Genomic DNA, 53,983 nt, shown 5'->3' with positions numbered 1-53,983 from the left:
AGGTCGCTCCCGGCATGGTGGACGGCCTCGTCTCCGCCCTCGACACCGAGCTCGGGTTCGCCACCGACGTCCGTCATCTCACTATCTTCGGCAATTGTCGTAAATGCCGTCTTTGACGGTTATGGCCCGCTTTGGGAGCGTTGACCTGGGGCCGGTAGCGTGTCGAGTGGAGCAGCACGCCGATTCGTCAGGAGATGAGGGTGAGCGTTCCCGCGGAAGCCGCCAGGCGGCGCATTGTGGATCTCTTCCTGTCCAGCGAGGAGCGGCTGCTCCGGCGGTGGACTCAACTGTCCGGAGCGTCCCCAGACGAGCTCCGTGACCTCTACCAGGCGTTGCGCACCGCGATCAGCGGCGAGGAAGGAGACCTGGCCGACGTACGCGGGCTGCTCGCCGAGCTCTCCCGCGCACGCGTCCGCCAGGGGTACACGCCCTCCGACACCGCGCGGCTGGTGTTCTCCCTCAAGGAGGCGTTGTACGAGGTGGTCGAGGACGACGGAGGCCCGGAGGCGCTGCGCGGCTTCGTGTGGTTCTCCCGGCTCATCGACGATCTCGGTCTGTACACCTTCGAGACCTACTCCGCCGCCCGCGAGAAGATCATGCTGGACCAGGCCGAGCAGCTGCTCGAGCTGTCGACGCCGGTGGTCAAGCTGTGGGAGGGCATCGTCGCCGTACCGCTCGTCGGCACGCTCGACTCGGCCCGCACCCAGGTCGTCATGGAGAAGCTGCTGCAGACCCTGGTCGAAACGGGCTCGGAGCACGCGGTCATCGACATCACCGGCGTGCCGGCCGTCGACACGCAGGTCGCCCAGCACCTGCTCAAGACCGTCGTCGCGGCCCGCCTGATGGGCGCGGAGTGCGTGATCTCCGGCATCCGCCCGCAGATCGCGCACACGATCGTCACGCTGGGCATCGAGTTCGGCGACATCGTCACCAAGGCCTCGCTGGCGGACGCGTTGTCCTACGCGCTGAAGCGGAGTGGCGTGGAGATCACGGGTGCCGCGCGGACGCGGGTGGCGGTCAGGGCGGAGCGCGGCTGATGGAACGTGTGCCGATTCTCAAGCTCGGCGACATCCTGATCGTCTCGATCCAGATCGACCTGGACGACCAGAGCGTGCTGGCCCTGCAGGAGGATCTGGCGGACATGGTGGTCTCCTCGGGAGCGCGAGGGGTCATCATCGACATCACGGCCGTGGAGATCGTCGACTCGTTCATCGGCCGGATGCTCTCCACGATCGCCGCGATGACCCGCATGCTCGACGCCGAGACCGTGGTGGTCGGCATGCGTCCCGCGGTGGCGATCACACTCGTCGAGCTCGGCCTGTCGCTGGGCGGCGTGCGGACGGCGCTCAACCTGGAGAAGGGCGTCGCCATGCTGGAACATGTCAGGGGCGCCGCCGGGTGAGCGGGCCCCAGGAGCTGCCCATCGTCACCAACGGTGACGTCGTGCTGGTACGTCAGCAGGTCAGAAGCCTCGCGGCCGAGATAGGGCTCTCCCTGGTGGAGCAGACGAAGATCGTAACCGCCGCCAGCGAACTGGCCAGGAACGCCCTCGTGCACGCCGGAGGCGGCCGGGTGCTCATCCAGGTGCTGGAAGGCGGGCGACGGCCCGGGCTACGGCTCGTCTTCAGCGACGAGGGGCCGGGCATCCCGGACGTCGACCAGGCGCTGACCGAGGGCTGGAGCACGGCGGGGGGGCTGGGGCTCGGGCTGAGCGGGTCGCGGCGGCTCGTCGACGAGTTCGACCTCGTCTCCGCTCCCGGCGAGGGCACCCGCGTGACAGTGACCAAGTGGGCCCGGTGACGCGGCGATGACGCACCGGCACGAAGACATCTGGGTCCGCACCGACGACCCGAGTGTGATCGGCGCGGTGCGCAGGACGGCCGTCGCGCTGGCCACCGCCGCCGGATTCGACCAGAACCGCACCGGGCAGGTCGCCGTGGCGGTGACCGAGGCGGTCTCGAACCTGGTCAAGCACGCGGAGGAGGGCGCCGTGCTGGTACGCCCCCATCCGGAACGGCCGGGCGCGATCGAACTCGTGGCCGTGGACAGGGGCCCCGGGATCGCCGACCTCGCCCGCGCCCTGCGGGACGGCTACTCCACCTCGGGCACGCTCGGCATCGGCCTCGGGGCGATCGCCCGCATGGCCACGGGCTGGGACGTCCACTCCATGCCCGGCAGGGGGACCGTGCTGGTCCTGCACTTCACCCGGGACGGCCTGCACGGCCCGCCGCTGCGGGTGAGCGGGCTGCGCCGCCCGATCGGCGAGGAGAGCGTCTGCGGCGACGCCTACGCCTTCTCCGACGCGGGCGACGCGATCAGCGTGCTCGTCTGCGACGGGCTCGGCCACGGCGGCGCCGCCGCGCACGCCTCCCGCGAGGCCGTGCGGATCTTCATGGAGGATCCGCACGCCCCTCCGACCGCCGCCCTCGAACGCCTGCACCGGGGGCTGGGCCACACCCGGGGCGGTGCGGTCGCGGTGGTGCGAATCCGCCGCGAGAGCGTCACGTTCGCCGGGCTGGGCAACGTCTCGGGCTGGATCGCCCACGCCCAGGGCCGCCAGGGGATGATCTCGATGCCCGGCATCGCCGGGCACAAGGGCAGGCGCCCCCGGCAGTACGAGTACGCGCTGCCGCCGCACGCCACGGTGGTGCTGCACACCGACGGCCTCACCGACCGCTGGGATCCGGCCTCCTTCCCCGGGCTGTTCGCCCATTCCCCGGCCGTGGTGGGCGCGACCCTGCTGCGCGACGCGGGCAGCCGCAGGGACGACGCCTGTGTCGTCACCGTGAAACAGGGGCAGTGATGGGCGAGGTTCTCACCCGCGCGGAGATCTGCAGGGAGCAGGACGTCTTCGCCGTACGGCAGCTGGGCCGCCAGATCGCCGAGCTCGTGGGACTGGAATCACAGGACCAGATCCGGGTGGCGACCGCGCTCAGCGAGATCGGCCGCGAGGCGCTGGCGTACGGCGCGCAGAGCGACGTCGTCTTCGACCTGCGCGAGGATCGCCTGGTCATCACGGTGAACTACCACGACGACGCCGACGTGCGGCCGGGCGAGGGCCTGAAGCTGGCCGGCCGCCTGGTCGACCAGGTCGCGCTCTCCACCGAGGACAGGTGCGTCACGCTGGTGAAGCGGGTGCCCGAGCACGCCGGGCAGGGTGTGGCCGGACAGAGGGGCCGGTCGCTCGACGGCATCCGCGAGGAGCTGGCCCGCCGGGCGCCGCCCGGCACGGCGCTCGACGTGCTGCGCGAGCAGAACAGGGAGCTGGCCGGCACTCTGGAGGAGGTGCTGCGGCTCAACGCGGAGCTGACCGAGACCAACCAGGGTGTGCTGGCGCTGTACAACCAGCTGTCGGCCGAGCTGGAGGAGACCAACCGCGGCGTCGTGGCGTTGTACGCCGAGCTCGACGAGAAGTCGTCCCAGCTCCGCCAGGCGGCCGAGGCCAGGCAGCGGTTCTGGGCCAACGTGAGCCACGAGCTGCGGCTGCCGCTGACCTCGATCATCGGCCTGGTGAGGCTGTTGCTCGGTTCGGGCGCCGAACCGCTCACCGAGGAGCAGGAGCACCAGATCACCCTGGTCGGCAGCTCGGCGGAGACGCTGCTGGCGCTGGTGGGCGAGCTGCTCGACCTGGCCAAGGCCGAGTCCGGACGACTGGACCCGCAGCCGTCGATGGTGGACGTGGTCGCCCTGGCCGAGCGGCTGCGCATGACGCTCCACCCCGCCGGGCGGGCCGAGGGGGTCGAACTGTCGGTCGACGTGTCGGATGAGGTCGGCGAGTTGTTCGTCGACGAGACCATGCTGACCACGATCCTGCGCAACCTGCTGTCGAACGCGCTGAAGTTCACCGAGTATGGAGAGGTGCGGCTGACGGTCGTCGTGGACCCCGCGACGGCGGAGGCGGTCTTCACCGTCACCGACACCGGGGTCGGCATTCCCTCCGAGTACCTGGAGCGCGTCTTCGAGGAGTTCTTCCAGGTGCCCGGGTCGCTGCAGCTCAGAGCGAAGGGCACCGGCCTCGGCCTGCCGTACGCCCGCAGGCTCGCGGAGGCGATCGGCGGCTCGCTGGAGCTGGACAGCAGGCTGGGCGAGGGAACCACGGCCACGCTGCGGGTGCCGCACCGGATGACCACGCCGGAGGTGGGCCGGGCGCTGGTGGCCGACGACGACGAGGGGTTCCGTGCGGTGGCGCGGCGCATGCTCTTCGGGTTCGCGGCCGCGGTGGACGAGGCCGCCGACGGGATCGAGGCCCTCGGCATGATGCGCGAGAGTCCTCCGGATGTGGTCCTGATCGACCTGCTCATGCCGCGCCTGGACGGTACGGCGCTGCTGCACGAGATGACCGAGGACGAGACCCTGCGGGGCATCCCCGCGGTCGTCGTGTCCGTGGTGTCCGAACATCCGGTGATGGCCCACCCGGTGCTGCCGAAGTACGGACTGCGCAGGGACCAGCTGCTGGAGGCGATCCGGGAGGCTGTGCGCGACAAGCAGGAGCACACGCGGGGGAGGGGGGCCCATGATTGACGCCGCGGCGACGGTGCTGGTCGTCGACGACGTCCCCACCAAGCGGTACATCCTGGCGAGCTGGCTGCGCCGCGCCGGACACCGGGTCGTCGAGGCCGGCGGCGGCGAGGAGGCGCTGGCCGTCGTCGACGCGCTCATGCCCGACCTCGTCGTCCTCGACGTACGGATGCCCGACCTGAGCGGCATCGAGGTGTGCGAGAAGATCAAGGCGAGCCCGCGGACCGCCTCGATCCCGGTGATCCAGGTCTCCGGGAACGCCATCACCCCGGCCGACCGTGCCGAAGGGCTGGAGCGCGGGGCCGACGCGTACCTGTCGGAGCCCATCCAGCCCGACGAGTTCACCGCGACGGTCCGGGCGACCCTGCGGTACTACCGGGCGCGGCAGCGGGCCGAGCGGATGGCGGCGCGGCTGAGCGAGCTGGCCGAGATCACGCTGGCGATGAACGAGGCCGAGGACTTCGAGCGGCTGCTGGCGGTGGCCGCCGAGGGGTGCTCCCGGCTGCTGGAGCGTTACTCGCGGGTGCTGGCGTGCTCGCCGGACGGGCAGCTGCGCAGGTTCGCCGCCCGGCCGGGCGAGCCCGCGGCGCCGAGGCCGGTCCACCCCGACACCCTGGAGCGGCTGAGCACCATCTCGATCGGCGAGTCCACCGGCGTGCGGGTGTTCGAGATCGACAACGACACCTGGGCCCGCGTCGTCCCCGACAGCGACGTGGTCGCGCACGTGTCGGGCGTGCTGTGCCGTACGAAGACGGGCCGGTCCCCGGTGTTCCTGGGGGTGGAGACGGGCTCGCCGCTCGGCGGCGAGGAGCTGAGCCTGCTGCGGCAGCTCGGCCAGGCGCTGGCGCTGGCGGTCGACGCGGCCCGCGCCTACGCGGAGGAGCACTCGATCTCGCTCATGTTGCAGCGCAGCCTGCTGCCCGCCGAGATCCCCCCGACCCCCGGCCTGCTGGTCAGCGTGCGCTACCGGCCCGCGGTGGACAGCGTGGAAGTGGGCGGCGATTTCTACGAGGTGCTGCCCCTCGGCGATCGGGTGCTGGTCGCGCTCGGCGACGTGCAGGGCCACTCGCTGCACGCCGCCACCGTGATGGCGGAGCTCCGCAACGCGCTGCGGGCGTCGGTGATCGACGCCGTCGACCCGGCCCGGTCGATGGCCCTGCTCAACGCGGTCCTGCGGCGTTACCACCCCGGCATGACGGCGACCGTCTGCCTGATGCTGATCGACCCCGCGACGGGGGAGAGCGAGATCGTCAACGCCGGGCACATCCCGCCGCTGCTGGCCGGGAAGGGGGCGGCCTATCACAGGTTCGGCAATCTACTGCTCGGCGTGGCCGACGAGCAGTATCGGGTGGACCGGGTCCGGCTGCCCGAGGACGCCACCGTTCTGCTGTTCACCGACGGGCTGATCGAGGACCGCGACAAACTGCTGGACGAGAGCCTGGAGGTCGCCCGTCAGCAGGCCGAGGGGGTGGGCGACGACCTGGAGGACTTCTGCGACCGGCTGATCGCCACCTTCGGCGCCCGCGAGGACGACGTGGCGCTGGTCGCCCTCCGCCGGGTGCCGTTCTGACGGTTGTCCACAGGGGAGCGGGGCGTCGCCACGACGGCGGTGGGGGACCGAATAGCCTTGGACGCATGCGGAGCCCATTGCTTGACACACACGGCGCGGTGGCCGCGCAGGCGCCGGACGAGACCGTCGCGGCCCACTACGGTGATCCCTTCGCCGAGCAGCGGGCGCTGGCCGGCGGGCGCGGGCTGGTCGACCGGAGCAACCGCGAGGTCGTGCGGATCAGCGGCCCCGACCGGCTGAGCTGGCTCAACAACCTCAGCTCGCAGAAGCTCGACACGCTCCAGCCGGGCACGCCCACCCAGACGCTGCTGCTCGACCCGCAGGGCCGCGTCGAGCACCATCTCACGCTCGTGGACGACGGTGAGGCCGTGTGGGCCCACGTGGAGCCCGGCACCTCGGCCGAGCTGGTGGCCTTCCTGGAGAAGATGCGGTTCATGCTGCGGGTCGAGATCGCCGACGTCACCTCGGACTACGCGGTGGTCTCGGTCGGCCCGCCCGCGTCGGCCGAGAGCCCCGCTGCGACCGGTGTGACCGTGGAGGGTGCCGTCGCGATGGGCGGCGACGTGCTCGTGCCGCGCGAGCGGCTGGGCGGCCTTCCGGACGAGCTGGGCCTGCGGCCCGCCGGTCTGTGGGCCTACGAGGCGCTGCGCATCGCCGCGCACGTGCCCCGGCTCGGGTTCGAGACCGACCACAAGACGATCCCCCACGAGGTCGGGTGGATCGTGGCGGCCGTCCATCTGAGCAAGGGCTGCTACCGGGGGCAGGAGACGGTCGCCCGGGTCCACAACCTCGGCCATCCGCCCCGCCGCCTGGTCTTCCTGTATCTCGACGGCAGTGTGGACGAACTGCCCCCGCACGGCGCCCCGGTGACCCTCGGCGTCGGCACACCGGTCGAGGCCGAGCCGGAGGCCGCCGTGGAGGGCTCCGCCGAGCCCGGCCAGATCGGCTTCGTGGGCTCGTCGGCCCGCCACTACGAGCTCGGCCCGATCGCCCTCGCGGTCGTGAAACGGACGGTGCCGGTGGACATCGACCTGCTGGCCGGCGGCGTCGCCGCGAGCCAGGAGGTCGTGGTGCCGCCGGACGCCGGGCGGAACGTGAAGATCGACCCCGCCCTCCGCCGGCGCATCCGATAGCCCCCGGCTAGGGAGTGTCTGACGACTGCTGCCCGTCGCGCAGCAGGGCCATGATTTGTCGGGACACGACCTAACGGCGGGCCCACCACCGCCGGGTGCAGAGCGCGGCGAGCACGGCGCCCGCCGCGTTCAGGATCACGTCGTCCACGGAGCTCACCCGGCCGAGCCGCAGGCCGAACTGCAGGAGTTCGACGGCGAGCGACGCGGTGGCCGCGACGGCGGCCACCGCCGCGAGCGAGGCGAAGCGCGCGGAGCGGACCGGAAGCATGGCGCCGAGCGCGGAGAAGACCAGGAGGTTGCCGCCGATCTGCACTACGGCCGCTCCCGGTGTCGACACCGCGAGCTGGCCCGCCAGGTCCACCAGGGGGACGACGTGCACCCCCTCCTCGGTCCCCGGTGTGAGGATCATCCAGATCCAGGGGGCGGTTCCGGCCACCATGACCACGTCCGCGGCGGCCGTACGGCGGGGGGCGGGATGGCCCCGGCGGACGCGGTGACGGGTGAGGAGCAGGACCGCGAGAACGGCCGCGGGAACGGCGCAGACGGCCGCGATGACGACGTGTCCCCACGTGCCCCACGCCTGTTGCATCCGATCATGATGCCAGGCCGGGGCGCGGGCGTGGCGGTCAGACGTCCACGACGAGGGTGATCGGGCCGTCGTTGGTGAGGGTGACCTTCATGTCGGCGCCGAAGACGCCCGTCTCCACCCGCGCGCCGAGCGCCCGCAGCTCGGCCACCACGGCCTCGACCAGGGGCTCGGCCACCGGGCCGGGCGAGGCGGCCTGCCAGGTGGGCCTGCGGCCCCTGCGGGCGTCGCCGTACAACGTGAACTGGCTGATCACCAGCAGCGGCGCGTCGATGTCGGAGCAGGACTTCTCACCGTGCAGGATCCGCAGCCCCCACAGCTTCGCGGCGAGCCTGGCCGCCTCGGCCCGGCCGTCGGTGTGGGTGACGCCCACGAGCACGAGCAGGCCGGGCTCGTCGATGGCGCCGACGATCTGACCCTCCACCACAACGGACGCGGAGCTGACCCGCTGAACGACCGCACGCATGGCCCCGAATTCTGCCACGTCCGGGGGCTTCGTAGACTGCGGGCCATGGCGGAGATGCTCGTCGAGGTGGTCCGGTCGGGGTTCGTCGAGTCGGTGCACCGGGCACGCGTACACGTGATCGGGGCGGACGGCGCCCCGGCCCTGGTGTGCGGCGACACGTCGAGCCTCGCGTCGCCGCGCTCGGCCATGAAGCCCCTGCAGACGCTCGCGATGGTCCGGGCCGGCCTGCCGCTCGAGAACGAACTGCTCGCGCTCGCCGCCGCGAGCCACAGCGGCGAGCCCTTCCACATCGACGGCGTACGGAAGATCCTGGCGGGCGCGGGTCTGGACGAGACGTTCCTGCGCTGCCCCGAGGACCTGCCCCTCGACGAGCAGGCGCGCCGCCAGGTGCTGCGGGAGCACGGCGACGCCCGCCGGATCCTCATGAACTGCTCGGGCAAGCACGCGGCGATGCTCGCCACCTGCGTGGTCAACGGCTGGCCGGTCGACGGCTACCGCCATCCCGGCCACCCGCTGCAGCGAGCCATCCGCGCCACGGTCGAGGAGTTCACCGGGGAGCGGGTCGCGGCGACCGGCGTGGACGGCTGCGGCGCGCCGTTGTTCTTCGTCTCGATGGCGGGGGTGGCGCGCGCCTTCCGCGGTCTCACGCTCGCCCCGGCCGGCACCCCGGAGCGACGCGTCGCCGACGCGATGCGCGCGCATCCCGAGTGGACGAGCGGCACGACCCGGGCGGAGAACCTGCTGATGCGGGCCGTTCCCGGGCTGCTGGTGAAGTCGGGCGCGGAGGCGTTCGACGCCTTCGCCGACGCCGAGGGCCGGGCCGGCGCCGTGAAGATCGTGGACGGCGGCGGCCGGGCCCGCGTGCCGGTCACCGTCGCCGCGCTGCGCGCCGCCGGCATCGACGCCCCTGAGCTGGCCGGCCTCGCGACCGCCCCGCTGTTCGGCGGCGGGGTCCCGGTCGGCGAGGTGAGGGTCCGTCCCGCCTGACGGCTGCCGGGGATTCACAGGGAACGGAACTGGCGGGAGGTCGAGATCGCCCCGGAGGTGGTCATGACGAACGTCCGCATCGAGTCGGCGAACCTGGACAGATCCCACTCGGCCGGGCCCTGGTACCAGTACAGGTGGTCGGTCTGCCGTCCGTCGCCGTTGAACGAGCTGACCACCCGCGCCCACCGGTCCACGCTGTCGAAGATCACCGCGTACGGCAGGTAGCGGGAGAACAGTTCCACGCGCTGGCCGGCGGGGACGTCGTCGACGTTCGCCCCGGTGAGGTACTCCCGGAACCCGAGTGTGTGCGCCAGGGCCGCGGCGCCCTTCGCGGTCTTGGCCGGCATGTACTGGGCGCCGAAGGCCAGCGCGGCCCCCGCGATGATCAGGGCGAGTCCCAGCAGGCCGTACGTCGTGAACCAGGCGAGAAGGACGGTGGCGGCCACTCCGAGCGCGACGACGGCCAGGCCGAGGGTCGTCCAGCGGGACCGGGTGGAGTCGGGCCGCCGCGCGAACCAGCCCTGCGCCACGACGTCCTGGTACAACGCGTCGCGCACCGTCGCCAGGCGGGCGGCGAACGACCCGTGCAGTTCGGACAGCAGCACCCGGTCGCGGCCGTCGAAGATCGCGTCGTAGAGGGCGCGCTCGTAGGGCAGCAGGTCGCCGATCCGGGCGCCGGGCAGCTTGACCAGGCACCAGTCCGGGGTGTCGTAGGTCTGCCGCGGCTGCTCGTCGATCCGCAGGTAGTTGCGCACGGCGAGGTCGACGATCGTCGCGGTCACGTCGACCACGTCGGCCTGTTCGTCGAACAGCGTGCCGATCTGCCCCGGGCGCACGCCGTCCGGCGGGCTGAAGTGCCCGTTGCGGTGGCCGCTGACCGGGGCGGACTCGCTGCCGACCACGCGGGCGTCGCGGCCCCGTGTCCAGTACAGCAGCCCCACGCCGCCCAGCAGCAGCACCAGCAGCGCCGCCAGGGAGCCGCCGGTCACCGCGTTCAGCGTGAACGCGGTGGACAGTTCGAACCTGCGCTCCAGGATCGGCCGGGCCCCCGTCGCACCCTGGGGGTAGCCGACGACGACCGTCAGCGTCTGGCCCTCCCCGAGGCCCTGCTGCTCGAAGGTGGAGGTGGCGCCGGTCTCCTCCACCGAGGCGCCGGTGCAGGCGATGGCCGCGCTGAGCTCACCGGCGAAGCACGACAGGTTCTGCACCCGGCCGGGTCCGGTCACGGTGACGACGGCGTCCTGCACGGGCCCGGACACCGCGAACCAGCGCAGTTCCTCGCCCGACGCCGTGGGCGTCACGGCGCCGGTCACGTCGTACTCCACCGTGCCCTTGAAGGTCAGGGTCTTCCCGTCGTACGAGCCGCCCTTGACGTTCGAGATGCGGTAGACGCGGTCGTGGCCGTCGTCGTAGCGGGTCCGGGTGGGCGGCGTGCGCCGCACCGTCTCGCCGGCGGGGGTGATCGTCTCCTTCACGTGGAGCACGCCGTTCTCGCGGAGCTCCATCGTCACCTCGTCCTTCGCCAGAGGCGCGGAAGCCGCAGTGACGGCGTGCGCGGGGGAGGCGGCGAGGACGGCGAGCAGTGCCGCCAGCCCGAGCCGGCGCGCGAGATCCACCATGAGCCGCAACCCTATCGGTCCCGTTACTCCAACAGTGATCGGATATGCGCCACCGGACCGGTCAGGAATCGAGAAGCGCGGCGGACACCGCCGTCCGTAGCGTTGTGGGTATGGAACTCACACTTCACTACTGCTACATCACGGTCGACGACGGCGACGCCGCGCTCGCTTTCTACCGGGACGTGCTCGGCCTCGAACTGCGCAACGACGTCGGCTACGAGGGCGCCCGCTGGCTGACCATGGGCCCGTCGTCGCAGCCGGACGTCAACATCGTCCTGGAGACCGTCAACGCCGACCCGACCGCCTCCCCGGAGGACCGCGCGGCGCTGAGCGACCTGCTCGCGAAGGGCAGGCTGCGCGCCGTCGTCTTCGCCACCCCGGACTGCGACGCGACCTTCGAGAAGATCCGCGAGTCCGGCGCCGAGGTCCTGCAGGAGCCGATCGACCAGCCGTACGGCGTCCGCGACTGCGCCTTCCGCGACCCGGCGGGCAACATGATCCGCTTCCAGCAGCACGGCAAGGGCTGACGCGACGGCGCCCCTTCGGGGGCGCTCGCCGGATCGGTAGGGTAGCCGTCCATGGGACACACCCGGCTCTACCGGAACGGGAATCTGGAAGCCGAGGGCTTTCCGGTCGCCGACGTCTCCGAGCACGTCAAGGACCCGTCGGCCGTGGTGTGGTTCGACATGTGCGCCCCCACCGAGGAGGAGCTGCAGGCCATCAGCGAGGAGCTGGGGCTGCACGCCCTGGCGGTGGAGGACGCGCTGCAGCGCCGGCAACGGCCCAAGCTCGACGTCTACGACAGCCACATGTTCCTGAGCGTCTACGCGGCGGCTTTCGACGCCGGGTCGGGCCGGGTGCGGGTCGCGCCCGCGGCCGCCTTCGTCACGAAAAACGCGCTGGTCACCGTACGCCAGACGGACGACTTCTCCGTCGAGCAGGTGATCCGGCGCTGGGACGAGGGGACGGACCTGGCCCGGCACGGTGTCGCGTTCCTGCTGCACGGCCTGCTCGACTACGTGGTGGACAGCCACTTCGAGACCGTCGAGGCCATGGACGAGCAGGTGGAGGACCTGGAGGAGACGGTGTTCGGCGACCGGCCGGTCGGCCCGGAGGACCAGCGGCGCACGTTCGAGTTACGCAAGAGCCTGGTCACGCTGCGGCGCATCGTGATGCCCATGCGGGAAGCCGTGAACTCCCTTGTGCGGCGCAACGGCCTGATCGGCGACGGCGAGATGGCGCCGTACTTCCAGGACGTGTACGACCAGGTGCTGCGGGCCACGGAGTGGACGGAGTCGCTGCGCGACCTGGTCAGCAACATCCGCGAGACGCATCTGACCATGCAGAGCAACCGGATGAACCTCATCATGAAGCGGGTGACGAGCTGGGCGGCGATCATCGCGGTGCCCACGCTGATCACCGGCTTCTACGGCCAGAACATCCCGTTTCCCGGATTCGGGCATTCGTGGGGCTTCTGGGCGTCCGCCGCGCTGATCGTCGTCGCCTCGGCCACGCTCTACCGGGTGTTCCGGGCCCGCGACTGGCTCTGAGCGCGGGTCACCAGGGACCGTACGGCCCCTGGTTGCCACCGCCGCGGTAGCCGTTGACCGCGGGCTTCACGTCGGCGAGGTAGATGCCCGCCGCGATGACGGCGGCGATCGTGAAGATGTTGGGCAGCCCCATCCCCATGCCCATGTAGTTGATCGCGCCCGCGAAGGTGAACAGCGTCGCGAGGCCGAGGATGATCAGCCAGAGCGGCTTGGTCTGCTTGCCGGCCGCGGGGAAGGCGCGCGAGGGGATCCGCAGGGCGTGCACCAGCGCCCAGCCGGACAAAACGAAGGCCCCGACGGAAAGCAGCCAGAAGATGATGTCGAGGATGCCGTACAGCCCGAACAATGGACTCTCCCACACGGTCACGGTCGCTGACGCCCCCAGACTAATGGGCGGCGCCGACACGTGGCGCGGGCGCCGGAGGCCGGTCTCCGGGAACATCCCGCCCGCACGGAGAACAGGCGGTGACGGCGGCGGCCCGCCTCCCCGTGTGGGAAGGCGGGCCGCCGAGGTGTCACTCGCGCGGGGCGCGGATCAGCTCTGGGCCGCGGTGGTGGTGCGGGTGCGGCCGGTCGAGGTCCGCTTGGCGGTGGTCTCGGCGGCGATCGCCGGTTCGGCGGTCTCCGAGACCTCCGTCAGCTCCAGCGCGGCCTCGCCGCTCACGCGGCTGACGACCTTGCGGCCACGCGTGGCCAGGTCGTCGTACAGCCGGGTGAAGCGGGCGGCGGCGGCGTCGGCGTACCCCTTGGCCTTCTCCGGGAGGTCCTTGGCGACGGACTCGGCCCTGTCCTGCACGGTGCTGGCGTAGGCGCGGGCCTTCTCCACGGCGTAGTCCCCGGCGCCGGTGAGCGCGTAGAACGGCTTGGACTCCGTGATCTTCTTGGCCTGGGTCGTGATGGTCATGGGTTATCCTTCCCTCGAATCCGGTGCAATGCCGTCGCGCGGGAGAACCGGGCCGTCCCCGAGATGCTCAGCCGATTGCGGCGGCTGGGCGGTGTCGGCCCGGTTCTCCTTGCGGAACGATTCGTAGATATCGATCAACACCTGACGTTGCCGCCCGGTGAGTGTGACGTCGGCCCGGATCGCGGTCAGCACGTCACTGTGCGGCTCGCGGTCCTCGATGAGGCCGGCCTGGACGTAGAGCGCCTGGGCGGAGATCTGCAGACCCTTCGCGATCTGGTTCAGGATCTCCGCGCTCGGCTTGCGCAGGCCCCGCTCCACCTGGCTCAGGTAAGGGTTGGACACACCGGCCTGCGCGGCGAGCTGACGAAGCGAGATTTTCGCCTGCTGCCGTTGCTGGCGGATGTACTCACCGAGCGAGGTGACCTTGGGCAGTTCCATACCCCCAGTCTGCCTCGCACTGCTTGCAATTGCAAACTGACCGGATAACGCCAGCTAGCACCCAAGGTTCAGCCAGGAAGCAGCCAAAGTAGCGGGGCGCTGGTGGCGAGCATCACCGATCCGGCCAGGATCAGGAAGCGGTGGGTGATCGGGAGCGCCACCTCGGGCCGTACGAGCCGGTCGACCCGGGCCATCACGCTCGACGGCGCGGACGCGCCGAGCGCGCCCTGCGGCGTGGGCAGCGCGGCCGAGGTGCCGAAGCGCAGCAGCGCGGTGGCCAGCCTGCGCGGGCAGCACCGCTGCCGGGCGCGGTCGTCGGCGGCCATCTCGACCAGCAGCTCGACCGACTCCTGCGCGTCGCTGACCAGCTTCGACCAGGGCAGCGCGCGGCGTAGCGCGGCGAACGGCAGCAGCACCAGGTCGTGGCGCTCGCGCACGTGGGCGGCCTCGTGCGCCAGCACGGCCTCCAGCTCCGCGGACGACAGCAGGTGCAGCGTGCCGTCGCTGATGACGACCTGCGATTTCAGTCCGGGCAGGCAGTAGGCGGCGGCGCCGGGGAAGTCGACCACCCGCACCCCGGGCACGGCCGGCTCGTCCCGGGCGACAAGCGCGAGCAGCAGCCGGTGGCGGCGGCGGGCCCGCAGCGTCTGCGCCCCGGCCGCGAGGGGCAGGGCGATCAGTACGGCGAGCAGCGACAGGCCGGCGACCAGCGCGGCCAGCCGGAGGTAGTCGTGCGGCGTCCGCACGCCGAACTCCACGCTCAGCAGGAACTCACCGAGCCCGTGGACGACGCCCTTGCGATAGGGGTCGAGCGCGAAGGCGAGCAGCGCGCCGGTGGAGGCGAGCCCCCAGGTCAGCCCCAGCGACTGCCACAACAGGATCGCCGTGCGCGGGGCGCGCCAGGTCCAGCGCGCGAAAGTCAGCCGCCACGCCGCGACCGCGCAGATCATGGCGAGTGCCGCTAAGACCGCCGCCGCGATCACTCTTCCTCCAGCTCCGTGAGGGCTTTCAGCAGGATCTCGGCCTCCGATCCGGAGACGGCGCGGGCGAAGCGGGTCAGCGCCGCGTCACGGTCGCCGGTCATGTCCAGGGCTTCGAGCATCAGCTCGGCGACGTACGCGTCGCGGCTCGCGGCGGGCTGGTAGCGCCACGCGCGGCCGTCGCGGGTCCGGGTGAGGAAACCCTTGCGGGACAGCCGGTCGAGCACGGTCATCACGGTCGTCGGCGCGAGGTCGCGGTCCTCTATGAGGCGTCCCACCTCGCGGGCCGTCAGCGGGGCGTTCTCCGCCCAGAGGATGTCCATGATGCTGCGTTCGAGCTCTCCCAGTCCCTTCACGTCTTTAAGCCTACTCGGGGTAGTACTACGTCCTGTAGAGAGGTGAGAGGCATGAGAATCGTTCTGGTCGAGGGAGACATCACCGAGCAGCGGGTCGACGCGATCGTCAACGCCGCCAACTCGTCCCTGATGGGCGGCGGAGGGGTGGACGGCGCCATCCACCGGCGCGGCGGCCCCGAGATCCTGGAGGAGTGCCGGGCGCTGCGCGCGTCCCGGTACGGCAGAGGGCTGCCCACCGGTCGGGCCGTCGCCACCACCGCGGGCCGCCTGCCCGCGCGGTGGGTGATCCACACGGTCGGGCCCGTTCACTCGCGGAGCGAGGACCGATCCCATCTGCTCGCCTCCTGCTATCGGGAGTCGCTCGTCGTCGCCGACGCGCTGGGCGCCGGCACGGTAGCGTTCCCCGCGATCTCCACGGGGATCTACCGGTGGCCGGTCGAGGACGCCGCCCGCATCGCGATCACCGCGGTACGGCAGGCAGCCCCCGCCGTGGTGGAAGAGGTGCGCTTCGTGCTGTTCAGTACCGCAGCCTATGCGGTGTTCGAAACGGCCCTGCAGGACATCGGATAAGCATTCGGCCAAAACTTTCACAGCCACTTGAGCATGTAGATCTCGTCGCGGTCGTCACCGGGGGCCACCCGGATCGAGCGGGGCACCCGGCCGACCTCCCGGTAGCCCACGCTCGCGTAGAAGCGGTCGACCCCGGTGCCGCCGCGGCAGGTGAGCTGCAACGCCTCCAGGCCGAGCGACCTGGCGGCGTCGTCGGCGGCGAGCAGCAGCGCCCTGCCGTAGCCCCTGCCCTGGTGCTTGGGGTGGACCATGACCCGCAGCAGCCAGCGCCAGTGCGCCCGCAGGCCCGAGCCGTTGTCGCCCAGGATGAGCCAGGCGCCCACGCCGTCGTCGTCGAAGCCGGCGAGGAGGCTGTCGGGAGCCGCCGGCCCGCCGGCGGAGCGGGTGCGGGCGAACGCCTTCTCCGCGGTCGGCCTGATGTCGTCCGGCGTCACGGGAGGCACGAAGCCCACCGCGCCGTCGGCGTTGGTCACCTCCGCCCAGCAGCTCAGGAGCTCCTCGAAGAGCTCGGGGGTCATCTCCGGGTCGAGGACGAAGCGCATGGCCGGACGTTATCAACCGCCCCGTCGTCAACCGCGGGGGGAGACGCTGCTCCAGGGCAGGGTGAGTTCGCCGAGCCGCCAGCGCCCGGGACCGCCGGTCGGCGGCGTCGCCTCCACCGGCCAGTCCCGCGCCAGCAGCTCGGCCGTCCTCGTCCAGCGCTGCCGGGTGCCGTACGCGCCGAAGGAGGCGCAGGTCGCCCAGGCGCGGTCCCAGTCCGTCAGGAACGCATGGATCCGCTCGCCGGGCACATTCCGGTGGATCAGCGTCTTGGGCAGGCGTTCGGCCAGGACGGAGGGGCGGTCGAAGCCGGTGAACCGGGCCGCGAAGGTGAGCGTGCGCGGCCCCCGCGCACCGAGCGCCACCCAGGTCGCCCGGTGGCCGACCTCCGAGCAGGTGCCCTCGACGAGCACGCCCAAGGGGTGCAGACCGGCCCGCAGCCGGTCCCAGTGCTGCCACGCCTCGGCCTCGCCGTACTGCCGCAGCACGTTGAAGGCGCGCACGATCATCGGCGGGCGGGGCACCGGCAGCTCGAAGCCGCCCCTGACGAACGTCAGCCCCTCCCGCTCGTACGGCTTGGCCGCCTCGACCCGCTCGGGGGCGATCTCCACGCCCACCACCTCGACGGTGGGGCAGACCCGGCGCAGCCGCGTGAACAGCTCGGTCGTCGTGGTGTGGGACGCGCCGTAGCCGAGGTCCACCACCAGCGGCGCCGTCCCCGCGCGGGCCGAGCGCAGCAGCGGGCCGTACACGGCGGCGATCCAGCGGTCACAGCGGCGCAGCCGGTTGTGCCCGGTGGTGCCGCGCGTGACCGTCCCGACGGGCCGGACCGGTCTCATGTCCCCGACGCGACCCTGTGCACCTTGTGCTGGGCCGCCTGCGCGCGCGGCCGGACGACCAGTCTGTCGATGTTCACGTGCGACGGGCGGGTCACCGCGAAGGCGATCACGTCGGCGACGTCGTCCGCGCTCAGGGGATCGGGGACGCCCTCGTAGACCTTGGCGGCACGCTCGGCGTCGCCCCGGAAGCGGGTCAGGGCGAACTCCTCGGTCCTCACCATGCCCGGCGCGATCTCGACGACCCGCACCGGGTCGCCGCACAGCTCCAGGCGGAGGGTCTCGGTCATCGAGGTCTGCGCGTGCTTGGCCGCGCAGTAGCCGCCGCCCCCCTCGTACGACACCAGCCCGGCCGTCGAGGTGAGCATCACCAGCACGCCGTCCCCCGACTCGATGAGCTTCGGCAGCAGGGCCCTGGTCATGCGCAGGGCGCCGAGCACGTTCACCTCGTACATCCGCTGCCAGTCGTCCACACGGCCGCCGGCCACGGGTTCGAGGCCGAACGCGCCGCCCGCGTTGTTCACCAGGACGTCGCAGCGCTCCAGCGAGGCGGCCAGCGCGTCGACCGACGCCTGGTCGGTCACGTCCAGCGTCACCGGGCGCACGCCGGGCACATCGGACGCCAGCTTGTCGAGCCGGTCCCGCCGCCGCGCCGCCGCCACGACCCGGTATCCCTCCGCGGCGAGCCGGCGGGCCGTCGCCTCGCCGATGCCGCTGCTGGCCCCGGTCACCACCGCGGTCCTGACCACGGGCTCGGCCGCCGCGGGATTGGTCATCGTCACGCTTCCGTCCTTCCACGCTGCTCCGATGGGCAGCCGACATCCTCTCAGGACCCCCGGTGCTCACCGATGTCGGGGAATCCAGTGATGATTTTGATGGTTATAAGCCTTTCGGAGGTGGTTCGGGTGTCGGTGTTACGGCGTCGGGTCAACCGCGTCGCGACCATCAGCGTGCACACGTCCCCGTTGGACCAGCCGGGTACCGGGGACGCGGGCGGCATGAACGTCTACATCCTCGAGGTCGCCAAACGTCTCGCGGCGCTGGGCATCGAGGTGGAGATCTTCACCCGGCGGACCGCGCGTGACCTGCCTCCGGTCGCCGAGCTGAGCCCGGGGGTGCTCGTGCGCCACGTGACGGCCGGGCCGTACGAGGAGCTCGACCGCGCCGACCTTCCGGGGCAGCTGTGCGGCTTCCTGTCCGGCGTGCTGCGCACCGAGGCGATGTACGACCCCGGCCGGTACGACGTGATCCACTCGCATTACTGGCTGTCGGGCCAGGTGGGCTGGCTGGCCAAGGAACGCTGGGGCGTGCCGCTCGTGCACACCATGCACACCATGGCCAAGGTGAAGAACCTCCTGCTCGCCGAGGGCGACAAGCCCGAGCCGGCGATGCGCGTGCTCGGCGAGGAGCAGGTCGTGGAGGTCGCCGACCGCCTGGTCGCCAACACCGCCGCCGAGGCAGAGGAGCTGATCAGCCTCTACGGGGCGCCGCGCGAACGGGTGGCGGTCGTCAACCCCGGCGTGAACCTCGCCGTCTTCCAGCCGGCGTCCAAGGGCGCCGCCCGCCAGCGCCTCGGGCTGCCGCAGGACGCTCACGTGCTGCTGTTCGTGGGCCGCATCCAGCCGCTCAAGGCCCCTGACGTGCTGCTCAAGGCCGCCGCCCGGATGCTCGTGGAGGATCCCTCGCTGCGGTCGCGGCTCGTGGTGGCCTGCGTGGGCGGGCCCAGCGGCAACGGCCTCGCGCGTCCCTCCCTGCTCAGCGACCTCGCCGCCGAGCTGGGCATCGCCGACGTCGTACGGCTCGCGCCGCCCGCGCCGCAGCGGGAGCTGGCCGACTGGTACCGGGCCGCCGACGTGACCGTGGTGCCGTCGTACAACGAGTCGTTCGGCCTGGTCGCACTGGAGTCGCAGGCGTGCGGCACGCCGGTCGTCGCGGCCGCGGTCGGCGGCTTGCGCACGGCCGTCAAGGCGGGCGTGTCCGGCGTCCTGGTGGAGGGACACGACCCGCACGACTGGGCCCGCGAGCTCGCCCTGCTCGCCGGGCGGCCCGACCGGCTCGCCGGGCTCGCCGAGGGCGCTGTGGGGCACGCCACGGCCTTCGGCTGGTCGGCGACCGCCGCCCGGCTGGCCGAGGTGTACGCCGGCGCCATGGCCCAGCTCCACCGGACCCCCATCGCGGTCAACTCGTAGGAGTGCCGGGGCTCCCCGCGCAGCAGGGCATGGCTTTTCGAACACGACTTAGGGTGGTCCGTATGAGACCGGATCTGGAAGCCGTCATCGCGTCGGCGCTGGAGTCCGCCGAGCTGTCCTATGAGCGGCCGAAGCCGGGCGCGTTCCTGGTCAGGCTGCCGGGCCAGCACAAGCTCGCCACCCTGACCTGGCTCGTCGTCGGCGACCAGGCGCTCAACATCGAGGCGTTCTTCTGCCGGCAGCCCGACGAGAACCACGCCGAGTTCTACCGCTGGCTGCTGCACAAGAACGGCTCGACGTACGGCGTCCACTTCGCCGTCGACGCCACGGGCGACGTGCACCTGGTGGGCCGGCTGCCGCTGGACGCGGTCACCGAGGAGGAGATCGACCGGGTCCTCGGCTGCGTGCTCACCTATTCGGACGAGTCGTTCGACCGCGCCCTCGAACTGGGCTTCGCGACGTCCATCAGGCGCGAGTGGGAGTGGCGGGTCAAGCGCGGCGAGTCGCTGGCCAACCTCCGGGCCTTCGCGCGGGTGGTCGAGTCCTGACCAACGGGACGTCTGCCGTACGCCGATAGGATTGGCGCCATGGCGACTTTGGTGCTGCTGCGGCACGGCGAGAGCGAATGGAATGTCAAAGGCCTGTTCACCGGCTGGGTGGACGTCACACTCTCGCCGACCGGCGAGGAGGAGGCGCGGCGTGGCGGGCAGCTGCTCCTGGAGACCGGGATCCGGCCCGACGTGGTGCACACCTCGGTGCTCACCCGGGCCATCAGGACCGCGAACATCGCGCTTGAGGCGGCCGACCTCCTGTGGCTCCCGGTCAAGCGCTCCTGGCGGCTGAACGAGCGCCACTACGGCGCGCTCCAGGGCAAGGACAAGGCGCAGACCCGCGCCGAGTTCGGCGACGAGCAGTTCATGCTGTGGCGCCGTTCGTACGACGTGCCGCCGCCGCCGATCGCCGACGACGACGAGTACTCCCAGGTCGGCGACGGCCGCTACTCCCTGCTGCCCTCGGAGCTGTTGCCGCGCACCGAGTGCCTCAAGGACGTCGTCGTGCGGATGCTGCCGTACTGGTACGACGAGATCGTCCCGGACCTGGCGGCGGGCCGCACGGTGCTGGTGGTGGCGCACGGCAACTCGCTGCGCGCGCTGGTCAAGCACCTGGAGGGCATCAGCGACGCGGACATCGCGGGCCTGAACATCCCCACCGGCATCCCGCTGCGCTACGAGCTGGACGCCGACTTCCGCCCGGTGGGCAAGGGCGAGTACCTCGACCCCGAGGCCGCCAAGGCCGCCATCGAGGCCGTCGCCAACCAGGGCAAGAAGTAACCCTCAGGTCTGTCACGAAGGCCGCGTCCCATGCGAGGGGCCGCGGCCTTCGGTCATTCGTAGACGACCGGCTTCTTCGCCGTGCCGGGGAACACCATGACGAGGAGTTCGACGGCGCCGTCCGGGGGATCGGGCATCCGGGTCGCCAGCGTGCGGCCGCGCACGTGGACCCTGATGCGGTACGAGCCCGGGCCGCGCGTGGTCAGCCCCTTCAGCGTCGGTCCCTCGCGGCCCAGCACCAGTGACCCGGACGCCCGGCGCTGCCGTACGGGTCTGATCTTCGGGCGCGCTCACCTTCCCCGGCGGGGCCGGCGCCGCCGGGAGCAGGACGACCGCGGTCACCGCCAGGACGGCCGCCAGCACGCGGACGACCGGGCCGCGGCGTACGAAAACGCGCCGGGGAACGCGTACGGCGAGCAGGACGAGGAACGGCGGAAGGCAGCCGTAGAGCCCGAGCCCGATCTGCCAGGACAGCAGCTCGGGCGGCCCCCCACGCGTCCAGGCACGCGGGGCCGAGCAACGCGAAAGCCCCGGCCCCCCGAGGACCGGGGCTTGCGCGCCCCCGTACGCCGCCGCGTCAGCCGGCGGGGGCGTCCGCGTCGCGCGTACCCGTGACGAGGTACACGACGTCGCGCGCGACGCGTACGGCGTGGTCGGCGTACCGCTCGTAGTACCGGCCCGCCAGCGTGATGTCGATGGCGGCCTCGATGCCGTGCTCCCAGTCCTTGGAGAGCAGGACGCGGAACAGCCGGCGGTGACGGCGGTCCATCGCGTCGTCGTCCTCCTCCAGCTCCTTGGCGAGGTCGACGTCGCGGGAGGCGATGCAGCTGCCCGCCTTGGTGATCAGGTTCTCGGCGATGGCGCCCATCTCGACGAAGGTGTCACGCAGCTCGGCGGGGATGGCGGACTCGGGGTGACGCATCCGGGCGAGCTTGGCGATGTGCTCGGCCAGGTCGCCCATGCGCTCGAGGTCGGCGGCCATCCGCAGCGCGGTGATGACGGTACGCAGGTCGACCGCCACCGGCTGCTGCGTGGCCATCAGCTCGAAGATCGAGGCCTCGAGCTCCTGGTGCAGCCGGTCGACCTCGGCGTCCTGGGAGATGACGCTCTCCGCCAGCTGCAGGTCGGCGTCGAGCAGGGCGGTCGTCCCCCTCGACATGGCCGACCGCACCAGGCGGGTCATCTCCACCAGGCGGTCGGTCAAGGCTGCAAGATCTTCGTGATAAGCGTCGCGCATGGCCGCCACGCTACGCGCGGGCCGATGAACGAATTCCGACCGCCGGATGAACTTTTCCGGAAACAGGGAGTCCGGCCAGGTCGGGCAGGTGGACCAACCCGAAATGCCGCCTAGGCTGCTGAATGTGAACGAGTTGCTGGCGAGCTTGGCGGCGATGGGCGGATTCGTCGCCGGCTCTTTCGTCATGCTCGCGATCCGGCGGCAGGGGGACAAGCCCCGCATCCCGGAGCCGGTCGACGACGGCCTGCCTCCGGGAGTGGCGTCGGTGCTCGCCGTGCTGCCCTCCTCGGCGGTCGTGCTCGACCGTGAGGACCGGGTGCTGCGCGCCAGTTCGGCCGCCCGCGCCTTCGGCCTCGTACGCGGGGAGTCCCTCATGGCCGCCGAGCTGCTCGCGCTGGCCAGGAAGGTCCGCAGGGACGGCGAGATCCGCGAGAGCGAGATTGAGACGGCGGGCCGCAAGTTCGGGCAGGAGTCCACGTCGTTCGCGGTGCGGGTGGCCCCGCTGGGCTCCCACGGGCAGGTGCTCGTGCTCGCCGAGGACCAGACCGAGCGGCAACGCGTCGAGGCGGTGCGCAGGGACTTCGTCGCGAACGTCAGCCACGAGCTCAAGACGCCGGTCGGCGCGCTGAGCCTGCTCGCCGAGACCATCCAGGACGCGGCCGACGACCCCGAGGCCGTGAAGCGGTTCGCCGGCCGGATGCAGCACGAGGCGGCCCGCCTGACCTACCTGGTGCAGGACCTGATCACGCTGTCGCGGATCCAGGGCGGCGAGCCCATCCCGGCGCCCGAGCAGGTGCCCGTGGACGAGGCCGTCCACGAGGCCATCGACCGGTGCAACACGAAGGCGTCGGCGAAGGACATCACGCTCGTCGCGGGAGGCACGGAGGGCCTGAAGGTCTGGGGCGACGATGAGCTTCTCGTCACCGCGCTGCGCAACCTCATCGACAACGCCGTCGCCTACAGCCCCGAGCACACCCGCGTCGTCATCAGCGCCAGGCCGGCCGGGAACGCCGTCGAGGTGAGCGTGAGCGACCAGGGCATCGGCATCCCGGAGACCGCGCAGGAGCGCATCTTCGAGCGGTTCTTCCGGGTCGACGCCGCCCGGTCGCGGGCCACCGGCGGCACCGGCCTCGGCCTCGCGATAGTCAAGCACGTGGCGGTCGCGCACGGCGGCGAGGTCACGGTGTGGAGCAAGGAAGGCTCCGGCTCGACCTTCACTCTTCGCCTTCCCGCGTTCGGCGGTCAGGCGGTCCCCGTACCAAGCACGACCATCCCCCAGGAGGCCGCTAAGTGACTCGGGTACTCGTCGTCGAGGACGAAGAGTCGTTCTCGGACGCCTTGTCGTACATGCTCAGGAAAGAGGGGTACGAGGTCGCGGTGGCGACCACCGGTCCCGAGGCCCTGGACGCGTTCGACCGCAACGGCGCCGACCTCGTCCTGCTCGACCTGATGCTCCCGGGCCTGCCCGGAACGGAGGTGTGCCGCTCGCTGCGGCAGCGTTCCAAGGTGCCCGTGATCATGCTGACCGCGAAGGACAGCGAGATCGACAAGGTCGTCGGCCTGGAGCTGGGCGCGGACGACTACGTGACCAAGCCGTTCTCGTCCCGCGAGCTGGTGGCGCGCATCCGCGCCGTGCTGCGCAGGCAGGGCGACGTGGAAGAGGTGGAGTCGGCCGTCCTGACCGGGGGACCGGTCCGCATGGACGTCGACCGGCACATCGTGGCCGTGCGCGGCCTGCAGGTGCAGCTCCCGCTGAAGGAGTTCGAGCTGCTCGAGGTGCTGCTGCGCAACGCCGGGCGGGTGCTGACCCGCGGTCAGCTCATCGACCGGGTCTGGGGCGCCGACTACGTGGGCGACACCAAGACGCTCGACGTGCACGTGAAGCGGCTGCGGGCCAAGGTCGAGGCCGACCCGTCCAACCCCCGCTGCATCCTCACCGTGCGCGGCCTGGGCTACAAGTTCGACCCCGCCGACGACTGAGTCCCGTACGGGCCCTCTTCGCGCTCAGGAGCCCCTGTCCGGCCGGACAGGGGCTCCCGCACGTCTACGCGGTCGCTAGCTACTCGGCGCCCGCGGCGGGCGACTCGGAGGCGGCCGCTCCGGTGGCCTCCGGGATCGCGGTGTCGGACGGCGCCGGGCTGCCCGTGGCGAGGGGCGAGGCGGTGGGCGCGGTCGTGGGGGCGCCCGTCGGCGCGGGCGGCAGCGTCGCGAACTCGCGGCTGCGGGCGACGACCGGCACGTCGAGCGCGACGTCTCCGGCGTTCTTGAACTGGAGCGTGAGCTTGATGCTCTCCCCGCCGCGCAGCGCCGTCTTCAGGCCCTCGACCGTGACCCCGGGGGTCTTGGCGAGCGTGCCCGGCTGGAGGTCGATGGGGCTCTGCACCTTGACCGAGGTCGCCTTCTGCTCCTCGGGGACGATGCTGGTGAGCTGGTCGGCGGTCCCCGTGCTGTTCAGGAGAGTCAGGTAGAGCGGCGCCGAGTTCCCGGCGGCGAGCTGCTGGCCGGAGTCCGGCCCCAGGATGAACGCCTGCGGGATCATGACGCCGTTCTTGCCGTAGGCCTTGCCGGGGCCGTCGCCGTCGAAGAGGACGCCCGCCTCGTTCGGGGCGTACGGCGCGCCGGTGTTGGCGTCGAAACCGGCGCCACACGCGGCCAGTGCAGGGATGGCGGCGGCGAGGAGCGCGGCAATGGCGATCGCCCTGCGACGGCTGCTACTGGTCACGGTTCGAGGTCTCCTTGGTACGCACGTGTATGGGCAGCAATCACCTTATCCGCGCCGGTCACCGGTCCGGCGTCGGCTCCCGGTCCATGGGCCGCAGCAGTGCAGGTCACCTGGTATGTCCTATATGTCGATTCACAGAGTGGATGGCTTGTCAAGCCCCAAAACGAGGCTTTGACCTGCAGTTATGTTTCTTTCACTGTTCCGGGAGGCGGTAACCGCGTGGTACCCTGGAGTACAGCGGAAGGGGTACTCGTCACATGACTTTCCAGGTCGGCGACACTGTCGTCTACCCCCACCATGGGGCTGCTCGGATCGAGGCCATCACGACCCGAACCATCAAGGGTGAGGAAAAGACCTACCTGGTGCTGAAGGTCGACAAGGGCGACCTGACCGTACAGGTACCAGCGGAAAATGCCGAGCTCGTCGGTGTGCGCGACGTCGTCGGCCAAGAAGGACTCGAGCGGGTGTTCGACGTGCTGCGCATGCCGCACACGGAGGAGCCCACGAACTGGTCCCGCCGCTACAAGGCCAACCTTGAGAAGCTGGCGTCGGGGGACGTCAACAAGGTGGCCGAGGTGGTGCGCGACCTGTGGCGGCGCGACAAGGAGCGCGGCCTGTCCGCCGGTGAGAAGCGCATGCTCGCCAAGGCCCGCCAGATCCTCGTCAGCGAGCTCGCGCTCGCGGAGAAGACCAACGAGGACAAGGCGGAGGCCCTGCTCGACGAGGTGCTGAACTCCTGAACATCACATCGCCAAGGGTGGGCATCGGGGTCGATGTCCACCCTTTCGCGTCCGGTAGGGAGCTCCACCTCGCCGGACTGTTCTGGCCGGGCGAGACCGGGCTGGCCGGCCATTCCGACGGTGACGCGGCGGCGCACGCCTGCTGTGACGCGCTGCTGTCGGCCGCCGGCCTCGGAGACGTGGGTGCGCTCTTCGGCACCTCCGACCCGCGCTGGGCGGGCGCCGCGGGCGTGACTCTCCTGGAGGAGGCGGCCCGCCAGGTGCGGGCGGCCGGATTCGAAATCGGCAACCTGGCCGTCCAGATCATCGGGAACCGCCCGAAGGTCGCGCCTCGCCGTGCGGAGGCGGAGAAGGCCCTCGGGGCCGCCGCAGGGGCGCCGGTGAGCGTCAGCGCGACCACGACCGACGGCCTCGGGCTCACGGGGCGCGGCGAGGGCGTGGCGGCCATCGCGACCGCCCTGATACTCCCGGCGTGAATGTCCCGTTCCAAGCGGACATGCCAACCTGAATGAGACCAGGAGCGTCTCACTAACACGTGGGCGGCGGCTCGGACCAAGGCGCGGAATCGAGCCGCCGCCCTCTTTTTTCTTTCATGGGACGCATATTTCCCTTCCATGGGGTATCCCACAGTCCGAGGATGAAAGGGTCACCCTCATCGGGAGGTCGATATGACAATCGAGTCCATTCTCGGCGCCATCGTCATCGGTGCGGTCATCGGCGCTCTGGGCCGCCTGTTCCTGCCGGGCCGCCAGCCGATCGGCTGGCTGCTCACGATCGTCGTCGGTATCGTCGCGGCGCTGATCGGTACGGCGATCGCCCAGGTCCTGGGCGTGGCCACGACGGATGGCATCGACTGGATCGAACTGGTCATGCAGGTCGTACTGGCCGTCGTCGGTGTCGGCATCGTCGCCGGTCTCCGTCGAGGGACGCGGGTGTAACGCACTCGCTCGGTAGGGCGGCCCCCGCCCTCACCCCGTAGCGCGCACAGGCCCGTCCGGCTCCCCAGCCGGGCGGGCCTGTGCGCTGTGCGGCTCGTCGCACGGCGGGCGCGCGTGGCGTGTTGCGTGGCCCGTTGTCAGGCGGGCGGGCGTGGCGTGCTGCGCATCCGGCCGGAGGGAGGTGCGATCGGAACGCCGCCCTCACCGGCTTCTTCCGCGGCGTCCTGCTCGCCGCGCTCCGCGGCCTGCGGCGCGCGTCTCCCGCTCACCTCGTCCGGGTCGGCGCTGTCCCGAGCATGGGCGGGATCGGGCACGTCCCTGATCTGGCGGAGCGGCTGGGTGTCGACACCCGACTCGTCCTCGGGCCGATCCGCCTCGATGCCGGCGGAGTCGTCTTCCGGTTTCGGCCGGGGGTGCACGAGGACGTCGCCGGTGTGCGGCCGTACGAGGTCGCCCCAGCGCACCGGGCGGTTCCGGCGGGGCTCCCGCGCCGGGCGGTCATCCGTTTCGGCATCCGTTTCGGCATCTGGCGTGGGCGCGGCGGGCGTCTCGGCAGGCTCCGTGTCGCGAGCGTGCTCGTCCGTCGCCGTCTCGTCTGCCACCGTCTCGTCTGCCACTGGCTCGGTCGCCGGCTCGGCGTCCGCTCGCGGGGCGGGTCGCGGGGCCTGCTCGGTCACGGGCGGGGTGCCGGGCGCCGCAGTCGGAGGTACGACCGGCAGGGCCTCGGCCTCGTCCGGCACCTGGTCCGTCGTTCCCGGTTCGGCCGCGGCGGCGGTCTCCTCGATCGCCTCGTGCGGCAGTCGTACGCCGTCCTCGTCGGGGGCGGGGGCCGCGGCCTCGTCCTCGGGCTGCGGAGGGGTGGCGGGCAACGGCGGGGCGTACTCGGGAGGCGCGACGGTCTCGGACACCGGGCTGACCGGCAGCGGGGGGACATAGTCGGGGGGCGCCACGGCCTCGGGGACCGGCTGCAGGGGTGGCGCCCCGTACTCCTCGGTGACGGCGTGCTCCTGCGTCACGGCGTGCGCGGGGGCGGGCCGCTCCTGCACGGCCACCGGATAGGGGGCGGTGGCGGCGGCCCGGGGCTCCCGCTCGCCGTCGAAGGGCACCAGGTCGTCGTCGGTGTCGCCGTCCAGGTCGGCCCGGTTGGTGCGCACGTGCTTCAGCAGGAGCAGCAGCAGCCACAACCCGACGGCGAGCATCACCCAGGGCAGTAGCGCGACGACGAGAGCGGTGACGTCGGGATCGAAGGCGACGCCGACGGCGTTCGCGGCGTTCGCGGCGGCGGCTGACACCAGGAGCAGGATCAGGACGAAGCCCGCCTGCAGCCGGACCAGGAACCGCGCGGCCCGCAGTAACGGCACGCCGACCAGGGCGACGACCAGCAGGACGTCGAACGCCGCGGGATACAGGTAGGCGAGCCGGGGCTCGGCCCGCCCGGAGACGGCCAGAGCCCGCAGGTCGTCGAAGGACAGCGCGCAGGCCACCCCGGCGAGCACCGCGAGGGCGGCACCCGCGAGGCCGATGGCCAGACGCCGCAGCACCAGCGGGATTCCGGAGGGGGTGGTTCGAGACGGGCGGGAGGCCGTGCCTGCCGCGCCGGGGGGAGTCACGTCCATGGCGTTTCGAGCCTACAGAATCGGAGTGACGATTGATCGCACCTGCGTGATCACCCGTTTCGTGTCGGAGGCGGGGGGTAACGGCGGAATCCTCCGGCGCGGCACCGCCGGGCGTGCGGGGACCTCGCGGGATCGTGGGCGTGGGTCTCGCCGGAAGCGACGCGGCATCTGCGGGACGCTCCCGCCGCGTCCTTCCGCCGGGCGCCTCGGGTCGCGGCGTGCGGTCCCGTTACGGTGCGTGTCCGGCAGGCGCGAAGCTGGACGCTCGACGGTCACGCCGACTGCCGTACGGGATCGTTACGGATTTTGTTTCGGGTTATATCGGGACTTATGTGCCAGAAGTTTCCATGATCGGCCACACCATGCCGTTCACAGGCGCCCAAGTAGCCCTGTGCCATGCCGTCAGGCGTTAGCCTTGCCTTCGTGAGCCTGCACCTCTACGACACCAGCACGCGTACGGTCCGTGAATTCGTACCGGTCGAGCCCGGCCGGGTCTCGATGTATCTGTGTGGTGCGACCGTTCAGGCTCCGCCGCACATCGGGCACATCAGGTCCGGAGTCAACTTCGACGTTCTCCGCCGGTGGCTGACGCGGCAGGGCTACGACGTGACCTTCTGCCGCAACGTCACGGATCTCGACGACAAGATCATCTGGGTCGCCGCCCAGGAGGGCGTGCCCTGGTTCGTCGTGTCCGAGCGCAACCAGCGCGCCTTCACCTGGGCGTACGACCAGCTCGGCTGCCTGCCGCCGACCGTCGAGCCCCGGGCCATGGGCCACGTGCCCGAGATGGTCGAGCTGATGCGACGGCTGATCGACAAGGGGCACGCGTACGCGTCTGGCGGCGACGTCTACTTCGACGTGGTCTCCTACGCCGACCGGTACGGCAAGCTCTCCAACCAGAAGCTGGAGAACATGCGGGCGGCCGCGGACACCGAGACCGACTCGCGCAAGCGCGACCCGCGCGACTTCGCGCTGTGGAAGGGCGCCAAGCCCGGTGAGCCCACGTGGCCGACGCCGTGGGGCAAGGGCCGTCCCGGCTGGCACCTGGAGTGCTCGGCCATGGCGACCAAGTACCTCGGCGGCACGTTCGACATCCACGGCGGCGGGGTCGACCTGATCTTCCCGCACCACGAGAACGAGATCGCCCAGTCGCAGGCGGCGGGCGACGGCTTCGCGCGCTACTGGCTGCACAACGGCATGCTCAAGCTCGGCGGCGAGAAGATGAGCAAGTCGCTCGGCAACTCGCTGCTGATTCCCGACATGCTCCGCAAGGTGCGCGCGGTCGAGCTCCGCTACTACCTGGTCGCGGCACACTACCGCTCGGCGATCGACTACTCCGACGAGGCGCTCCAGGAGGCGGCGGCCGGATACCGCCGGATCGAGGGCTTCGTCACGCGGGCCGCCGAGGTGATCCACGACGTGGACGCCGCCGCGCCGCTGCCCCAGGCGTTCGTGGACGCGATGGACGACGACCTGAACGTCTCGCAGGCGCTCGCCGTGATCCACGAGGTCGTCCGCGAGGGCAACGTCGCGCTGGCGCAGGGCAACAAGGAGCAGGTCGCCCGGCTGCTCGCCGAGACGCAGAACATGCTCGACGTGCTCGGCCTCGACCCCAGGTCGGAGCAGTGGCGGTCGACCGGCGACTCGGGGCTGCGTGAGGTCGTGGACGCGCTCGTGGCCGTGGCGCTGGAGCAGCGGCAGGCCGCGCGTGCCCGCAAGGACTACGCGGCGGCCGACGCGATCCGCGACCAGCTCGCGGCGGCCGGGATCGTGGTCGAGGACACCCCGCAGGGTCCGCGATGGGAGCTGGCACAGTAGGCGTGGCCCTACGCTAGAGACCATGGCGGGAAGGGCTTCAGGGAAGCCGTCGAAGAAGCAGGGGCCGACCAAGGGCACGGGCGGCAAGGTCAGGCGCTCCCTTGAAGGCAAGGGAGCGACGCCGCCCGCGCACATGCGGCACTGGTACAAGGACAAGGCGCGCGCCGAGCGGATCGAGCGCGAGTCGCGGGGCGGTGGGAGTTCGGCCTCCCGTGCGCCGAGCCGTACGCGCCGGGAGGACGCCCCCGAGGTCATCGGCGGACGCAACCCCGTGGTCGAGGCACTGCGTGCCGGCGTTCCCGCCAGCGCCCTGTACGTGGCGCAGCGGGTCGACAACGACGACCGGGTCCGCGAGGCCATCAAGATCGCGGCTGACCGTGGGATCGCGCTGCTCGAGGTCAGCCGGGACAAGCTCGACCGGCTGACCGAGAGCACGGTCCACCAGGGCATCGGCCTGCAGGTCCCGGCGTACGACTACGCGCACCCGGAGCAGCTCGTGGAGCGGGCCAGGGACGCGGCCGAGGTGCCGCTGATCGTCGCCCTGGACGGCGTGACCGACCCGCGCAACCTCGGCGCCATCGCGCGTTCGGCGACCGCCTTCGGCGCGCACGGGCTGCTCGTGCCGTCCCGCCGCTCGGCGGGCGTCACCGCCGGCGCCTGGAAGACCTCGGCCGGCACGCTCGCGACCCTCCCCGTCGCCCGCGCGTCGAACCTCACCCAGACCCTTCAGGCGTACCGGGAGGAGGGCCTGTTCGTGGTCGGCCTCGACGGCACCGCCACGGTGGACATCGCGGACGTCGAGCTCGCGACCGAGCCGCTCGTCGTGGTCGTCGGTTCGGAGGGCAAGGGCCTGTCCCGCCTGGTCAGGGAAGCGTGCGACCAGATCGCCCGGATCCCAATGAACGCCGCCGCCGAGTCGCTGAACGCCGGTGTGGCCGCGGGGATCGCCCTCTACGAGGTCGCACGCCTCCGCCGCCGGTGATTTCACCGTGACGGTAGGGCCCTCGGCCCACTAAACTCGTCTGGGTAGCAGGCCGCCTTAGCTCAATCGGCAGAGCATCTGTCTTGTAAACAGAAGGTCTGGGGTTCGATTCCCCAAGGCGGCTCTCGTACATAAGGCCCCTGACCAGGTTATTCCCGGTCAGGGGCCTTGTGTTTGTCCGGACATTTTCGTGATCTTGCTAACAGCGGCCTACGCCGCCTTGATCGCGTTGGCGAAGACATCCGCCGCGCTCGCCATCTGCTCGCTGATCACGTGGGCGTACACCCGGAGCGTGATCGCCGGGTCGGAGTGGCCGAGGCGGGCCGCGACGACGTGAACCGGGACGCCCGCGAGCAGGAGCGTGGTCGCGTGCAGGTGCCTGAGATCATGAAGCCGAGCACGGGGGAGGGGTTTCTTGGGCTTCGTGTCGTTGTACGCCTTGATCAGAACGGGCATAAGCGAGCTGACCGTATCGGGATAGATGGGTTCGCCCCATCCGGTCGTGAATACGTAGTCATCTGTGCCTTCCCACGACTCGCCAAGCCGGAGCCGGTCGGCGTTCTGACGCTTGCGGTGATCGCGCACAGAATCTCGACGGTCTCGGCGTCGATGCTCACGACGCGGGATCTGCCGCCCTTGGTGGTGCCCGCGATCCTTTCCCCCTCGACCACGGCCGAGGAACCGGTTAGGCGGATCTGCGGTGCATCGAGGTCGACATCTGCCCAGCGGAGGTTGCACAGTTCGCCGCGACGGGCGCCGCTGTAGGCCGCTAGGCGGAAGAAGGCGAACAGCCGGTGACTCTTCGCCGTGTCGAGGAACTGCCGGAGCTGTGCGGGCGTCCACACGCCGCCGGGTTCGGTGAGCTGGACGCGCGGGAGCTTCGCGCGTTCGGCAGGGTTGTTGGGAAGGATCTCGTCAACGAGGACGGCGTCCGCGAGGGCCTTCCGAAGGACGGTGTGAACATGCTTGACGGTGTTCGGCGCGAGGCCCTTGCCGTTCTTGCGACCGCTGGTCAATAGCTCCCGGTAGAGCTTCGTGAGAGTGGCCGGCCGTACGGCCTGAAGCCGCATCTTCCCGATGTTCGGCTCGATGTAGAGACGAATCATCACACGATAGCCGGCGAGGGTCCTCGGCTTGACCTCTACGGCGTGGCCCTCGATCCACTCGGCGAGGTACTCCGCAACCGTGATCGCGTTCCGGTCGATGTATTCGCCGCGCCGGGCTCTGACCCGCGCCTCGTCGCGAGCCTCCTTGGCCTCGTCTTCGGTGGCGAAACCGCCGACCCACTTGGGTTTGCTCTCGCCGGTCTCGGGGTCCTTGACCCGGATCACGTATGACCAGGTGCTCCCGCGCCTCATGACGCCGTCACGCAGTTTCGGTGCGCTCTTCTTACGCTGTGGCTTTTCGGGCTCGGGACTCGTTACGAGCGTGGTCGTCATGCTGCAACCTCCTTCGTGCTGAGACGGGCGATGTAGTCATGGAGGGCGGACACGGGGATGCGGCGCGAACCGTCGATCCGGATGGAGTCGAGCGCGCCGGAGGCGAGGAGCTGATAGAGCTTGCTCCGGGAGATCGCGAGCGCTTGCGCCGCTTCCGTAACGGTCATGAGGAGCGGAGTCACCGCGTGTCACCGTCCGAGCGGTGACGGCGAGGGCGGCATGGGCGACCCGTTGAGCGCTGCGACGAGGGCGTCACCGGGGGAGTAGCCCTTTCCGGCGTACTCCCATTCGCTGACGACGAGGACGGTGTCCTCGTCGAGGAGGGGCAGACGGCCGGTGGTGCTGTCCTCGTCGCGGGCGTGGTTCTGCCGGTCGGCGCGGATGTCGCCGAGGGTGGTGGGGTAGCGGCGGGATCGGGTGGAGAAGTGGCCGCGGAAGCCGAGCATGTGCGCCCACTGAGTCACCCGGAGGTCGGCCAACTCCTCGAAGGCGCCGAGGCGGACGCATTCGGCGATGAGCCGCCGGGCGTGGTCGCGGACGGGCAGGGCGGCCAGGTCCTCGCCGGGGACGATGCGCCGGTCGATGGTGCCGACGCATTCGGCGGCCTTAGTCGCATACTTGGCGACGTAGCCCGCAACGGCCTGGTCGGTCAGCTCGCCGTCCATGGCGATTGGGCGGGCGTCGAGCTGGGTGCCCCAGCGGAGTACGCGTTCCGGTTGGTCGTCGTAGGCGGGCACTTTGGCCGTGACCACGGAGGCGGCGTGCCGTACGGCTTGGCCGAGGAGGTCGAGCGTGGCCCAGGCTGGGGGCGGGGAGATGGGTCCGGCCGGGCCGTCGAGGCGGATCACGGCGTGCAGGTGGACGACGCCGCGCCGCTGGTATTCGGCGACCTTGGCGAAGGAGACGATGAGCTGGTCACGCATGTCGCGCAGGGTCAGGCCGCCGAGCTTGGCCAGGTGCCGGCGAAGGGCGTCGGCGAAGCGCTTCCACAGCAGCGGCGCGACCGCGTTGAACAGCACCGAGCCGGTGTAGTCGTAGCAGTCGGGGCACAGCGGCTCGCCGAGGCAGTCATCGTCAGCCCCGTGCCGGGCGGTGCAGGACAGGACACGCCCATGAGGCAGGTTTCGGCGGCGCGGCGGGGGTGGCAGGGCAGGACGCTCCCGTTGTGCTGCCTGCGGGTGTGGACCGGGCCGAACGACGGCGGGGTGAGGGTGACGAACAGGCACGGGTGCGCGGTCACCGACGCGGGGACGCCTTTGCCGCCGACGAGGCCGGCGCGGATGAGGTGGTAGGTGTCGGCGCGGTAGGTCTCGGCGCACGAGGGGCAGCGGGAGGCGCGGCGGGTCTTGCACGGGACGCGCAGGACGCCGTCGGGTTCGAGGCGGGTGCTGTAGCGGTGCAGCAGGGTCCCGGTGGCCTTGTCCCAGTGTTCGACCTTGCCGCGCAGGTGGATCGGCTGTCGGCAGCCGCGCGTGTGGCGGATCTGGGAGGCGAAGCGGGAGCAGTCAGGGTTGTTGAGTCGGGTGATGGCGCCGCGGATGGCGTGTGCGTTGGCGGATGTTACGGGCACGATGGAGACCTCCTTTCACTCGATGGGGTGGAGGGATGGCCCCCGACCTGGCAGGCCTCTTGGCGGATGTACGGCCAGGCCGGGGGCGCTGACGGGTTTCAGCAGAAGCCGAGCCCGTCACAGTGGCGGCAGGTCTCGCCGTAGGAGTCGAGACCGCCTCCGCCGCAGTGGCAGCACTGTCACCCGAGGTGTGCCCGGCCATCCTTAAGACAGCTACGATCACCGTCACGCTGGCGCGACCACTTGGCGACCGCCTCGTGCTCGACTCCGGCACCGGGCTACCGGTGCTGCGGGGACTGAGCAGGCGCTGACGGGCCGGCGACCGCATGCTGCGCTGCAGAGATGCGCGGGTTGTACAGCAGCACGTACAGCAACGCCGTCTCACCAGATCGCATGCCGGCTCTTCGTGATCACCACGTGAGCAGGACGGTCGCATGTTGACGGGACATCTGCCCTTCTCTACGGATCAGTAGGTTAAGGCTCGATTCCTCTCGGCCGCGGCTTACCGGGGACGAGAACGCGTTCAGTCAACGGCCTATCTCCACGCCCTGAGCTGCTCTGCAGGAAGGCTCCCACCACCTCAACGGCCAAAGAAAGGCAGGCGGGCGAGCCTGACGGCAACGGTGACGGCAACGTCGGCCACCACGCGCACACGATGGGCACCGTCGATCACCCTCGTCCCCCAGGTCTTCCATGGGTGACAGGGCGACTGCTACACCTGAAAAGCGGACGGTCGTGATTACCCAGCCCATTGACGGACCGCATCACCCCTTGGACTGTGGATAGATGAAATCCACCATCCTCAAGATCTTTCGGGACCACGACCCAAACCGGTTCCCCAACGATACGGACGGGGCCGCTGGACGGTGCAGTACGCATGGGGAAGCGGGGGCATGCGGCGGAGTCGGCAACCATGATGTGCTACTCGAAGAGGAGGACGGAACCCCTGTGCACTGGGCGGTCTGCACAGAGTGGACGCGAACTCAGCTCGACGCGTTGGAGCACCTGCGACGCCACGGATTCGCCAGCTGATGACACTCCTGCGGTTCACACGCCGGCGGACAGGCAACCAGCGCAGTTACCTCACCTGTACCGGCTTGCCGTACATCGGTAGCGCCGGTCCACTGCGGGATATGTGCGGGATGATCTTCCTTGGCCATGCCTCCGCGGGAGGCTGACGCGCAGGTCAGAGCTGGTGTGGATGTGGGAACCATAGTGTTCTTGAAAACCACTAGGGGCTTGATGCTCCTCGCGGGTTCGAATCCCACGCTCTCCGCTCCCAGCTCAAAAACGGCGTCTGACGAGGTGCTGTGCCTTGGTCAGACGCCGTTGATCTGAGAGATTGGCTGCAGGGCAAACAATCTTGGTCCGAGGGTGGTTGTGGCCGACGATCATTGGGCGTCGTGGTAGGCGTCCGTCGCCACCTCTGGCCCACGTGGTCATCTGTCGGTTAAGCCACGCGCTTGGCGGATGCCGCCCAGGTGTTGCATGCCCCCAGGTCGCCCGCGGTGAACCCCTGGTTCATCCAGTAACCAATGTTCGTCCTCGTCCCATGGTCCTTGGCGGTCCAGTTCTTGGCGTATGAGAGCAGCAGCTTCCAGTCGGCCGAGGAGCGGTCGAGGGATTTCCAGACGCTCGCAAGAAAAGCGGCGCTGAAGCAGTCGGACTGCAACGTGTAGCGGCGGGAGTGTTCGTGGTACTCCTTCTTGTTGCGGAAGTCGATGTCCTGCCACTCGCTGTAGATGTCGGTGAGCGTCTGAACGTGCTGGCCGTATTCCATGCTCACCAGGTTGAAGAGGTACAGGTCGGAAGGGTCGTCGAGCAGGTCGTTGCTGAGCACGATGAAGATCGTTTCGGTCTCGTCGCAGTAGTACGCGTCCTCCTCGGACTGATCCCACTTGAGCGCGCAGAACTTGGCGGGTGGTTTGGTGACGAGCCTCAGCTTCGGGGCCCTGAATGACTGGCCCGACTTCTCGAACTGGGCTGCCCATGTGGTGTTGAGGCAGCTCACGACGGCCTTCACGTACGACTTGGCGAGCGTCGCATTACGCCGCTTGATGGGCTTCTCCGGACACTCAGTGGTGTCGAGCGCGCCGCTGCTGTAGATCGCATTGGCGGTGAGCGTGTTGTTTCTAACCGGATACGCGTGGGCTGTCCCGTAGGGGAGCATAGCGGCGACTATGCCGGAAAGAACGATCAGAACCCGTTTCATGGCGATCAAGAGTAGAACGATGAAAAGCCTTAGGTAAAGGCCTGGTGGTGACGATCCCAGGGCAGGCTCACAATTGTCCACAAGGATCCACACGGATGCTCAGGAACCTGGCTGGCGAGCCTTTACGCGTTGGGGCGTCCAGCAGAGGTGGTAGCGCTGTTGGAGTGGGCGCTGGCCACCGCCGATACCGCCTACGGTCCCATAAAGGGCGATCTTGCTAACGCTGGTGCTAACAACAGCCCTGGACGACCATGGACATCGCTGGAATCTCGGAAGCCGGATACCGCCTCTGAGTAGGCGTTTGTGTCAACGCTGGATGCCTGTGGACATCCCCGATCTTGCTTGTAAAAAGAAGGTCTGGGGTTCGATTCCCCAAGGCGGCTCCATCTCAGAGGCCCTCTCCGCCGTGGAGAGGGCCTCTCTTGCTAACGGCCCACCCACACCGTTCGGCCGCGCTGAACTGGCGGTTGTTCCTGCCCGACAGCTGGGACGATGCGCTGGCCGCTGACGAGCAGGAGGCGGAGGCGGATCGCCCAGCGGCGGCAGCGCTGTGCGATTCCCGAACAGGTGCGCCACCGAGGTCCACCCAGCCCACGAAGTCGATCTGCAGGTCGCCGTGCAGTCGAGAGGCCGAATTCGTGGGCTGTGTGCAACTTTCAGGCTGTCCTCTTGAACCGCGGCCGGGTCGTTACCGGGCGGCCAAGGCTTGACCAGGAGACGCACCAAGTCAGGGTGGCCAAGATTTCTTGGTACCGCCTGGCCGCCCGCCTCCGCGCGACTGCCGCGCCTTGACTCGCGTGAAGCATCCGGTCAGGCTCCTCGATTGTTGACCGATGGATCGATTGACGGGAGCGTCGATGATGCGTGCTCAACGGCGGCGGAAGCTGCGATCGGCCACGATGCTCGGCGTAGTGGTGTCCTTCGTGGCGGGGACATTGACCGCCCAGGCGGCCCTGGACCCGGCTGTGGCCGCAGCGGGTCCTGGGTTGTCGGTGGACCTGTCCGCCGCCCGGCACGCGATCAGTCCGGACATCTACGGCATGAACGGCGCCGACCCGGCGTTCGCCGCCGAGATTGGCCTGCCGGTGGCGCGCTGGGGCGGCAACGCGAGCACGCGTTACAACTTCAAGAACCACACCTACAACACGGGAAGCGACTGGTACTTCGAGAACATCGTCGCCGGGCCCGACAACACGGTCGAGGCGTTCGTCAAGACCAACCGGGACCGCGGCATCAAACAGGTCGTCACCGTACCGATGAGCGGGTGGGTGGCCAAGGACTCGCCCGCCCAGCACCCGTTCGCCTGCGGATTCCCCGCCAGCCGGTTCCCCGCTCAGGACGGATTCGACCAGTGGGACGCCGGCTGCGGCAACGGCAGGCTCAACAACGCGAACCTCACCGGGGCGGTGCCTGAGGACACCTCGATCCCGGTGGACGCCTCGTTCGACGGCGAGATGGTGTCGCATCTCGTGAGCCAGTTCGGTGCGGCGGCGCGCGGCGGCGTGTCGATCTACGAGCTCGACAACGAGCCGGTGTTGTGGAACGCCACGCACCGCGACGTGCACCCCGAGGCGGTCTCGTACGACGAGCTGGGCAGCAAGAGCACCGCGACCGCCGCGGCCATCAAGGCCGCCGACCCGAGCGCGGCGGTGCTCGGCCCGTCCGGCTGGGGATACTGCGAGTGGGTCGCGTCCGGGGTGGACGGATGTGCGCCGGGCGCCGACGCGGCCGCGCACGGCGGGCTCAACCTGTCGCAGTGGTTCCTGAAGAACATGAAGGACTACAGCGACGCACACGGCGGCAAGCGCATGCTCAACTACTTCGACCAGCACTACTACCCGCAGATCAACGGCGGGAAGGACCCCGAGTCCAACGCGTGGCGGCTGCGGTCCACGCGTTCGCTGTGGGACCCGACGTACGTCGAGGAGTCCTGGATCGGCCCCACGGGCGTGAACGCGCCGCCGCTGCAGTTCATCCGCAAGATGAAGGAGTGGGTCGCGCAGTACTACCCCGGCACGAAGACCGCGATCACCGAGTACAACTGGGGCGCGCTGGACGACATCAACGGCGCCCTGGCGCAGGCCGACGTTCTCGGCATCTTCGGGCGCGAGGGTCTCGACCTCGCCACCATCTGGGGCGAACCCCAGCCGACGCAGCCCGGCGCCTACGCGTTCCGGATGTATCGCAACTATGACGGCGCGGGGAGCCGATTCGGCGACGTGAGCGTGTCGGCGGCCAGCAGCGATCAAGGGCGGCTGGCGGTGTACGGGGCGCAGCGCTCGCGCGACAAGGCGCTGACCCTGATGGTGATCAACAAGACCGGCGGTGAGCTGACCTCACCGTTGTCGATCGCCGGACTGCACGGCAACGCCACGGCGCAGCGGTTCACCTACAGCCCGGCTGATCTCAACTCGATTGTGCGCGGTGACGATCTCAAGGTGCACCAGGGCCGGGTCAATGCGACGTACCCGGCGAATTCGATCACCCTGCTGGTCTTGCCGGGGCATCGGCGTTGATGGTTCCCGGGAGGGAGCGGCCCTGGTCGGCCGCCCCCTCCCGGCCTGAACGTTCAGGTGACCGGTCGGCCCGCCCCCTACTCCACAGCTGGCGAGAACCTTCGCCGAGCCCGGACAGCCCTTCTGAACAGGTGCTCGTGTCGAATGTGGACGCCGGTGGACATCGCCGATCTTGCTTGTAAACAGCGCGGCGGCCCGGACGACAGAGGAGCCTTGGCCACCTATCTGGTGAAGAACTCGCCGGTCAGTGCACCAGCCGGCGACCGGGCCACTGTCCGATGAGCATCAGGTGAACGAGCTGATCGCCGGGGGGAATCCGTTCCGCCCGGCGATCAGTGAAGCTGAGCCGTTGAATTCGGTCGCGGCCGTGGAGGAACTTCTACGGGACGCTCCAAAGGAACCACAGGTTGTACTGGTAATCACAGCGATACCAGGTCCAAAGGTGGTTCTGGACGCCGTAGTCCCCGTAGCGATAGCAGTCGTACGAGGAGTAGTAGACGTTACGAAGCGTATCGGCGTGCGCGGGACCGGCGTTCGCGCCGACTGCCAGCCCACTGACCAAGGCGCCGGCGACGGCTAAAGCTCTGATTTTCCGCACTTACCCTCCTTGCAGCGGATGTCGTGCCGGACTTCCACCGCGAAGCATTGCAGCGCGGGCGATATCAGTACAGGTCACGTTATTCGTCAGTGTTCCCCGACGAGGTGATCTGCGGCTATACCGGACAAGGGCTGAAACTTTCCCGCAGATCTTCCGCGCTGACACTCGGTCTTGTGCCGACCGGAGAACCTGGCCCGACCGCGAGCGCCAGGCTGACCAGGTCACGTCCACCCACCAACCGTTGAGCAGGTCGACGTCCGTCTCCTAGTCATCTCCGGTCTTGGTCGGCACGGGGTTAGGTTTGTCGAGTGGGGACCTACGAGGATCTACCGGCGGAGTTGGTGACCGAGCGGCTGCGGTTGCGGCGATGGGTGCCGTCGGATGCCGAGGAGTACCGCGGGTTATGGCTGGAGCGGGATCCGCGAGTGCCTCCGGTACGGCGGATCGACGCCGAGGGACGCCCCACGGTCGAGGACATGCGCGGCCGGCTCTTCGACAACCCGCTGATGGCGCATCAGGGGCTCGGGTTGCTGCCGATCGAGTTGCGAGACACCGGTGAGTTCATCGGATACTGCGGACTGACTGTCGGCCAGGCATCTCTCGACGAACCTGAGATCGCGTACGAGCTGGCACAACGAGCTCACGGCCATGGTTACGCGACAGAAGCCGCCCGTGCGGTCATCGAAGCCGCGACGCGAACGGGACGCCGACGCCTCTGGGCGACCGTGCGGGAGTGGAACGCACCCTCGTTCCGCGTTCTCGAGAAGCTCGGCTTCCACCGGAGCGGCCGCATCACCGAGGACGCCGAACACGGCAACACGATCTGGATGACGCGCGTGCTCGATGCGAGGTAGAGACATGAGCACCGACCGCGATCCACTCTCCGAAGAGCACCCATCAGGTGATCTTGTCAGTTCCGTCGGGCGCCAACCGGCCGGCCGCACCTGAGCGGCCGACGCCGGCCAGGTGAGCCATGCCTGCCGCAGCGGCCGCCGGGGCGTCTTTCTGTCTTGCCTAGCAGCAGGACTTGCTCGCGCTCGTCGTCTCCTTTTCGGCGTCGTCGGGGGCGCGGCGGACGGAGTCGGTCTGCTTGGTGAGGGTGTCGGCGTCGGCCTTGACCACGTAGACCTCCCAGGGCTCGCCGCCGGGGCCGTGGACCCACACCTTGTCCTGAAGGGCGTAGCAGCAGGTGGTGTCGTTCTCCTCGAAGGTCGCCAGGCCGGCCTCCTTCAGGCGGTCGGTCGCGGCGGTGACCTGGGCGGTGTCGTCGACCTCGACGCCGAGGTGGTCCATCCGGGTCGCCTCGCCCTCCTCGCCCTCAAGGAGGACGAGCTTGAGCGGGGGCTCGGCGATGGCGAAGTTGGCGTAGCCAGGCCGCCGCTTGGCGGGCTCGACGCCGAACAGCTTGGAGTAGAACGCGATCGAGCCTTCGAGGTCGGCGACGCGCAGAGCGAGTTGAACACGGGACATGGGTGTCCTCCCTTGGCCGTGAAGCGGCGGGCCAAAGCCGCCCGTCTGCTTCGATGAGCTTCTAATCAACGGATATCCGGAGTTTGTGCCCTTGCCTAGACCTGTGTCAAATTAGAAGCATGTCGAAGCAAGTGCTGCCGATTGTGGACGCGGACGCGGCGTGCTGCGCACCGCTGGCGTGCGAGCCCCTGTCGGAGAGCGAGGCCGCCGAGCTGGCGCCGCTGTTCAAGGCGATCGCCGACCCCGTACGGCTGCGCCTGCTGTCGCTGATCGCCTGCCACGAGGGCGGCGAGACCTGCGTGTGCGACCTGACGGCGGCTTTCGACCTGACCCCGCCGACGATCAGCCACCATCTCAAGGTGCTCAAGCAGGCCGGGCTCATCGACTCCGAACGCCGGGGCACCTGGGTGTACTACTGGATCAACCCCGCCGTCCTGGCCCGTATGTCGGCCCTGATCGGCCCGGCGTCACCCGCACTCGCCGGTACCGGGTGACGCACCCGAAGGCAGCCCGCACTCAACCGTCGAGGGCCATCGTGGCGAGCCGGCGGGCGATGCCGGCGGTGTCGGTGTCCTGCACGTTGCTGAGCACGACGACCTCGATGTCGTCGTCGGGCAGATACATGTTGCTCGCCGTGTAGCCCTGGAAAAGACCCGGGTGGTAGCGGAGCCGGTGTCCCTGGAGCCGGTCGACGAGCCAGCCGAAGGCGTACGCGGTCGACGGCAGGTTGAGGCAGCCGGTGGAGGGGCACGGCGCCTGTGGCGTGAACGCCTGCTTGACGGTGGCGGGTGGTGCGACCCGGTATGAGCCGAACGCCCGGTCCCAGCGGGCGATGTCGTCGACAGTGGAGTAGATGCCGGTCGCGGCGAACAGTTCGGAACCGTTGAGGAGCGGGGCCGGTGACCCGAGCGTGAAGTAACCCTTCGCGTATCCGTCGGGCGGATATCCCCTGCTATAACCGGTGTGCCGGAGATTCAGCGGGCCGGTGATCAGCTCGTGCAGTACGTCGCCGTACGGCTTGTGCGTCACCGCCTGGATGATCGCGCCGGCCAGGACGTATCCGGAGTTGGTGTACTTCCAGCTGGTGCCGGGCTTGAAGTCCAGTGGCAGGTTCACGAACTGCTGGATGAGTTCCCGGGTCGTGGTCGGTCGCGTGACATTGGCAAGGTAGCTGGGCAGTTTCTCGATGTTGGGGATGCCTGAGGTGTGTGTGAGCGACTCACGGATCGTGATTGGCCGCCACGCTGTCGGGCAGGCCTTGATGTACGCCGGGACGAGATACGGGCAGATCCGGTCGTCCAGCTTGAGCAGCCCGCGGTCGCGCAGTTTCAGCACGAGCATCGAGGTGAACTGCTTGGTGACCGACATGACTCGGTAGACCGTGTCCGGCCGGTTGGGGATGCGCTTCTCTTCGTCGGCCAAGCCGCCGGCGAACCGCGTCAGCACCTCTCCGCGCCGCACCACCAGCGCCGAGCCGGTGAACTGCTTGTCCGCGGCCAGATCCCGCAGGTATGACAGCATCTTCGCGCCGATGGAACCATCCGGCGCTGCCGGTGACGAATCCGCCTTCTGAACGGGCCGGTTCGTGATTTCCGACAGGCTTTCCTGATTGTTGTGAGAATTCGCGACCGCGTCCGCTTTCTGCCAGTTGTACGGCAGAGCCCGCGAATCCGTGTCGCCTTTCTGCGCCGGTGTGAGGGCAAGCGTGACGTCGCGGATCAGGTTCTGACGTTGGCGCTGCCGCCCGCGTACCGACTGCCGCTGCTTGTCGCGTTGACGCTGATGGGCTGCCGGGTGGTCGACGTCTGGGCCGCTCAGGACGGCGCCGGCAGCGGATTCGGCGACGGCGGGGATGCCCAAGGGTGCGGCTCCGCCGGCGAGCGCGGAGAACATCGCAACGAATCTGACAACATTAGGACACTTGGTCATTTTCTCCCCATTGAGCGTACAGCTGCCCAGAATTCCGGCGTCTTTTATGGAAACGCCAGGCGGACCCTTCTTCTTGGGCTTGCTTTCCGTTCGGCGGGTGGTCGCAAACGGCTGTCGCCTCCTTTTTCCTTTCTGCAGAAGTAAGGGGTACCTTGACGGGTGGACTCCGGCTCGTGCCGGGCGAGCGCCGACGTCCTGTGACTTATGGGGGAATCGACATGCCTGACGGGTGGCAGTGGGACGACACCCTGTTTCGGGGATGCGCGCCCTTCTATGAGCGCGGCAGGCTGCCGTACGCTCCGGGGTTCGCGGAAACACTGGCCGCGGCCCTCGGCCTGGACGGCCGGGGCCGGCTCCTCGACGTCGGCTGCGGACCGGGCACCGTGATACTCGCCCTCGCGCGGTTCTTCGCCGAGGTGGTCGGCATCGACCCGGACCAGGACATGCTGGCCGAGGCCGGGCGACAGGCTGAGCGTCGCGGGGTGACCAACGCGCGCTGGCTGGCCGCCCGCGCCGAGGATTTACCGGCCGGTCTGGGGACGTTCCGGACCGTTCTGTTCGCTCAGTCCTTCCACTGGACGGATCGGGATCGCGTCGCTGCGACAGTGCTGGAGATGCTGGAGCCGGGAGGCGCGTTCGTCCACATGAGCGATTTGCAGAAGCCGCCCGCCGAACCGGCGCCACCACCGCTGCCCGCTCCTCCGTACGCGCGGATCGGCGACCTGGTGCGCCGGTACCTCGGCCCGGTACGCCGCGCGGGGCAGGGAACGCTCGCGAACGGCACGCCGGACCGGGAGGACCTCGTCCTGGCACGGGCCGGGTTCGAGAACTTCGAACGACATGTCGTGCCGGCCGGGGAAGTGGCCGACCGCACCGCGGACGACATCGTGGCGTGGGTGTTCTCCCGATCCGATTCCGCCCCGCACCTGTTCGGCGACAGGCTGGGGGACTTCGAGCGTGACCTGCGCGCGGTGCTGCGGCAGGCGTCGCCCGACGGCCGCTTCGCGGAGCGTCCTCCCGCGACCGAGATCATGATCTGGCGCAAGCCGCCTGGTGAGCGGTGACGGCAACGTCACGAGGGATCGTCGACGGTTCTCCAGATACCGATCAGACGTCTGCCGGTCTGCGGACGAGGAGACAGCCGCGCTGGAGCTTCTCGTGCTCGTCGGGCTCGCGCAGCAGGCGGGCGTCCTCGGCGAACCCGGCCTGGCCCAGCAACTCGGCGATGTGCTCCAGGGAACGCCAGTAGCAGTCGAGCGAGATCGACCGACCGAGAGCTCGTCGTGGAAGCGTCCCGCGTACGCCGAGGCGACCGCGTCGTACGACGCTCGTGTGGAGAGCAGGAAGTCCGGCTCGGCCACGACAGATCACCCCCGTCCACTCGCTGCTTCGAAGCCGCCGTGCTGATCCCGGCCGGTGGACCGGCGCCGACGGCCTCAACCGATGCCACCGCCGCTCTGGCGTCAGCTGGCGACAAATGAGGCGCGGAACGGCGCGAGACCACGCTGCGCAGGACCCCGGCGACTCGGGGAGGCCCGACGGGAAGGGGCGCTCAGCGGTCGCGCCGGCGCCGGACCTTGCCGGCCACTCCGCCGAACAACGCCAGGCCCTTGATCACGATGACCGGGGCGGACGGGTCGACGGTCGGGCTGTTGGCCACGTCGAAGCCGCCGAAGATGCCGACGCCCTTGCAGCGCACCTCGACCCCCTCGGGCAGGATGATCTCGGCCCCGCCGAAGACCGCGTTGATCGTGAGCTCGACCTCTTTGGCCTCGAACTCGGCTTCGGTCAGGTCGAACCGCACGCCGCCGAAGACGGCCAGCGCCCTGGTCTGACGCCGTACCCGCCAGCGGCCCCTGCGGTCGGCCCCGCCGAAGACGGCGATGATGTTGTCCGGATCGGTGCTCGCGCTGGGTGCGTAGGACACCGGGCTCGCGGCCGGACGGTGCCCCTCGACCTGCAGGTCCTGGGTGAGGACTTCGAGCTCCCCGACCGTCTTGGCCTGGTAGAGGGTGTCGAGGCGCTCGGAGTACTCCTCGTGGCTCAGCTGACCAGTGCTCAGGGCTTCACCGAGTATGGCGGCGATCTGCTCCCTGTTGCTGTCGGAGGCGCGCAGGTGAGACGTCGGGGAGTCGCGGCGCTGAGGGGCGTTTTCCATGTTGGTCACGATAGTTCTCATTCGACCCGACAGGGAGCGTTAACGCGGTAGCGCGATCGGGAAGTACGTACTAATCTCTCTTTCTACTATGAAGGATGTACATACATACGAGCATGACCCGGACGGCCTGCTTTACGACCCTCGCGCCAGGACGGCGATGGCGAGGTTGGCCGGTGACGACGACGATCTGCGCGCCTTCGAGGCGAGCGCGGCGGTCCGGACCGCCTGTCACGCCGTCGAGCGCCTGCGGGCCCACGGCTCCGAGGGCAGAGGGGTCAGCGCGGGCGCTCTCGACCTGCTGATCCGGCTCGTGGGGAGCGACCGGGGGATCAGCATCGGCGAGCTCGCCCGGGCGGCCGGGGTGAGCTCCCGCAACGTCACCGGACTGGTCGACACGCTGGAACGCGACGGGCTGGTCCGCCGGGTCCCCGACCCGGGGGACCGGCGTTCCGTCCTCGCCGAGATCACCCCGGCCGGCCGGGACTGGGTCGAGGCGTTCCGCAAGCCGTCGCAGCTGGCCATGAAGGCGCTGTTCCAGGGGTTCGCACCCGAGGAACTGGCCGTGCTCCGCGATCTGTGCCTGCGCCTGGCCGCCAACCAGCAACGCCTCGCCGCCCACCTTCGTCAGATGGGGTCCCACTCATGACCGTGTCCGCCCAGAAACAGACACAGACACAGACACAGACGCAGGAACAGACGCGCCGCGCCGTACGCGGGTATCACGAGGCGCGTTTCCGCGGGGACGTGCCGACGGCCGCCGCACACCTGGGAGAGCCCTTCCGGTTCCAGAGCCCGTTCTTCAGCTCCACCGACCGGGAGGGGCATCTGGCGACGTTGCCCGGCTTCGTGTCGATCGTGACCGGGGTCGACCTCATCAGCGAGCTGTACGGCGACGCCGAGGCGACGCTGGTATACGACGTGCACACCGCGACGCCCGCCGGCACACAGCGCACCGCCGAGCATTTCCGCCTGGAGGACGGCAAGATCGTCTCGATCATGCTGGTGTTCGACGCCTCGCCCTGGCAGCCGATGAGAGCCGAGATCGAGCCGGATCCGGGAAACCGGGAACAGTAGGGTCGGCGACCGGGCGCGTGCCGGGCAACCGGCCTTTTCCCGGACGTTCCGTCACCGACCGGTGAACCCGCGGGGTCCCGGGCACGAGGACCCCGCGGGAGCACGAGTCAGCCGTTGACCTCCAGGGCCACGCGTACGGCCGATTCCAGCGCGCCCTCGATCCAGGAGTGCTTGAGCGAGGTGTGCTCCCCGGCGAAGTGCAGCGGGCCCTCGGGGACGGCGATGGCGGGGTGGATCTCGGTCATCTGACCGGGCGTGAAGACCGCGGCCTCGCCGAAGGCGTAGCGGTTGCGCATCCAGCTCTGGGTCTGGCCCCGGCCGGTGTAGAACTCCGCGACGCGGTCTCCGTGCACCTCCTGGAGCCCGCGCAGCGCGTAGCCGTACCGCTCCTCGTCGTCCATCGAGTCCCACCGGGTCGCGTCGTCGGCCCACGAGTAGCTGGCCAGCACGACGCCGCCCTCGCTGCCGGGCACGGGGTGCGAGGGGAAGTAGATGAACCGGTTGGCGTTGTCGCAGACCGAGCCGCCGCCCGTCACGTGCGCCGCCCGCCCGGGCCGGTAACGGGAGCCGAGCTCACGCTTCCAGTCCTCCTCGGTGAACTCCCACCAGCGCCTGCGGAACTCCAGCAGCACCTTCGTGGCGGAGTCGTAGTGCAGCTCCATGATCGACCGGCGCTTGGCGTAGGACATGGCCGGCGCGATCTCGACGTGGCGCAGCGCGGAGAACGGGACCGTGATGATCGCCACGTCGCCCTCGAACGTCTCCCGCGGAGTCTGCCGCGTGAACTCCGACTCGGTGCTGCCCGCCTCGCTGACCGTCGAGATGCGGACGCCACGACGCGAGGTCTCGATCCGTACGGCCCTGCGGTCCATCCGGATCTCCTCGCGCAGGCCCGGCTCCAGCGCGTACGGCAGTTCCCTGCTACCGCCGGCCATCTCCCAGTAGGTCGCGTCCGGGTTGACGAGGCTGCGGGTGAGGAACGTGTGCATGAACGACAGCGGCAGCCGGGAGGTGAGGTTCTCCAGCGTGCCGATGGCGTCGATCGCCTCGTCGCTCAGCTTCGCGTGCTCCTTCAGGTAGGCGTACATCGAGTAGCCGTCGAAGTCGTGCAGCAGCCGGGCCCAGCCGTCGATCAGATCCGGCAGCGGCTTGTCGATCCGCTTGTCACCCCTCCGCACGGAGTAGTAGTCCCTCGCCGGGTCCAGTGCCGCGTCGAGGATCTGGGCCGCGGTGCGGCCGTCCCTGAGGCCGAACGAGGCGTTGATCCGGCGAGGGTCCTTGGCGTACTCGTCGCGCCGCTGGGTGAGGCCGTTGACGTGGATGAGGGTGTGGTTCATCCGCGCGGGGGCGGTGAAGGTCCCCTTGGGCGGGCCGGAACGCCACTCCCGCCCCTGGTAGGAGGTGTAGACGACCGGCGGCACCGGTCCGCGGGGCTGCGCGCCGGGCGGCACGTCGACGTTGTAGAAGGGCCTGCGCGTGATGCCGAGCTTGTCGATGAGCGCCAGCGTCAGCGGGTGGAAGTCGGGGATGCGCATCGCCCCCGCCTCGGCGTACTGCCGCCGGTCCTGGAACCCCGTCCGGAAGGTCTTGATCCGGCCGCCGATCCTGTTGCCGTTGGCCTCGATGACGGTGACGTGGTGCCCGGCCCGCTTCAGCAGCGTGGCGGCCACGAGGCCGGAGATGCCCGCCCCCACGATCAGCACCCTCTTGGGCGTACGGGTCCTGGGCAGGCCCTCGTCGATGAGCACCTTCAGGTAGCGGTGCTTGAGGTCGTCGCCGTCCTTGTCGACGAGCAGGTGGTCGCGCGCCACCCGAAGACAGGCCTGCCAGCGTTCTCCCGCGTACGGCGCGCGCGCCGCCGAGGCGGGGGCCGCGCCCAGGGCCGGACTCATGACCGATCCCACCGCGCCCAGCCCGGCCAGTTTGGCGAATCCCCGACGGTCGATTGTGACCACGAACTCCTCCTCCGCGAGACGGTTACGGAGGGTGAGTTTCGACGTCATGGTCATGGAGCGGCACGCGACGCGCCGGGAATGTTCAACTGGTGTACCAGGCGATGGTCAAGACGAAACGTCGTCCAGCAGGCGCTCCCAGAACACCTCGTCATGCCATGCGCCGTCCAGGAAGATGTGGGAGTGGGCGATGCCCCAGGGGTGGAAGCCGTTGGCACGCAGCACCCGCTGCGAGGCCAGGTTGTCCATGCGCGTGTGCGCCTCGGCGCGGCGCAGCCCGAGCTCCTCGGCCATCACGGTGAGTATCAGGCCCACCGCCCGGGTCGCGTGCCCGCGGCCGTCGAAGGCCGAGGCGACCCAGTAGCCCAGGAAGCCCTTGCGAAAGGGGCCGCGCAGGATCGTGCTCACGGTCACCTGGCCGACGACCTCGTCGCCCGCGAGGATGACCGCCGGCCAGCGCTCGCCCCGGTCGTGCTCGTCGAGCAGCGTCTCGATGCGCCGGCGCTGCCCGGCCGCCGTGTAGAACTCGTCCGGCTGGGCCGGTTCCCAGGCGGCGTACGCATGCCTGTCGCGGGCGCGATGCGCCGCGACGACGTCGGCGTCGTCCACCCGGACGAGCCGGATCGTGGTGTCCTGGTCCGCCATGCGGCCCTCTCCTCGGCGTGTGTACCGGCATTGACAGGTGCGGACCAGCCCGGCTCTAATGATCGGCGTGCCGCGTGGCGCCGATCATGTGAACGCCGTCCCAGGGAGGCGGCGATGGTCCGATCGGTGGCCGGGCCGCACCTTCGTGAAGGGACCGACGCCGTGAGTACCCACTCCGCATCTCCCGCCTGACGCCGCACCGCCGGGTGATCGTATCCCCGTGGCGAGCGCTTCCGCGTATCGCGCCCTTGCCGTGCCGTTCCCGCTCGGCCGTCCGGTTCCGGAGCGGCGTGGCGGCACCGCACTTCGCCTGCGCAACCTCTCGCAGGCCCGCAATCCTCATCGTTCTTGGAGTTTCCGCGTGTCATTCAACCAGTCCGTCATCGACGAGTTCCGCGCCAACGGAGGGAAGGTCGGCGGCCCCTTCGAGGGCGGCGACCTGCTCCTGCTCACCACGGTCGGCGCGAGGTCGGGACGGGAGCACACCGTTCCCCTCGGCTACGTCCGCGACGGCGGCTCCCTGCTCGTCGTCGCGTCCGCGGGCGGCGCGCCCCGCCACCCCGCCTGGTATCACAATCTGCTGGCGCACCCGGCCGTACGGGTCGAGGTGGGCGAGGAGGTGTTCGACGCCGTCGCCGTGCCGGCCGAGGGCGCACGGCGCGAGCGGCTGTTCGAACACGTCGTCCGCGCGGCGCCCGGGTACGCCGACTACCAGGCTCGTACGGCCCGCACCATCCCGGTCGTGGTGCTCGAACGCCAGGCGGCCCCGCCCGGTGCGGAAGACCACTGACGGCCCGAACCGGTTCACCGTCATGCCCCGAACGCCCCGGGCGCCCTCCACACGCCGGTGCGGCAGCATGGCGGGGTGGGCAAAGGATCACAACTGTGGCGTGACCGGAACTTCGCCGTCTTCTGGGGATCCCAGACGCTGTCGGTCGCGGGGGACTCGTTCGCCCTGATCGCCGTCCCGCTGCTCGTGCTGCACGTGACCGGGTCGGTCGCGCAGATGGGCCTGCTGACGGGCCTGGCGAGCGCCGCCTCGGTGGCGGCGGGGGTCTTCGCCGGGGTCCTGGTCGACCGGCTCGACCGCAGGCGCCTGCTGATCTGGTGCGACGTGGCGAGGATGGCGCTGTACGGGATCGTCCCGGTCGCCTGGGCCTTCGGGCCGAAGATCTGGCTGCTCTACGTGGTTCTGCCGCTCTGCGAGGCGATCGGCATGGTCTTCCAGGTCGCGTACGTCACGGCGGTGCGGGGGCTGGTCGACGCGGACCAGATCACCGAGGCCAACGGGCGGCTCGGCGCCACCGCCGCCGCGGCGGGGATCGGTGGCCCGCTGCTGGCCGGGGTGGTCGCGGGCTGGTTCGGCCCCACGGCCGCGATCGCGATCAACGCGGCCAGCTTCGGGGTCTCCGCGCTGGGCGTCCTGTCGATCCGGCTCAGGCGGCAGCCGTCGTCCGCGCCGGACGAGGAGCGCGGGTCCTGGCGCGAACTGCTCGCCGGAGCGCGCTTCCTGTGGCGGCAGCCGGTGCTGCGCGCTCTGACCGTCCTGCTGTCGTTCTTCATCTTCCTGACCCTCGGGCTGACCGACGTGCTGATCTACCACCTCAAGCACGACCTCGGCCAGGCCGACGGCGCGGTGGGAGCGGTGCTCGCGATCGGCGCGCTGGGCACCGTCGCCGGTTCGCTCCTCGTCGGTTTCGTACGCAGGAGGCTGGGGTTCGGCGCGTCATGGATCGGGGCGATCTCGCTCGCCGGGCTCGCCGTCGCGGGACTCGGCCTGTCCACCCGGGTCCCGGCGGCCGCGGCGACGGCCGCCGTCTATCTCGCCTGTGTCAGCGTGGCCGGGATCTGCTCGATGTCGCTGCGCCAGCAGGTCACGCCCGACCACCTGCTGGGCAGGGTCACCGCCGCCTTCTGGACGATCCACTTCTCGCTGGGCCCCGCGGGGGCGGCCGTGCTGACCTGGGGCGCGCAGCACCACGGCGTCGCGGTGGTGTGCCTGCTGGCCGGGGTGGCCTGCCTGCTGATCGCGGTCGCCGCGTTCTTCACGCCCATCCGCCGGCAGAACCCCGAGCTGTCCGGCGCCGCCGGCTGACCTCGCTCAGCGGGCCGGGCCGAAGGCGGAGGCCAGCGCCGCACGCAGGGTGTCGAGCTCCTTCACATCCGGGTTGGGGGAGTCGGACGCCCAGGCCACGTAGCAGTCCGGGCGCAGCAGCAGCGCGGTGGGGAGGCCTTCCCGGCTCGGCTTCGCGGTGACGAGGTCCACGCGGTCGTGCCGGCCGTGAAGTGCCCCGGCCAGCGCGGCGCCGGGCGTCAGGTCGAGGAGCAGCGGCCGGGCGGTCCTGGTCAGCTCGGCGAGCCGTACGGAGCCGGTCTCCGTCTCCAGTACGAGGTCGGGGGCGGGGCGCCCGATGAGGGGGTGGGTCCCGTCGAGGTCATACCTGATGTCGGCGCCGGACATCATGTCCGCGATGTGCTTGACGGTGCGCTCGTCGCGCAGCAGCTCGCCGAACAGGGCGCGCAGCGCGGTCACCTCCGGCCCGGGAGCGATCAGCGCGGACTGCGCCTGCGTGTGCATGACGACGCGTTCCGCGGCCCGGCGCCGCTCGGTCTCGTAGCTGTCGAGCAGGCCGGGCGGAGCCCAGCCGTGGATCTCGGCGGCGAGCTTCCAGCCCAGGTTGATCGCGTCCTGGAGGCCCAGGTTGAGGCCGGGGCCGCCGATCGCGCTGTGCACGTGCGCGGCGTCGCCCAGCAGCAGCACCCTGTTGTCCCGGAAGCGTTCGGCCAGGCGGGTGTTTCCGCCGGTCAGACGGCGCAGCTGGTGCGGGCCCTCGCCCTCGGGCGGGCCGAACGGCAGGTCGGCGCCGAGCACGCGGCGGATGCTCTGGCGTAGCTCGTCCAGGCTCATCGGCTGGTCGCCGCCGTCCTGGTGCCACTCGGTGGTGTTGACGAGCGTCCCCGTGGGGAACGGCGCGTACACGAACAGACCGTCGTCGGTGCGGTGGTGCATGAACGGGGGGATCGGTCCGTAGCCGGGCACGTTCAGCCCGCCGGTGACGGGATCGATCAGCTCGGCGGGCACGGTGACATGCGCGCCGCGCGAGACGGAGTCGTCCCTGGTCACTCCCGGAAAGCCGATGCCGCACAGCTTGCGGGTGACGCTGTGCCCGCCGTCCGCGCCCACGAGGTAGCGGGTGCGCAGGCGATAGCCGCCCTCCGGCCCGGCGATCTCCGTGGTGACGCCGTCGGCATCCTGGGAGAGCCCGGTCAGCTCGTGACCCCGGCGGATCTCCACGCCGAGTTCGCGCGCGCGCTCCTCCAGCGCCTGCTCGATTCGCCGCTGCGGCACCGGCAGGCCGTACATCGGGTTGTCGTCGAGCCGGCTCAGGTCGAGGGGCATGGCGCCGAACACGAAGGCCGGGCTCGGCCGGGGCGGCTCGGCGCTGCCGCTCAGGCGTTCGTACAGGCCGCGGCGGTCGAGGGCGCGGACGACCTGGCCCACCAGTCCGTTGGCCCGGTTCTCCTCGGTACGCCCGCGCAGGCGTTCCAGCACGATCGGCCGCACTCCGGCGAGCCTCAGCTCGCAGGCGAGCATCAGCCCGTTCGGTCCGGCTCCGGCGATCACGACGTCTTCGGTCATGGTGCTCCTCCTTGGCGGTTCGAGCAGGGCACTTGCGAATGAGAGATGGCAGGGTGAACTCGCGGCACGCCGAACCCTCGATGTGGCGGACTCGCGGCAGGCCGGATTCTCGGCATGGCGAGTGAAAGGGCCGGCGCCGGGCTGCCGTGGCGACGGCGTCAGGGTGTGCGAGGCCGCGCGGCGTGCCGGCGCGGCACGTCACACGACGAGTCGTCGGGCTCCCCCGAGGGGATGTCCGTCTGTCAGGGCTCGGGCAGTCCGGCGGCGAGCCGGCCGAGGGCGTCCTCGATGAGCGGCCGGATGGGAACCGGAGGATCGGATCGCAGGTAGTGGTCCATCGCCACCCTGATCGCGGCCCCGGCCGCGCCCGCCACCAGGCGCGGGTAGAGGTCGCGGGCGACGTCGGTGCCGGTCCGTTCGGCGATGGCCCCGGCCAGTTCGTCCTCGGCGATGGCGTCGGCCTTGAGCATCTCGCCCTGCAGCGAGGGCTCACTGATCATGAGCCGGATGCCGGTCTGCCACTGCTGGTCCGGCTGCCCGGTGCCGTAGCTCTCACCCAAGGCGAGCTGGGTCAGCACGGAGGCCTTGATGGCCTCCCACAGGGGCTCCGACGCCGGGCGGCGGCGCAGCTCCTGCGCGATCAGCCGGGCGCGGTCGAGGTGTCTGGCGGCGATCGCCTCGCCCTTGCTGGAGAAGTAGTTGTTGAAGGTTCGCGGCGCGACGCCCGCCGCCGCCGCGATGTCCTCCACGCGTACGTTCTCCAGCCCACGCTCCACTGTGAGCCGGATCGCCGCCCAGCTCAGCGCGGTGCGCGTCTCCTGTTTCTTGCGCTCGCGCAGTCCCGGACGCTCGCCTTCCCCGCTCACATGGACCACCATACAGCTACTTGCGCGTCACGCAAAGATGCTTGAGGCGTAAATTTGCGTGAGGCGCACTTTTGTCGGGTGCCGGGTGGCGGCGCGTCAGTCGCGGGCGCCGGCCAGGCGGACGAACTCCTCGAGCGAGAACCGGCCGTCGGCGTCCACGTCGGCGTCCCGGTCGAGCGCGCCGATCGCCTCCGGCGGCAGGCCGGGGAAGTGCGACAGCAGCTCGGCCTCGGTGATGAAGCCGTCGCCGTCGCCGTCGATCGCGTCGAATTCGCGCTTGAGGGCCTCGAACCGCTCGTGGCTGAGCTCCTGAGTCACAACGACCTGCCTTCACACCCGGGGGACGACACCAGACAACCTATGCCGTACGCCGCGAAAGATCGATGGCAGGCCTGCGGGAGGGAACCGATCGCCGTGTGCGGTTCATCGCGACGCCGCGCCGGCCCCGGGACACCGATCCCCGGGATCGCCGGCCCCCGCCCGGAGACCATGGCGGAGGCGGCCGGGCCCCTCGGCGCCCGCCACCCGTCCAAGTGACCTCTCAGACGGCTCCAAGTGACCACTCCGAGACTGTGCGACCTGGACGCAGAAGGAGGACAGTCAGATGAAAGTCGCACTGGTCACGGGATCGGGACGCGGAATCGGCAGGGAGATCGCGCGGCAGCTCGCCGGGCAGGGCATGACGGTGTTCGCCGGGGTGCGCGACGAGAGCCACGCCCCCGAAGGCACCCGTCCCGTGCTGCTCGACGTCACTGACGACGCGATGGTCGGGAACGCGGCCAAGCTCGTCGGAGAGGAGTTCGGGCGGCTCGACGTGCTGGTCAACAACGCCGCGATCTGCGGCGACTACGGCGTCAGCCCGGCGGACGCGACGGCGGACCACATGCGCGCCACCTACGAGGTGGGCGTGTTCGGGGTCGTCACCGTCACCCGCGCGATGATCCCGCTGCTGCGGGCGGCCGGCGAGGCCAGGGTCGTCAACATGACCACCCGGCTGGCCTCCCTCACCCTCACCCAGGCGAAGGACGACTTCAACGTGGGGTGGGCGATGCTGGCCTACAACTCGGCGAAGAGCGCGCTCAACGCGCTCACCGTGCTCTACGCGAACGAGCTGGCCGGCTCGGGCATCCTCGTCAACGCGGTGGACCCCGGTCACTGCGCCACCGACCTGACCGGCCACACCGGCACCCGTACGGCGGCCGAGGGCGCGGCGGTGGCCGTGCGGATGGCGACCCTGCCGTCCGGCGGCCCCACCGGCACGTTCAGCTCGGCGGAGGGCGCGATCCCC

The 53,983-nt window shown here is 70.2% G+C and carries 60 protein-coding genes, 2 tRNA genes and 1 pseudogene (2 of these 63 running past the window's edge); 34 read left to right on the top strand and 29 right to left on the bottom strand.

Annotation, left to right across the window (positions count from 1 at the left end; all coding sequences use genetic code 11):
• The 8 genes from HHX41_RS31370 to HHX41_RS31335 form a co-directional block, all read left to right on the top strand.
• On the top strand, window positions 1–116 hold the final stretch of the coding sequence (locus HHX41_RS31370; protein ID WP_169987343.1) for a Fur family transcriptional regulator. It extends 298 nt beyond the left edge of the window; the window shows 116 of its 414 coding nt (coding positions 299–414); its start codon lies off the left edge, out of view; its stop codon occupies window positions 114–116.
• 84 nt (window positions 117–200) lie between these two features.
• Window positions 201–1,037, top strand: coding sequence for an STAS domain-containing protein (locus HHX41_RS31365; protein ID WP_310742275.1), 837 nt, complete (start codon window positions 201–203; stop codon window positions 1,035–1,037).
• A complete protein-coding gene (locus tag HHX41_RS31360; protein ID WP_169987339.1) occupies window positions 1,037–1,402 on the top strand; it encodes an STAS domain-containing protein in 366 nt (121 codons plus the stop codon). The genes HHX41_RS31365 and HHX41_RS31360 overlap by 1 nt, the downstream gene beginning before the upstream one ends.
• Window positions 1,399–1,800, top strand: a complete 402-nt coding sequence (locus HHX41_RS31355) for an anti-sigma regulatory factor (protein ID WP_169987337.1) — start codon at window positions 1,399–1,401, stop codon at window positions 1,798–1,800. Before HHX41_RS31360 ends, HHX41_RS31355 begins: the two co-directional genes overlap by 4 nt.
• A gap of 7 nt (window positions 1,801–1,807) precedes the next feature.
• Window positions 1,808–2,803 (top strand): ATP-binding SpoIIE family protein phosphatase, encoded by a 996-nt coding sequence (locus tag HHX41_RS31350; RefSeq protein WP_182908821.1) that lies wholly within the window; start codon window positions 1,808–1,810, stop codon window positions 2,801–2,803.
• Window positions 2,803–4,521 (top strand): ATP-binding protein, encoded by a 1,719-nt coding sequence (locus HHX41_RS31345; RefSeq protein ID WP_182908820.1) that lies wholly within the window; start codon window positions 2,803–2,805, stop codon window positions 4,519–4,521. Before HHX41_RS31350 ends, HHX41_RS31345 begins: the two co-directional genes overlap by 1 nt.
• Window positions 4,514–6,088, top strand: a complete 1,575-nt coding sequence (locus HHX41_RS31340; protein WP_182908819.1) for a fused response regulator/phosphatase — start codon at window positions 4,514–4,516, stop codon at window positions 6,086–6,088. The genes HHX41_RS31345 and HHX41_RS31340 overlap by 8 nt, the downstream gene beginning before the upstream one ends.
• Window positions 6,089–6,153: 65 nt before the next feature.
• On the top strand, window positions 6,154–7,221 hold the full coding sequence (locus HHX41_RS31335; protein WP_182908818.1) for a folate-binding protein YgfZ: 1,068 nt from the start codon (window positions 6,154–6,156) through the stop codon (window positions 7,219–7,221).
• A 70-nt stretch (window positions 7,222–7,291) separates the two neighbouring features.
• Here the strand turns inward: HHX41_RS31335 and HHX41_RS31330 are convergent, their stop codons facing one another.
• Together HHX41_RS31330 and dtd are read right to left on the bottom strand one after the other, a co-directional pair.
• On the bottom strand, window positions 7,292–7,810 hold the full coding sequence (locus HHX41_RS31330) for a VanZ family protein (RefSeq protein WP_182908817.1): 519 nt from the start codon (window positions 7,808–7,810) through the stop codon (window positions 7,292–7,294).
• Window positions 7,811–7,847: 37 nt separating this feature from the next.
• Entirely contained in the window at window positions 7,848–8,273 is a 426-nt protein-coding gene (gene dtd / locus HHX41_RS31325) for a D-aminoacyl-tRNA deacylase (RefSeq protein ID WP_182908816.1), read from the bottom strand.
• A gap of 45 nt (window positions 8,274–8,318) precedes the next feature.
• Here dtd and HHX41_RS31320 point away from each other — a divergent pair, with 45 nt between their 5' ends.
• Complete coding sequence (locus tag HHX41_RS31320; protein ID WP_182908815.1) at window positions 8,319–9,260, top strand: asparaginase; 942 nt, start codon at window positions 8,319–8,321, stop codon at window positions 9,258–9,260.
• Window positions 9,261–9,274: 14 nt separating this feature from the next.
• Here HHX41_RS31320 and HHX41_RS31315 read toward each other — a convergent pair whose 3' ends face one another.
• Window positions 9,275–10,879 (bottom strand): DUF2207 domain-containing protein, encoded by a 1,605-nt coding sequence (locus HHX41_RS31315; protein WP_259401447.1) that lies wholly within the window; start codon window positions 10,877–10,879, stop codon window positions 9,275–9,277.
• Window positions 10,880–10,989: 110 nt separating this feature from the next.
• On the opposite strand from HHX41_RS31315, the gene HHX41_RS31310 reads away from it, so the two are divergent.
• Window positions 10,990–11,406 carry a VOC family protein gene (locus HHX41_RS31310; RefSeq protein WP_182908814.1) on the top strand — a complete coding sequence of 139 codons (417 nt, stop codon included), beginning with the start codon at window positions 10,990–10,992 and terminating at the stop codon, window positions 11,404–11,406.
• A 51-nt stretch (window positions 11,407–11,457) separates the two neighbouring features.
• Entirely contained in the window at window positions 11,458–12,429 is a 972-nt protein-coding gene (locus tag HHX41_RS31305; RefSeq protein WP_182908813.1) for a magnesium transporter CorA family protein, read from the top strand.
• 7 nt (window positions 12,430–12,436) lie between these two features.
• Here HHX41_RS31305 and HHX41_RS31300 read toward each other — a convergent pair whose 3' ends face one another.
• The 5 genes from HHX41_RS31300 to HHX41_RS31280 form a co-directional block, all read right to left on the bottom strand.
• Window positions 12,437–12,796 carry a DUF2516 family protein gene (locus HHX41_RS31300; RefSeq protein WP_310742274.1) on the bottom strand — a complete coding sequence of 120 codons (360 nt, stop codon included), beginning with the start codon at window positions 12,794–12,796 and terminating at the stop codon, window positions 12,437–12,439.
• Between the two features lie 168 nt (window positions 12,797–12,964).
• A complete protein-coding gene (locus HHX41_RS31295) occupies window positions 12,965–13,333 on the bottom strand; it encodes a hypothetical protein (protein ID WP_169987318.1) in 369 nt (122 codons plus the stop codon).
• 3 nt (window positions 13,334–13,336) lie between these two features.
• A complete protein-coding gene (locus HHX41_RS31290) occupies window positions 13,337–13,771 on the bottom strand; it encodes a helix-turn-helix domain-containing protein (RefSeq protein WP_169987316.1) in 435 nt (144 codons plus the stop codon).
• A 68-nt stretch (window positions 13,772–13,839) separates the two neighbouring features.
• Window positions 13,840–14,754 carry a M56 family metallopeptidase gene (locus HHX41_RS31285; RefSeq protein WP_169987314.1) on the bottom strand — a complete coding sequence of 305 codons (915 nt, stop codon included), beginning with the start codon at window positions 14,752–14,754 and terminating at the stop codon, window positions 13,840–13,842.
• Window positions 14,751–15,107, bottom strand: coding sequence for a BlaI/MecI/CopY family transcriptional regulator (locus HHX41_RS31280; protein WP_169987312.1), 357 nt, complete (start codon window positions 15,105–15,107; stop codon window positions 14,751–14,753). The genes HHX41_RS31285 and HHX41_RS31280 overlap by 4 nt, the downstream gene beginning before the upstream one ends.
• 51 nt (window positions 15,108–15,158) lie before the next feature.
• Between HHX41_RS31280 and HHX41_RS31275 the strand changes: the two genes are divergently transcribed.
• Entirely contained in the window at window positions 15,159–15,677 is a 519-nt protein-coding gene (locus tag HHX41_RS31275; RefSeq protein ID WP_169987310.1) for an O-acetyl-ADP-ribose deacetylase, read from the top strand.
• A gap of 17 nt (window positions 15,678–15,694) precedes the next feature.
• Here the strand turns inward: HHX41_RS31275 and HHX41_RS31270 are convergent, their stop codons facing one another.
• The 3 genes from HHX41_RS31270 to HHX41_RS31260 are packed head-to-tail and all read right to left on the bottom strand — an operon-like array spanning window position 15,695 to window position 17,802.
• Window positions 15,695–16,219 carry a GNAT family N-acetyltransferase gene (locus HHX41_RS31270; RefSeq protein WP_169987308.1) on the bottom strand — a complete coding sequence of 175 codons (525 nt, stop codon included), beginning with the start codon at window positions 16,217–16,219 and terminating at the stop codon, window positions 15,695–15,697.
• Between the two features lie 27 nt (window positions 16,220–16,246).
• Complete coding sequence (locus HHX41_RS31265) at window positions 16,247–17,056, bottom strand: class I SAM-dependent methyltransferase (RefSeq protein WP_182908812.1); 810 nt, start codon at window positions 17,054–17,056, stop codon at window positions 16,247–16,249.
• Window positions 17,053–17,802, bottom strand: a complete 750-nt coding sequence (locus tag HHX41_RS31260) for an SDR family NAD(P)-dependent oxidoreductase (protein WP_310742279.1) — start codon at window positions 17,800–17,802, stop codon at window positions 17,053–17,055. The genes HHX41_RS31265 and HHX41_RS31260 overlap by 4 nt, the downstream gene beginning before the upstream one ends.
• A 126-nt stretch (window positions 17,803–17,928) precedes the next feature.
• Here HHX41_RS31260 and mshA point away from each other — a divergent pair, with 126 nt between their 5' ends.
• From mshA to HHX41_RS31245, 3 genes are all read left to right on the top strand, one after another.
• Window positions 17,929–19,242, top strand: coding sequence for a D-inositol-3-phosphate glycosyltransferase (gene mshA / locus HHX41_RS31255; protein ID WP_169987304.1), 1,314 nt, complete (start codon window positions 17,929–17,931; stop codon window positions 19,240–19,242).
• 62 nt (window positions 19,243–19,304) lie between these two features.
• Window positions 19,305–19,790 (top strand): YbjN domain-containing protein, encoded by a 486-nt coding sequence (locus tag HHX41_RS31250; protein ID WP_169987302.1) that lies wholly within the window; start codon window positions 19,305–19,307, stop codon window positions 19,788–19,790.
• A 39-nt stretch (window positions 19,791–19,829) separates the two neighbouring features.
• A complete protein-coding gene (locus tag HHX41_RS31245; protein WP_169987300.1) occupies window positions 19,830–20,573 on the top strand; it encodes a phosphoglyceromutase in 744 nt (247 codons plus the stop codon).
• A gap of 53 nt (window positions 20,574–20,626) precedes the next feature.
• Here the strand turns inward: HHX41_RS31245 and HHX41_RS31240 are convergent, their stop codons facing one another.
• Together HHX41_RS31240 and phoU are read right to left on the bottom strand one after the other, a co-directional pair.
• A complete protein-coding gene (locus tag HHX41_RS31240; protein ID WP_182908811.1) occupies window positions 20,627–20,812 on the bottom strand; it encodes a hypothetical protein in 186 nt (61 codons plus the stop codon).
• 338 nt (window positions 20,813–21,150) lie between these two features.
• A complete protein-coding gene (gene phoU, locus HHX41_RS31235) occupies window positions 21,151–21,810 on the bottom strand; it encodes a phosphate signaling complex protein PhoU (RefSeq protein WP_182908810.1) in 660 nt (219 codons plus the stop codon).
• A 103-nt stretch (window positions 21,811–21,913) separates the two neighbouring features.
• Here phoU and HHX41_RS31230 point away from each other — a divergent pair, with 103 nt between their 5' ends.
• Together HHX41_RS31230 and HHX41_RS31225 are read left to right on the top strand one after the other, a co-directional pair.
• Window positions 21,914–23,104, top strand: coding sequence for a sensor histidine kinase (locus HHX41_RS31230; RefSeq protein ID WP_396706236.1), 1,191 nt, complete (start codon window positions 21,914–21,916; stop codon window positions 23,102–23,104).
• Window positions 23,101–23,790, top strand: coding sequence for a response regulator transcription factor (locus HHX41_RS31225; protein ID WP_169987294.1), 690 nt, complete (start codon window positions 23,101–23,103; stop codon window positions 23,788–23,790). The genes HHX41_RS31230 and HHX41_RS31225 overlap by 4 nt, the downstream gene beginning before the upstream one ends.
• Before the next feature lie 79 nt (window positions 23,791–23,869).
• Here the strand turns inward: HHX41_RS31225 and HHX41_RS31220 are convergent, their stop codons facing one another.
• Window positions 23,870–24,532, bottom strand: coding sequence for a copper chaperone PCu(A)C (locus HHX41_RS31220; protein WP_182908809.1), 663 nt, complete (start codon window positions 24,530–24,532; stop codon window positions 23,870–23,872).
• Window positions 24,533–24,789: 257 nt separating this feature from the next.
• Here HHX41_RS31220 and HHX41_RS31215 point away from each other — a divergent pair, with 257 nt between their 5' ends.
• From HHX41_RS31215 to HHX41_RS31205, 3 genes are all read left to right on the top strand, one after another.
• On the top strand, window positions 24,790–25,272 hold the full coding sequence (locus tag HHX41_RS31215) for a CarD family transcriptional regulator (RefSeq protein WP_030510364.1): 483 nt from the start codon (window positions 24,790–24,792) through the stop codon (window positions 25,270–25,272).
• 17 nt (window positions 25,273–25,289) lie between these two features.
• Window positions 25,290–25,748, top strand: coding sequence for a 2-C-methyl-D-erythritol 2,4-cyclodiphosphate synthase (gene ispF, locus HHX41_RS31210; protein ID WP_169987292.1), 459 nt, complete (start codon window positions 25,290–25,292; stop codon window positions 25,746–25,748).
• Between the two features lie 192 nt (window positions 25,749–25,940).
• Window positions 25,941–26,210: a GlsB/YeaQ/YmgE family stress response membrane protein gene (locus HHX41_RS31205; RefSeq protein ID WP_169987290.1), complete on the top strand. Its 270-nt coding sequence runs from the start codon at window positions 25,941–25,943 to the stop codon at window positions 26,208–26,210.
• Between the two features lie 137 nt (window positions 26,211–26,347).
• Here HHX41_RS31205 and HHX41_RS31200 read toward each other — a convergent pair whose 3' ends face one another.
• Window positions 26,348–27,826 (bottom strand): DUF2637 domain-containing protein, encoded by a 1,479-nt coding sequence (locus tag HHX41_RS31200; protein WP_182908808.1) that lies wholly within the window; start codon window positions 27,824–27,826, stop codon window positions 26,348–26,350.
• Window positions 27,827–28,249: 423 nt separating this feature from the next.
• On the opposite strand from HHX41_RS31200, the gene cysS reads away from it, so the two are divergent.
• The 3 genes from cysS to HHX41_RS31185 all read left to right on the top strand — a co-directional run bounded on the left by cysS (window position 28,250) and on the right by HHX41_RS31185 (window position 30,750).
• On the top strand, window positions 28,250–29,644 hold the full coding sequence (gene cysS, locus HHX41_RS31195; RefSeq protein WP_169987288.1) for a cysteine--tRNA ligase: 1,395 nt from the start codon (window positions 28,250–28,252) through the stop codon (window positions 29,642–29,644).
• A 22-nt stretch (window positions 29,645–29,666) separates the two neighbouring features.
• A complete protein-coding gene (gene rlmB / locus HHX41_RS31190; RefSeq protein WP_169987285.1) occupies window positions 29,667–30,626 on the top strand; it encodes a 23S rRNA (guanosine(2251)-2'-O)-methyltransferase RlmB in 960 nt (319 codons plus the stop codon).
• Between the two features lie 51 nt (window positions 30,627–30,677).
• Window positions 30,678–30,750 (top strand) — tRNA-Thr (locus HHX41_RS31185).
• 86 nt (window positions 30,751–30,836) lie between these two features.
• Here the strand turns inward: HHX41_RS31185 and HHX41_RS42065 are convergent.
• From HHX41_RS42065 to HHX41_RS31165, 5 genes and pseudogenes are all read right to left on the bottom strand, one after another.
• The gene (locus HHX41_RS42065; RefSeq protein WP_310742278.1) at window positions 30,837–31,109 is read right to left on the bottom strand and encodes a tyrosine-type recombinase/integrase; all 273 of its coding nucleotides are present in this window, start codon (window positions 31,107–31,109) and stop codon (window positions 30,837–30,839) included.
• A complete protein-coding gene (locus HHX41_RS41205; protein WP_310742273.1) occupies window positions 31,070–32,065 on the bottom strand; it encodes a site-specific integrase in 996 nt (331 codons plus the stop codon). The genes HHX41_RS42065 and HHX41_RS41205 overlap by 40 nt, the downstream gene beginning before the upstream one ends.
• Window positions 32,062–32,232 carry a helix-turn-helix domain-containing protein gene (locus HHX41_RS31175; protein ID WP_220504589.1) on the bottom strand — a complete coding sequence of 57 codons (171 nt, stop codon included), beginning with the start codon at window positions 32,230–32,232 and terminating at the stop codon, window positions 32,062–32,064. Before HHX41_RS31175 ends, HHX41_RS41205 begins: the two co-directional genes overlap by 4 nt.
• A 21-nt stretch (window positions 32,233–32,253) precedes the next feature.
• Window positions 32,254–33,635 (bottom strand): annotated as a pseudogene (locus HHX41_RS42060) (replication initiator).
• A gap of 1,450 nt (window positions 33,636–35,085) precedes the next feature.
• The gene (locus HHX41_RS31165; protein ID WP_182908806.1) at window positions 35,086–35,847 is read right to left on the bottom strand and encodes a neutral zinc metallopeptidase; all 762 of its coding nucleotides are present in this window, start codon (window positions 35,845–35,847) and stop codon (window positions 35,086–35,088) included.
• A 283-nt stretch (window positions 35,848–36,130) separates the two neighbouring features.
• Between HHX41_RS31165 and HHX41_RS31160 the strand changes: the two genes are divergently transcribed.
• The 4 genes from HHX41_RS31160 (at window position 36,131) to HHX41_RS31145 (ending at window position 39,815) form a co-directional block, all read left to right on the top strand.
• Window positions 36,131–36,233, top strand: a tRNA-OTHER gene (locus tag HHX41_RS31160).
• Window positions 36,234–36,680: 447 nt separating this feature from the next.
• Complete coding sequence (locus HHX41_RS31155; protein ID WP_220504588.1) at window positions 36,681–38,363, top strand: glycoside hydrolase family 44 protein; 1,683 nt, start codon at window positions 36,681–36,683, stop codon at window positions 38,361–38,363.
• A 289-nt stretch (window positions 38,364–38,652) separates the two neighbouring features.
• The gene (locus tag HHX41_RS31150) at window positions 38,653–38,943 is read left to right on the top strand and encodes a hypothetical protein (RefSeq protein WP_182908805.1); all 291 of its coding nucleotides are present in this window, start codon (window positions 38,653–38,655) and stop codon (window positions 38,941–38,943) included.
• A gap of 326 nt (window positions 38,944–39,269) precedes the next feature.
• Window positions 39,270–39,815 carry a GNAT family N-acetyltransferase gene (locus HHX41_RS31145; protein ID WP_182908804.1) on the top strand — a complete coding sequence of 182 codons (546 nt, stop codon included), beginning with the start codon at window positions 39,270–39,272 and terminating at the stop codon, window positions 39,813–39,815.
• Between the two features lie 160 nt (window positions 39,816–39,975).
• On the opposite strand, the gene HHX41_RS31140 is transcribed toward HHX41_RS31145, so the two are convergent.
• A complete protein-coding gene (locus HHX41_RS31140; RefSeq protein WP_182908803.1) occupies window positions 39,976–40,431 on the bottom strand; it encodes an ArsI/CadI family heavy metal resistance metalloenzyme in 456 nt (151 codons plus the stop codon).
• A gap of 119 nt (window positions 40,432–40,550) precedes the next feature.
• Between HHX41_RS31140 and HHX41_RS31135 the strand changes: the two genes are divergently transcribed.
• The gene (locus tag HHX41_RS31135) at window positions 40,551–40,925 is read left to right on the top strand and encodes a helix-turn-helix transcriptional regulator (protein ID WP_182908802.1); all 375 of its coding nucleotides are present in this window, start codon (window positions 40,551–40,553) and stop codon (window positions 40,923–40,925) included.
• A gap of 22 nt (window positions 40,926–40,947) precedes the next feature.
• On the opposite strand, the gene HHX41_RS31130 is transcribed toward HHX41_RS31135, so the two are convergent.
• Window positions 40,948–42,324, bottom strand: a complete 1,377-nt coding sequence (locus HHX41_RS31130) for a serine hydrolase (RefSeq protein ID WP_182908801.1) — start codon at window positions 42,322–42,324, stop codon at window positions 40,948–40,950.
• A gap of 254 nt (window positions 42,325–42,578) precedes the next feature.
• On the opposite strand from HHX41_RS31130, the gene HHX41_RS31125 reads away from it, so the two are divergent.
• Window positions 42,579–43,424: a class I SAM-dependent methyltransferase gene (locus tag HHX41_RS31125; RefSeq protein WP_182908800.1), complete on the top strand. Its 846-nt coding sequence runs from the start codon at window positions 42,579–42,581 to the stop codon at window positions 43,422–43,424.
• A 43-nt stretch (window positions 43,425–43,467) separates the two neighbouring features.
• Here the strand turns inward: HHX41_RS31125 and HHX41_RS31120 are convergent, their stop codons facing one another.
• Complete coding sequence (locus HHX41_RS31120) at window positions 43,468–43,731, bottom strand: hypothetical protein (protein WP_182908799.1); 264 nt, start codon at window positions 43,729–43,731, stop codon at window positions 43,468–43,470.
• A 181-nt stretch (window positions 43,732–43,912) separates the two neighbouring features.
• Window positions 43,913–44,518 (bottom strand): DUF1707 domain-containing protein, encoded by a 606-nt coding sequence (locus tag HHX41_RS31115; RefSeq protein WP_169988850.1) that lies wholly within the window; start codon window positions 44,516–44,518, stop codon window positions 43,913–43,915.
• Between the two features lie 157 nt (window positions 44,519–44,675).
• Between HHX41_RS31115 and HHX41_RS31110 the strand changes: the two genes are divergently transcribed.
• Together HHX41_RS31110 and HHX41_RS31105 are read left to right on the top strand one after the other, a co-directional pair.
• Window positions 44,676–45,164 carry a MarR family winged helix-turn-helix transcriptional regulator gene (locus tag HHX41_RS31110; protein WP_220504587.1) on the top strand — a complete coding sequence of 163 codons (489 nt, stop codon included), beginning with the start codon at window positions 44,676–44,678 and terminating at the stop codon, window positions 45,162–45,164.
• Window positions 45,161–45,592: a nuclear transport factor 2 family protein gene (locus tag HHX41_RS31105; RefSeq protein WP_182908797.1), complete on the top strand. Its 432-nt coding sequence runs from the start codon at window positions 45,161–45,163 to the stop codon at window positions 45,590–45,592. The genes HHX41_RS31110 and HHX41_RS31105 overlap by 4 nt, the downstream gene beginning before the upstream one ends.
• A gap of 107 nt (window positions 45,593–45,699) precedes the next feature.
• Here HHX41_RS31105 and HHX41_RS31100 read toward each other — a convergent pair whose 3' ends face one another.
• Both HHX41_RS31100 and HHX41_RS31095 read right to left on the bottom strand, forming a co-directional pair.
• The gene (locus tag HHX41_RS31100) at window positions 45,700–47,547 is read right to left on the bottom strand and encodes an FAD-dependent oxidoreductase (protein WP_220504586.1); all 1,848 of its coding nucleotides are present in this window, start codon (window positions 47,545–47,547) and stop codon (window positions 45,700–45,702) included.
• Window positions 47,548–47,652: 105 nt separating this feature from the next.
• Window positions 47,653–48,189 (bottom strand): GNAT family N-acetyltransferase, encoded by a 537-nt coding sequence (locus tag HHX41_RS31095; RefSeq protein WP_182908796.1) that lies wholly within the window; start codon window positions 48,187–48,189, stop codon window positions 47,653–47,655.
• A gap of 361 nt (window positions 48,190–48,550) precedes the next feature.
• Here HHX41_RS31095 and HHX41_RS31090 point away from each other — a divergent pair, with 361 nt between their 5' ends.
• Both HHX41_RS31090 and HHX41_RS31085 read left to right on the top strand, forming a co-directional pair.
• Window positions 48,551–48,979 (top strand): nitroreductase family deazaflavin-dependent oxidoreductase, encoded by a 429-nt coding sequence (locus HHX41_RS31090; RefSeq protein ID WP_310742272.1) that lies wholly within the window; start codon window positions 48,551–48,553, stop codon window positions 48,977–48,979.
• Window positions 48,980–49,054: 75 nt separating this feature from the next.
• A complete protein-coding gene (locus tag HHX41_RS31085; RefSeq protein ID WP_220504585.1) occupies window positions 49,055–50,284 on the top strand; it encodes an MFS transporter in 1,230 nt (409 codons plus the stop codon).
• Window positions 50,285–50,290: 6 nt separating this feature from the next.
• On the opposite strand, the gene HHX41_RS31080 is transcribed toward HHX41_RS31085, so the two are convergent.
• The 3 genes from HHX41_RS31080 to HHX41_RS31070 all read right to left on the bottom strand — a co-directional run bounded on the left by HHX41_RS31080 (window position 50,291) and on the right by HHX41_RS31070 (window position 53,013).
• Window positions 50,291–51,829, bottom strand: coding sequence for an FAD-dependent monooxygenase (locus tag HHX41_RS31080; RefSeq protein ID WP_182908794.1), 1,539 nt, complete (start codon window positions 51,827–51,829; stop codon window positions 50,291–50,293).
• A gap of 242 nt (window positions 51,830–52,071) precedes the next feature.
• On the bottom strand, window positions 52,072–52,695 hold the full coding sequence (locus HHX41_RS31075) for a TetR family transcriptional regulator (RefSeq protein ID WP_310742271.1): 624 nt from the start codon (window positions 52,693–52,695) through the stop codon (window positions 52,072–52,074).
• 96 nt (window positions 52,696–52,791) lie between these two features.
• Window positions 52,792–53,013 (bottom strand): EF-hand domain-containing protein, encoded by a 222-nt coding sequence (locus HHX41_RS31070; RefSeq protein ID WP_169988841.1) that lies wholly within the window; start codon window positions 53,011–53,013, stop codon window positions 52,792–52,794.
• A 286-nt stretch (window positions 53,014–53,299) separates the two neighbouring features.
• On the opposite strand from HHX41_RS31070, the gene HHX41_RS31065 reads away from it, so the two are divergent.
• Window positions 53,300–53,983 carry the 5' portion of an SDR family NAD(P)-dependent oxidoreductase gene (locus HHX41_RS31065; RefSeq protein ID WP_182908792.1) on the top strand. Its footprint extends 6 nt past the window's final position, so the window shows 684 of its 690 coding nt (coding positions 1–684); its start codon is at window positions 53,300–53,302; its stop codon lies beyond the right edge, outside the window.

The organism is Microbispora sp. H13382 (assembly GCF_014161445.1).
GTDB lineage: Bacteria > Actinomycetota > Actinomycetes > Streptosporangiales > Streptosporangiaceae > Microbispora.
The sequence above is the reverse complement of the archived record's forward strand: the minus strand, read 5'-3'. Positions and strand labels throughout refer to the sequence as shown.

Bases quoted from the DNA above. Each gene is read 5' to 3' on its own strand.
- HHX41_RS31360 (WP_169987339.1), top strand. From the start codon at position 1,037: ATGGAACGTGTGCCGATTCTCAAGCTCGGCGACATCCTGATCGTCTCG.
- HHX41_RS31350 (WP_182908821.1), top strand. From the start codon at position 1,808: ATGACGCACCGGCACGAAGACATCTGGGTCCGCACCGACGACCCGAGT.
- HHX41_RS31345 (WP_182908820.1), top strand. From the start codon at position 2,803: ATGGGCGAGGTTCTCACCCGCGCGGAGATCTGCAGGGAGCAGGACGTC.
- HHX41_RS31340 (WP_182908819.1), top strand. From the start codon at position 4,514: ATGATTGACGCCGCGGCGACGGTGCTGGTCGTCGACGACGTCCCCACC.
- HHX41_RS31335 (WP_182908818.1), top strand. From the start codon at position 6,154: ATGCGGAGCCCATTGCTTGACACACACGGCGCGGTGGCCGCGCAGGCG.
- HHX41_RS31330 (WP_182908817.1), bottom strand. From the start codon at position 7,810: ATGCAACAGGCGTGGGGCACGTGGGGACACGTCGTCATCGCGGCCGTC.
- dtd (WP_182908816.1), bottom strand. From the start codon at position 8,273: ATGCGTGCGGTCGTTCAGCGGGTCAGCTCCGCGTCCGTTGTGGTGGAG.
- HHX41_RS31320 (WP_182908815.1), top strand. From the start codon at position 8,319: ATGGCGGAGATGCTCGTCGAGGTGGTCCGGTCGGGGTTCGTCGAGTCG.
- HHX41_RS31315 (WP_259401447.1), bottom strand. From the start codon at position 10,879: ATGGTGGATCTCGCGCGCCGGCTCGGGCTGGCGGCACTGCTCGCCGTC.
- HHX41_RS31310 (WP_182908814.1), top strand. From the start codon at position 10,990: ATGGAACTCACACTTCACTACTGCTACATCACGGTCGACGACGGCGAC.
- HHX41_RS31305 (WP_182908813.1), top strand. From the start codon at position 11,458: ATGGGACACACCCGGCTCTACCGGAACGGGAATCTGGAAGCCGAGGGC.
- HHX41_RS31295 (WP_169987318.1), bottom strand. From the start codon at position 13,333: ATGACCATCACGACCCAGGCCAAGAAGATCACGGAGTCCAAGCCGTTC.
- HHX41_RS31290 (WP_169987316.1), bottom strand. From the start codon at position 13,771: ATGGAACTGCCCAAGGTCACCTCGCTCGGTGAGTACATCCGCCAGCAA.
- HHX41_RS31275 (WP_169987310.1), top strand. From the start codon at position 15,159: ATGAGAATCGTTCTGGTCGAGGGAGACATCACCGAGCAGCGGGTCGAC.
- HHX41_RS31270 (WP_169987308.1), bottom strand. From the start codon at position 16,219: ATGCGCTTCGTCCTCGACCCGGAGATGACCCCCGAGCTCTTCGAGGAG.
- HHX41_RS31265 (WP_182908812.1), bottom strand. From the start codon at position 17,056: ATGAGACCGGTCCGGCCCGTCGGGACGGTCACGCGCGGCACCACCGGG.
- mshA (WP_169987304.1), top strand. From the start codon at position 17,929: ATGGTTATAAGCCTTTCGGAGGTGGTTCGGGTGTCGGTGTTACGGCGT.
- HHX41_RS31250 (WP_169987302.1), top strand. From the start codon at position 19,305: ATGAGACCGGATCTGGAAGCCGTCATCGCGTCGGCGCTGGAGTCCGCC.
- HHX41_RS31245 (WP_169987300.1), top strand. From the start codon at position 19,830: ATGGCGACTTTGGTGCTGCTGCGGCACGGCGAGAGCGAATGGAATGTC.
- phoU (WP_182908810.1), bottom strand. From the start codon at position 21,810: ATGCGCGACGCTTATCACGAAGATCTTGCAGCCTTGACCGACCGCCTG.
- HHX41_RS31230 (WP_396706236.1), top strand. From the start codon at position 21,914: ATGCCGCCTAGGCTGCTGAATGTGAACGAGTTGCTGGCGAGCTTGGCG.
- HHX41_RS31215 (WP_030510364.1), top strand. From the start codon at position 24,790: ATGACTTTCCAGGTCGGCGACACTGTCGTCTACCCCCACCATGGGGCT.
- HHX41_RS31205 (WP_169987290.1), top strand. From the start codon at position 25,941: ATGACAATCGAGTCCATTCTCGGCGCCATCGTCATCGGTGCGGTCATC.
- HHX41_RS31200 (WP_182908808.1), bottom strand. From the start codon at position 27,826: ATGGACGTGACTCCCCCCGGCGCGGCAGGCACGGCCTCCCGCCCGTCT.
- rlmB (WP_169987285.1), top strand. From the start codon at position 29,667: ATGGCGGGAAGGGCTTCAGGGAAGCCGTCGAAGAAGCAGGGGCCGACC.
- HHX41_RS41205 (WP_310742273.1), bottom strand. From the start codon at position 32,065: ATGACGACCACGCTCGTAACGAGTCCCGAGCCCGAAAAGCCACAGCGT.
- HHX41_RS31175 (WP_220504589.1), bottom strand. From the start codon at position 32,232: ATGACCGTTACGGAAGCGGCGCAAGCGCTCGCGATCTCCCGGAGCAAG.
- HHX41_RS31165 (WP_182908806.1), bottom strand. From the start codon at position 35,847: ATGAAACGGGTTCTGATCGTTCTTTCCGGCATAGTCGCCGCTATGCTC.
- HHX41_RS31155 (WP_220504588.1), top strand. From the start codon at position 36,681: ATGGATCGATTGACGGGAGCGTCGATGATGCGTGCTCAACGGCGGCGG.
- HHX41_RS31140 (WP_182908803.1), bottom strand. From the start codon at position 40,431: ATGTCCCGTGTTCAACTCGCTCTGCGCGTCGCCGACCTCGAAGGCTCG.
- HHX41_RS31135 (WP_182908802.1), top strand. From the start codon at position 40,551: ATGTCGAAGCAAGTGCTGCCGATTGTGGACGCGGACGCGGCGTGCTGC.
- HHX41_RS31130 (WP_182908801.1), bottom strand. From the start codon at position 42,324: ATGTTCTCCGCGCTCGCCGGCGGAGCCGCACCCTTGGGCATCCCCGCC.
- HHX41_RS31125 (WP_182908800.1), top strand. From the start codon at position 42,579: ATGCCTGACGGGTGGCAGTGGGACGACACCCTGTTTCGGGGATGCGCG.
- HHX41_RS31115 (WP_169988850.1), bottom strand. From the start codon at position 44,518: ATGGAAAACGCCCCTCAGCGCCGCGACTCCCCGACGTCTCACCTGCGC.
- HHX41_RS31110 (WP_220504587.1), top strand. From the start codon at position 44,676: ATGGCGAGGTTGGCCGGTGACGACGACGATCTGCGCGCCTTCGAGGCG.
- HHX41_RS31105 (WP_182908797.1), top strand. From the start codon at position 45,161: ATGACCGTGTCCGCCCAGAAACAGACACAGACACAGACACAGACGCAG.
- HHX41_RS31095 (WP_182908796.1), bottom strand. From the start codon at position 48,189: ATGGCGGACCAGGACACCACGATCCGGCTCGTCCGGGTGGACGACGCC.
- HHX41_RS31080 (WP_182908794.1), bottom strand. From the start codon at position 51,829: ATGACCGAAGACGTCGTGATCGCCGGAGCCGGACCGAACGGGCTGATG.